General features: G+C 59.0%; 56 protein-coding genes and 1 riboswitch (2 of these 57 cut by a window edge). Of the genes, 3 read left to right on the top strand and 53 right to left on the bottom strand.

The annotated features are described in order from the left end of the window. The 7 genes from nadA to spoIIE all read right to left on the bottom strand — a co-directional run. Positions 1 to 237, bottom strand: the start of a protein-coding gene (gene nadA, locus ACFO3S_RS20295) for a quinolinate synthase NadA (RefSeq protein ID WP_378099811.1). 702 nt of this gene lie to the left of the window's left edge; only the first 237 of its 939 coding nucleotides appear in the window; the start codon lies at positions 235 to 237; its stop codon lies beyond the left edge, outside the window. A 310-nt stretch (positions 238 to 547) separates the two neighbouring features. Further along, complete coding sequence (ftsH, locus tag ACFO3S_RS20290; RefSeq protein WP_378099810.1) at positions 548 to 2,551, bottom strand: ATP-dependent zinc metalloprotease FtsH; 2,004 nt, start codon at positions 2,549 to 2,551, stop codon at positions 548 to 550. A gap of 78 nt (positions 2,552 to 2,629) precedes the next feature. Beyond that, positions 2,630 to 3,169 carry a hypoxanthine phosphoribosyltransferase gene (gene hpt / locus ACFO3S_RS20285; RefSeq protein WP_378099808.1) on the bottom strand — a complete coding sequence of 180 codons (540 nt, stop codon included), beginning with the start codon at positions 3,167 to 3,169 and terminating at the stop codon, positions 2,630 to 2,632. Positions 3,170 to 3,228: 59 nt separating this feature from the next. Beyond that, entirely contained in the window at positions 3,229 to 4,644 is a 1,416-nt protein-coding gene (tilS, locus tag ACFO3S_RS20280; RefSeq protein ID WP_378099806.1) for a tRNA lysidine(34) synthetase TilS, read from the bottom strand. Between the two features lie 83 nt (positions 4,645 to 4,727). Next, positions 4,728 to 5,651 (bottom strand): serine/threonine protein kinase, encoded by a 924-nt coding sequence (locus tag ACFO3S_RS20275; RefSeq protein WP_378099804.1) that lies wholly within the window; start codon positions 5,649 to 5,651, stop codon positions 4,728 to 4,730. Next, the gene (locus ACFO3S_RS20270; RefSeq protein ID WP_378099860.1) at positions 5,635 to 6,390 is read right to left on the bottom strand and encodes a hypothetical protein; all 756 of its coding nucleotides are present in this window, start codon (positions 6,388 to 6,390) and stop codon (positions 5,635 to 5,637) included. Before ACFO3S_RS20270 ends, ACFO3S_RS20275 begins: the two co-directional genes overlap by 17 nt. Before the next feature lie 188 nt (positions 6,391 to 6,578). Beyond that, a complete protein-coding gene (spoIIE, locus tag ACFO3S_RS20265) occupies positions 6,579 to 9,119 on the bottom strand; it encodes a stage II sporulation protein E (protein ID WP_378099802.1) in 2,541 nt (846 codons plus the stop codon). A gap of 57 nt (positions 9,120 to 9,176) precedes the next feature. On the opposite strand from spoIIE, the gene ACFO3S_RS20260 reads away from it, so the two are divergent. After that, positions 9,177 to 9,545, top strand: a complete 369-nt coding sequence (locus ACFO3S_RS20260; protein WP_378099800.1) for a hypothetical protein — start codon at positions 9,177 to 9,179, stop codon at positions 9,543 to 9,545. Between the two features lie 291 nt (positions 9,546 to 9,836). On the opposite strand, the gene ACFO3S_RS20255 is transcribed toward ACFO3S_RS20260, so the two are convergent. The 22 genes from ACFO3S_RS20255 to pth all read right to left on the bottom strand — a co-directional run bounded on the left by ACFO3S_RS20255 (position 9,837) and on the right by pth (position 31,295). Beyond that, positions 9,837 to 10,280 carry a S1 domain-containing RNA-binding protein gene (locus tag ACFO3S_RS20255; protein WP_378099798.1) on the bottom strand — a complete coding sequence of 148 codons (444 nt, stop codon included), beginning with the start codon at positions 10,278 to 10,280 and terminating at the stop codon, positions 9,837 to 9,839. A gap of 136 nt (positions 10,281 to 10,416) precedes the next feature. Beyond that, on the bottom strand, positions 10,417 to 10,725 hold the full coding sequence (locus ACFO3S_RS20250; RefSeq protein ID WP_378099797.1) for an FtsB family cell division protein: 309 nt from the start codon (positions 10,723 to 10,725) through the stop codon (positions 10,417 to 10,419). Positions 10,726 to 10,881: 156 nt separating this feature from the next. Next, positions 10,882 to 11,475 (bottom strand): spore cortex biosynthesis protein YabQ, encoded by a 594-nt coding sequence (gene yabQ, locus ACFO3S_RS20245; protein ID WP_378099795.1) that lies wholly within the window; start codon positions 11,473 to 11,475, stop codon positions 10,882 to 10,884. Continuing rightward, positions 11,472 to 11,771 carry a sporulation protein YabP gene (yabP, locus tag ACFO3S_RS20240; protein ID WP_378099793.1) on the bottom strand — a complete coding sequence of 100 codons (300 nt, stop codon included), beginning with the start codon at positions 11,769 to 11,771 and terminating at the stop codon, positions 11,472 to 11,474. The genes yabQ and yabP overlap by 4 nt, the downstream gene beginning before the upstream one ends. A gap of 57 nt (positions 11,772 to 11,828) precedes the next feature. Continuing rightward, the gene (locus tag ACFO3S_RS20235) at positions 11,829 to 12,905 is read right to left on the bottom strand and encodes a lactonase family protein (protein ID WP_378099791.1); all 1,077 of its coding nucleotides are present in this window, start codon (positions 12,903 to 12,905) and stop codon (positions 11,829 to 11,831) included. Between the two features lie 928 nt (positions 12,906 to 13,833). Continuing rightward, on the bottom strand, positions 13,834 to 14,115 hold the full coding sequence (locus ACFO3S_RS20230) for an RNA-binding S4 domain-containing protein (RefSeq protein ID WP_378099789.1): 282 nt from the start codon (positions 14,113 to 14,115) through the stop codon (positions 13,834 to 13,836). A 3-nt stretch (positions 14,116 to 14,118) separates the two neighbouring features. Continuing rightward, positions 14,119 to 14,391 carry an HU family DNA-binding protein gene (locus ACFO3S_RS20225; protein ID WP_378099787.1) on the bottom strand — a complete coding sequence of 91 codons (273 nt, stop codon included), beginning with the start codon at positions 14,389 to 14,391 and terminating at the stop codon, positions 14,119 to 14,121. A gap of 363 nt (positions 14,392 to 14,754) precedes the next feature. Further along, positions 14,755 to 16,242, bottom strand: coding sequence for a bifunctional methyltransferase/pyrophosphohydrolase YabN (gene yabN, locus ACFO3S_RS20220; protein ID WP_378099785.1), 1,488 nt, complete (start codon positions 16,240 to 16,242; stop codon positions 14,755 to 14,757). A gap of 7 nt (positions 16,243 to 16,249) precedes the next feature. Next, complete coding sequence (locus tag ACFO3S_RS20215) at positions 16,250 to 17,902, bottom strand: oligosaccharide flippase family protein (protein ID WP_378099783.1); 1,653 nt, start codon at positions 17,900 to 17,902, stop codon at positions 16,250 to 16,252. Between the two features lie 152 nt (positions 17,903 to 18,054). Beyond that, entirely contained in the window at positions 18,055 to 18,597 is a 543-nt protein-coding gene (spoVT, locus tag ACFO3S_RS20210; protein WP_378099781.1) for a stage V sporulation protein T, read from the bottom strand. A 344-nt stretch (positions 18,598 to 18,941) separates the two neighbouring features. After that, complete coding sequence (locus tag ACFO3S_RS20205) at positions 18,942 to 19,235, bottom strand: hypothetical protein (RefSeq protein WP_378099779.1); 294 nt, start codon at positions 19,233 to 19,235, stop codon at positions 18,942 to 18,944. Then, a complete protein-coding gene (locus ACFO3S_RS20200) occupies positions 19,207 to 19,620 on the bottom strand; it encodes a PDGLE domain-containing protein (protein WP_378099777.1) in 414 nt (137 codons plus the stop codon). Before ACFO3S_RS20200 ends, ACFO3S_RS20205 begins: the two co-directional genes overlap by 29 nt. Beyond that, positions 19,617 to 20,267 (bottom strand): energy-coupling factor ABC transporter permease, encoded by a 651-nt coding sequence (locus ACFO3S_RS20195; protein ID WP_378099775.1) that lies wholly within the window; start codon positions 20,265 to 20,267, stop codon positions 19,617 to 19,619. The genes ACFO3S_RS20200 and ACFO3S_RS20195 overlap by 4 nt, the downstream gene beginning before the upstream one ends. 31 nt (positions 20,268 to 20,298) lie before the next feature. Next, positions 20,299 to 21,006: an urea ABC transporter ATP-binding subunit UrtE gene (gene urtE / locus ACFO3S_RS20190; RefSeq protein WP_378099774.1), complete on the bottom strand. Its 708-nt coding sequence runs from the start codon at positions 21,004 to 21,006 to the stop codon at positions 20,299 to 20,301. After that, positions 20,984 to 21,772, bottom strand: coding sequence for an urea ABC transporter ATP-binding protein UrtD (gene urtD / locus ACFO3S_RS20185; protein ID WP_378099772.1), 789 nt, complete (start codon positions 21,770 to 21,772; stop codon positions 20,984 to 20,986). The genes urtE and urtD overlap by 23 nt, the downstream gene beginning before the upstream one ends. Continuing rightward, entirely contained in the window at positions 21,723 to 22,832 is a 1,110-nt protein-coding gene (gene urtC, locus ACFO3S_RS20180; protein ID WP_378099858.1) for an urea ABC transporter permease subunit UrtC, read from the bottom strand. The genes urtD and urtC overlap by 50 nt, the downstream gene beginning before the upstream one ends. 35 nt (positions 22,833 to 22,867) lie before the next feature. Continuing rightward, a complete protein-coding gene (urtB, locus tag ACFO3S_RS20175) occupies positions 22,868 to 23,776 on the bottom strand; it encodes an urea ABC transporter permease subunit UrtB (protein WP_378099770.1) in 909 nt (302 codons plus the stop codon). Between the two features lie 99 nt (positions 23,777 to 23,875). After that, the gene (gene urtA / locus ACFO3S_RS20170) at positions 23,876 to 25,138 is read right to left on the bottom strand and encodes an urea ABC transporter substrate-binding protein (RefSeq protein ID WP_378099768.1); all 1,263 of its coding nucleotides are present in this window, start codon (positions 25,136 to 25,138) and stop codon (positions 23,876 to 23,878) included. Positions 25,139 to 25,563: 425 nt separating this feature from the next. Next, entirely contained in the window at positions 25,564 to 26,703 is a 1,140-nt protein-coding gene (locus ACFO3S_RS20165) for a peptidylprolyl isomerase (RefSeq protein WP_378099766.1), read from the bottom strand. Then, complete coding sequence (gene mfd / locus ACFO3S_RS20160) at positions 26,690 to 30,211, bottom strand: transcription-repair coupling factor (RefSeq protein WP_378099764.1); 3,522 nt, start codon at positions 30,209 to 30,211, stop codon at positions 26,690 to 26,692. Before mfd ends, ACFO3S_RS20165 begins: the two co-directional genes overlap by 14 nt. Before the next feature lie 205 nt (positions 30,212 to 30,416). Further along, positions 30,417 to 30,647 carry an anti-sigma-F factor Fin gene (locus tag ACFO3S_RS20155; protein ID WP_378099762.1) on the bottom strand — a complete coding sequence of 77 codons (231 nt, stop codon included), beginning with the start codon at positions 30,645 to 30,647 and terminating at the stop codon, positions 30,417 to 30,419. Positions 30,648 to 30,728: 81 nt separating this feature from the next. Then, positions 30,729 to 31,295: an aminoacyl-tRNA hydrolase gene (gene pth, locus ACFO3S_RS20150; RefSeq protein WP_378099856.1), complete on the bottom strand. Its 567-nt coding sequence runs from the start codon at positions 31,293 to 31,295 to the stop codon at positions 30,729 to 30,731. A gap of 121 nt (positions 31,296 to 31,416) precedes the next feature. Between pth and ACFO3S_RS20145 the strand changes: the two genes are divergently transcribed. After that, entirely contained in the window at positions 31,417 to 31,611 is a 195-nt protein-coding gene (locus ACFO3S_RS20145) for a hypothetical protein (RefSeq protein WP_198960732.1), read from the top strand. A gap of 101 nt (positions 31,612 to 31,712) precedes the next feature. Here ACFO3S_RS20145 and ACFO3S_RS20140 read toward each other — a convergent pair whose 3' ends face one another. The 22 genes from ACFO3S_RS20140 to ACFO3S_RS20035 all read right to left on the bottom strand — a co-directional run bounded on the left by ACFO3S_RS20140 (position 31,713) and on the right by ACFO3S_RS20035 (position 54,449). Further along, positions 31,713 to 32,774 (bottom strand): NAD(P)-dependent alcohol dehydrogenase, encoded by a 1,062-nt coding sequence (locus tag ACFO3S_RS20140; RefSeq protein WP_378099760.1) that lies wholly within the window; start codon positions 32,772 to 32,774, stop codon positions 31,713 to 31,715. Between the two features lie 9 nt (positions 32,775 to 32,783). Next, positions 32,784 to 34,238 (bottom strand): sulfatase family protein, encoded by a 1,455-nt coding sequence (locus ACFO3S_RS20135; protein ID WP_378099758.1) that lies wholly within the window; start codon positions 34,236 to 34,238, stop codon positions 32,784 to 32,786. 69 nt (positions 34,239 to 34,307) lie between these two features. Next, positions 34,308 to 35,153 carry a carbohydrate ABC transporter permease gene (locus ACFO3S_RS20130; protein WP_378099757.1) on the bottom strand — a complete coding sequence of 282 codons (846 nt, stop codon included), beginning with the start codon at positions 35,151 to 35,153 and terminating at the stop codon, positions 34,308 to 34,310. Further along, complete coding sequence (locus ACFO3S_RS20125; protein ID WP_378099755.1) at positions 35,150 to 36,052, bottom strand: carbohydrate ABC transporter permease; 903 nt, start codon at positions 36,050 to 36,052, stop codon at positions 35,150 to 35,152. Before ACFO3S_RS20125 ends, ACFO3S_RS20130 begins: the two co-directional genes overlap by 4 nt. A gap of 29 nt (positions 36,053 to 36,081) precedes the next feature. Beyond that, on the bottom strand, positions 36,082 to 37,455 hold the full coding sequence (locus ACFO3S_RS20120) for a sugar ABC transporter substrate-binding protein (protein WP_378099753.1): 1,374 nt from the start codon (positions 37,453 to 37,455) through the stop codon (positions 36,082 to 36,084). 168 nt (positions 37,456 to 37,623) lie between these two features. Beyond that, positions 37,624 to 39,243: a response regulator transcription factor gene (locus ACFO3S_RS20115; protein ID WP_378099751.1), complete on the bottom strand. Its 1,620-nt coding sequence runs from the start codon at positions 39,241 to 39,243 to the stop codon at positions 37,624 to 37,626. An 18-nt stretch (positions 39,244 to 39,261) separates the two neighbouring features. Further along, positions 39,262 to 41,034, bottom strand: coding sequence for a sensor histidine kinase (locus ACFO3S_RS20110; protein WP_378099749.1), 1,773 nt, complete (start codon positions 41,032 to 41,034; stop codon positions 39,262 to 39,264). A gap of 168 nt (positions 41,035 to 41,202) precedes the next feature. After that, a complete protein-coding gene (locus ACFO3S_RS20105) occupies positions 41,203 to 41,847 on the bottom strand; it encodes a 50S ribosomal protein L25 (protein WP_378099747.1) in 645 nt (214 codons plus the stop codon). Between the two features lie 55 nt (positions 41,848 to 41,902). Next, the gene (locus ACFO3S_RS20100; protein ID WP_378099745.1) at positions 41,903 to 42,859 is read right to left on the bottom strand and encodes a ribose-phosphate diphosphokinase; all 957 of its coding nucleotides are present in this window, start codon (positions 42,857 to 42,859) and stop codon (positions 41,903 to 41,905) included. Positions 42,860 to 42,875: 16 nt separating this feature from the next. After that, a complete protein-coding gene (gene glmU, locus ACFO3S_RS20095) occupies positions 42,876 to 44,273 on the bottom strand; it encodes a bifunctional UDP-N-acetylglucosamine diphosphorylase/glucosamine-1-phosphate N-acetyltransferase GlmU (RefSeq protein WP_378099743.1) in 1,398 nt (465 codons plus the stop codon). 119 nt (positions 44,274 to 44,392) lie between these two features. Then, positions 44,393 to 44,677 (bottom strand): septation regulator SpoVG, encoded by a 285-nt coding sequence (gene spoVG / locus ACFO3S_RS20090; protein ID WP_035119511.1) that lies wholly within the window; start codon positions 44,675 to 44,677, stop codon positions 44,393 to 44,395. A gap of 109 nt (positions 44,678 to 44,786) precedes the next feature. After that, positions 44,787 to 45,185: a RidA family protein gene (locus ACFO3S_RS20085; RefSeq protein ID WP_378099741.1), complete on the bottom strand. Its 399-nt coding sequence runs from the start codon at positions 45,183 to 45,185 to the stop codon at positions 44,787 to 44,789. A 4-nt stretch (positions 45,186 to 45,189) separates the two neighbouring features. Then, entirely contained in the window at positions 45,190 to 46,020 is an 831-nt protein-coding gene (gene purR, locus ACFO3S_RS20080; RefSeq protein ID WP_378099739.1) for a pur operon repressor, read from the bottom strand. Positions 46,021 to 46,121: 101 nt separating this feature from the next. Further along, on the bottom strand, positions 46,122 to 46,979 hold the full coding sequence (ispE, locus tag ACFO3S_RS20075; protein ID WP_378099737.1) for a 4-(cytidine 5'-diphospho)-2-C-methyl-D-erythritol kinase: 858 nt from the start codon (positions 46,977 to 46,979) through the stop codon (positions 46,122 to 46,124). A gap of 154 nt (positions 46,980 to 47,133) precedes the next feature. Then, positions 47,134 to 47,316 carry a small, acid-soluble spore protein, alpha/beta type gene (locus ACFO3S_RS20070; RefSeq protein WP_378099735.1) on the bottom strand — a complete coding sequence of 61 codons (183 nt, stop codon included), beginning with the start codon at positions 47,314 to 47,316 and terminating at the stop codon, positions 47,134 to 47,136. Between the two features lie 127 nt (positions 47,317 to 47,443). Then, positions 47,444 to 47,719 carry a biofilm formation stimulator Veg gene (gene veg / locus ACFO3S_RS20065; RefSeq protein ID WP_094048613.1) on the bottom strand — a complete coding sequence of 92 codons (276 nt, stop codon included), beginning with the start codon at positions 47,717 to 47,719 and terminating at the stop codon, positions 47,444 to 47,446. Between the two features lie 150 nt (positions 47,720 to 47,869). Beyond that, a complete protein-coding gene (gene yabG, locus ACFO3S_RS20060; RefSeq protein ID WP_378099732.1) occupies positions 47,870 to 48,748 on the bottom strand; it encodes a sporulation peptidase YabG in 879 nt (292 codons plus the stop codon). A 77-nt stretch (positions 48,749 to 48,825) separates the two neighbouring features. After that, positions 48,826 to 49,701, bottom strand: a complete 876-nt coding sequence (gene rsmA, locus ACFO3S_RS20055) for a 16S rRNA (adenine(1518)-N(6)/adenine(1519)-N(6))-dimethyltransferase RsmA (RefSeq protein WP_378099730.1) — start codon at positions 49,699 to 49,701, stop codon at positions 48,826 to 48,828. Positions 49,702 to 49,706: 5 nt separating this feature from the next. After that, positions 49,707 to 50,258, bottom strand: a complete 552-nt coding sequence (gene rnmV, locus ACFO3S_RS20050; protein WP_378099729.1) for a ribonuclease M5 — start codon at positions 50,256 to 50,258, stop codon at positions 49,707 to 49,709. Positions 50,259 to 50,435: 177 nt separating this feature from the next. After that, on the bottom strand, positions 50,436 to 51,593 hold the full coding sequence (locus tag ACFO3S_RS20045; protein ID WP_378099727.1) for a ubiquitin-like domain-containing protein: 1,158 nt from the start codon (positions 51,591 to 51,593) through the stop codon (positions 50,436 to 50,438). Positions 51,594 to 51,873: 280 nt separating this feature from the next. Continuing rightward, positions 51,874 to 52,094: riboswitch (cyclic di-AMP (ydaO/yuaA leader) on the bottom strand. 179 nt (positions 52,095 to 52,273) lie between these two features. Next, on the bottom strand, positions 52,274 to 53,050 hold the full coding sequence (locus ACFO3S_RS20040; protein ID WP_378099725.1) for a TatD family hydrolase: 777 nt from the start codon (positions 53,048 to 53,050) through the stop codon (positions 52,274 to 52,276). Positions 53,051 to 53,156: 106 nt separating this feature from the next. Continuing rightward, positions 53,157 to 54,449, bottom strand: a complete 1,293-nt coding sequence (locus ACFO3S_RS20035; protein ID WP_378099723.1) for an HD domain-containing protein — start codon at positions 54,447 to 54,449, stop codon at positions 53,157 to 53,159. Positions 54,450 to 54,779: 330 nt separating this feature from the next. On the opposite strand from ACFO3S_RS20035, the gene ACFO3S_RS20030 reads away from it, so the two are divergent. Next, positions 54,780 to 55,034, top strand: coding sequence for an AbrB/MazE/SpoVT family DNA-binding domain-containing protein (locus tag ACFO3S_RS20030; protein ID WP_027086730.1), 255 nt, complete (start codon positions 54,780 to 54,782; stop codon positions 55,032 to 55,034). A gap of 114 nt (positions 55,035 to 55,148) precedes the next feature. Here ACFO3S_RS20030 and rsmI read toward each other — a convergent pair whose 3' ends face one another. Both rsmI and ACFO3S_RS20020 read right to left on the bottom strand, forming a co-directional pair. After that, positions 55,149 to 56,114, bottom strand: coding sequence for a 16S rRNA (cytidine(1402)-2'-O)-methyltransferase (gene rsmI / locus ACFO3S_RS20025; RefSeq protein WP_378099721.1), 966 nt, complete (start codon positions 56,112 to 56,114; stop codon positions 55,149 to 55,151). After that, on the bottom strand, positions 56,111 to 56,831 hold the 3' portion of the coding sequence (locus ACFO3S_RS20020; protein WP_378099719.1) for a tRNA1(Val) (adenine(37)-N6)-methyltransferase. Its footprint extends 104 nt past the window's final position; only the last 721 of its 825 coding nucleotides appear in the window; its start codon lies off the right edge, out of view; its stop codon occupies positions 56,111 to 56,113. The genes rsmI and ACFO3S_RS20020 overlap by 4 nt, the downstream gene beginning before the upstream one ends.

Here is a 56,831-nt window from a genome sequence, read left to right as displayed (position 1 = left end):
CTTGGCGCTCTCTCCCATGAAGTGAACGCCGCAGAACACGATGACGTCGGCGTCCGTAGAGGCAGCCTTCTGTGCGAGGAGAAAGGAATCTCCGCGGAAGTCCGCGACCTCCTGTATTTCATCTCGCTGATAATAATGGGCGAGTATAATAGCGTTGCGTTCCTTCTTGAGCTGCATTAGCCTTTCGCGCAGTTCGCGGTTCTGCTCGGCTTTACGCTCCAAGGCCAGGGCCTCCATGCGAATTCTCCTCCCTTGACTGCCCGTTGTTTGTGAATCAATGCACAAGCACGGCGGGAATGCTGTCTTTATTTTGGACGAAAAGGACTTCGTTCATTAACACTTAATTTACACTTGCCGGATAGCACTGTCAATTCATCTCTTCAGGTTTTTTCCCAGCAAAAACGCTTCGGCTTCCTCTAGACGCAGAATCGCGTTTTTTCGGAGGTGATTCAGAAAAGATAGCGAATTTTATCCTTTCTGATCACCCAAAAAAACGGGATGCCTCCGCACGCTGATTGTGCGCGGAGGCATCCCGTGTTGCGTAAGCTTACTTCGGATCCTCGGACCCGCCTTCGTCCTTGCGGAGATCCAGTCCCTTGGTCAGCGGTTCGTCGTCTTCCCGGGTATGAATCCGGACCTTGACGTTGCCCATCGTATCGACGATCGGCTCGGCCTGGGATTCTTCCGAATTCGACCCGCCTTCTCCGTCCTCCTGAACGAGAGCGCCCTTCTCGATCAACGACTTGATCTGATCCAGATCGAGCGTCTCTTCCTCCAGCAGCGTCTTCGCGATCAGATGCATTTCCTCGCTCTTCTCGGTCAGCAGCTGCTTCGCCCGCTCGTAGCAGGCGCGCGTAATGCTCTGCATCTCTTGGTCGATCTCGTAAGCGATCTTGTCGGAATAGTTCTGCTCGTGCCCGATATCGCGGCCGAGGAAAACCTGGCCTTGCGAATTGCCGAACTGCATCGTTCCGAGCTTCTCGCTCATTCCGTATTCCATGATCATCGCGCGAACGATGCTCGTCGCCTGCTTGAAGTCGCTGTACGCGCCGGTTCCGATCTCTCCGATGAAGATCTCCTCGGCCGCTCGGCCGGCGAGCAGCCCCGTCACTTTATCGAGGAGCTCCTGCTTGGTCACGAGCATGCGGTCTTCCTTAGGCAGCATGATGACGTAGCCGCCGGCTTTGCCGCGCGGGATGATCGTCACCTTGTGAACCGTATCGGCATGCTCCAGGAAGTAGCCCGCAATCGTATGACCCGCTTCGTGGTAAGCGACGATGCGCTTCTCGCGGTCGCTGATGATGCGGCTCTTCTTCTCGGTGCCGACGATGACCCGGTCGATCGCCTCGTCGACCTCGACCATTGCGATATCCTTCTTGTTGCGGCGAGCGGCGAGCAGCGCCGCTTCGTTCAACAGGTTCTCCAGATCGGCTCCGGTAAATCCGGTCGTCCGCTTGGCGATCGTGCCGAGCTTGACGTCCTTGCTCAGCGGCTTGTTGCGGGCATGAACCTTCAGCACCGCTTCCCGTCCCTTCACATCCGGACGGTCGACCGTAATCTGCCGGTCGAAGCGTCCCGGACGCAGCAGAGCCGGATCGAGAATGTCCGGACGGTTGGTCGCGGCGACGATGATGATGCCCTCGTTCGCTCCGAAGCCGTCCATCTCGACGAGCAGCTGGTTCAACGTCTGCTCGCGCTCGTCGTGCCCGCCGCCGAGGCCTGCGCCCCGCTGACGGCCGACAGCGTCGATCTCGTCAATGAAGATGATGCAAGGCGAATTTTTCTTGGCGTTCTCGAACAAATCCCGGACGCGGGATGCGCCGACGCCGACGAACATCTCCACGAAATCCGAACCGGAGATCGTGAAGAACGGCACGCCCGCCTCCCCCGCCACGGCGCGAGCCAGCAGCGTTTTACCGGTTCCCGGAGGGCCTACGAGAAGCACCCCTTTCGGGATGCGGGCGCCGACTGCGGCGAATTTGCGTGGGTCCTTCAGGAACTCGACAACCTCGACGAGCTCCTGCTTCTCTTCGTCCGCTCCGGCTACGTCCTCGAACGTCACCCGTTTTTTCTCTTCATTATAAAGACGGGCTCGGCTCTTGCCGAAATTCATCACCTTGCCGCCGCCGCCCTGCGCCTGATTGATCAGGAAGAAGAACAGTACGAACATGATGATGAACGGAATGATGGAAGTCAGGAAGGTCAGCCAGAAGCTCTGCCCCGGCATTTTCTTAGATAATACCTCGAAATTGTTCTCCATCCCGAGGTTCGTAAACAGCTCCGGTACATAATCAGCCAGGGGTGCTCGGCCTGCGAAAGCTTCGCCCTTCTCTTCACCGGCTTTAGGCTTGAATTCGCCGGTAACGAAGTAGGTCCCGTTCTGAACCTGCAAAGTCATCGTCTGCACGTTGCCTTGCTGCGCGGCCGTGACGAGCTCGTTGTAGCTCAGTTCCCTGGTTGTGTCTTGTTTGCCGATAAAAAATTGAACGATCCCGACAGTCACCAAAAAAATAAGTAAGTAAAACCCTGTGTTCCGGATGAACCGATTCATCCCCGACCTCCTCTCGACACGCTCACATCATTTTACCATAGCCTGTCTTGCCAATCCAAGTGAGACGGCATCTGCGGCTCAGCTCGAATAAATTTCCGGTTTCAGCACCCCGACATAGGGAAGATTGCGGTATTTCTCCGCGTAATCGAGCCCGTAGCCGACGACGAAGGCATCCGGTATGGTAAAGCCGGTATAGTCCGCGTTTAGGTCTGCCGTCCGGCGGCCCGGCTTGTCGAACAGGGCCACGACGTTGACGGACAGCGCGTTCCGGCGTTCCAGTACGTCGATCAAATAGCTCAGCGTCAATCCGCTGTCGATAATGTCTTCGACGATTAACACGTCGCGACCTTCAACGGAAGCGTCCAAATCTTTAATAATCTTGACTTCACCGGACGACCTCGTGGAATTGCCGTAGCTCGATACCGCCATAAAATCCAGTTCGATGGGGATGGAGATGTTTTTGGACAAGTCCGCCATAAAAATAAAAGCGCCTTTCAATACGCAGATAACAAGCGGATTGCGTCCTTCATAATCGCGGCTGATCGCCGCGCCCAACTCTTGTACCTTCTGCTGAATCATTTCTTGCGTGTACAGAACTTCTTGAATGTCGTTTTGCAAAGAAGGTGCCTCCCAGCGAGATTTATTACACGGTATGATGGCTTTACTCCGATCATGCCCTAGTTTTCCGTCTCGTACGTTACGCGAAGCGTCGTTCGGGTAGCCTCGAGAACCAGAGCGTGATCCGACCGCCGCAATCCGGGAATCCACAGCAGGCGTCCGTCGGCGTCCGCCAGCAGCGGCAGCCTGTCGCGCTTTGAGCGCGGCACTTTGGCGTCGACGAACATATCTTGCACTTTTTTGGTGCCGTTTAGTCCGTACGGCCGCATCGTATCCCCCGTCATCCGACTGCGAATCAGAAGCGGGTAGCGAACCTCGTCCGCGTCGAAGCAGGCTTCGTTGCGACTGCCGGAAGCGCCATGCACGGCGCCGTCCAGCCATTCCAGGCGAATGCGCCCTCCCGTCTCGGGGATCGCGACCTCGGAGGTTCCCTCGTCGGCCGAATACGCAAAATGCGCCGTCTCCAGCTGTCCGGGTCCGATGTACGTCTCGTCGTATTCCCGGATCAGCGTCCAGCCGTCGCCGATGTCCAACCGGACCGATGCGGGGCTCTCCTGCGACAAGGCCTCCAGCATTTCCTCCACTTGGCGGAAATCCAGCATTTGGCGCGGGTTCGCAGAACAGTTTAATATTAATTTAATCAATCTGCGTTGTAAAGCGACGTGAAGGCCGCGGAACCGTCGTCGCTCCAACCGGAAGCCGTCCCCCGAAGGGGTCACCGCTTCGCGGAAAACGCGAGCGGCCTGCTCTTCCATATAATCGTCGTCCGCCGCCGCCATGTCGGCCAATCTGGCCAGCGATTCCTTAAGGCGCGGGTTGTACCGCTCCAAAACCGGGATCAAGTCAAGCCGGACGGCGTTGCGAAAATAATGCCGATCGGCATTGCTGCTGTCGACCGCGTAAGGCACCCCGTTTCGCTTACAATAATCCAGAAGCTCACATTTGGTTATACGCAGCAGGGGCCGAATCAGTTCCAACCGATCCTCCCGCCTGCGATTGGGAATTCCAGCCAGACCGCCGACGCCCGTTCCCCGGATGACTCTCATCAGAACCGTCTCGGCCTGATCGTCGGCGTGATGAGCGGTCAGCACATAGGGGGAGCCGTGCTTGCGGGCGGCTTCGCGCAGGAAAGCGTACCGCTTCTCCCTGGCCGCGCTTTGCGCGTTCTCCCCCGTCTCCTCGATGTATTGCGGCATGCCCAGCGACGCGGTCTCGAGGGGGATCCCCCATTCCGCCGCCGTTCTGCGCACCAGCTCCGCTTCCGCGTCGGACTCCTCGCCCCGAAACTGATGGTTCGCGTGAGCCGCGACGAGTCGCATCGGCTCCGTCTTCGCCATCTCCTTCAGCAGATGAAGCAGCGCCATCGAATCCGGGCCGCCGGAGACCGCCGCAATCACGGCGCTCCCTGCCCGCCACCAGCCCTGTTCCTTCGCCTGCGCCTTGATGTCTTCCGTCCAGTCCTTATGCCGTCGCACCGTTATGTCTCCTTTTGCCCCGCAGTATCGCGCCGGGCGCGCCCTCGCTATCCTTGGACGATCCCCGAACCAGAAACGCCGTTCTAATCCAGCAGCCAGACGGCGGCCAGCGTCGTGCTGAGCACGATCGCGGCGCCGAGCAGGCCCGCCATCCAACCGGGCACCCGGTCGTCGTTCGGGCTCGGCAGCTGCGAGATTCGCACCGCCTCCCGCCATTCCCGGGTGGAATCGCGCGTGCTGGCGAACTGGCCCGTCAGCGCCTTCTCGATCCAGCCCTCAACCGGCTGAAGCTTGGGATTGGTTCTCACGAGCTTCATGAGCTCCCGGGGATGGCGGTTCTGCGGAATCAGCGTGCGGGTCAGCTGGACAAGCCGCTTGCCGTCCAGCGCGTGCACCCATAGCAAGCCGACCGCGAACAGATCGTAAGCCGGGTCCGCTACGCGGCTCCCGGCGGACCAATATCCCCGATCGTAAATTTCCGTGAACTGCCGCACGCTGCGCCCGATCGCCGAGACGCCGCCATAGTCGACCAGCTCCACCCTGCCGTACTCCCCGACCAGAATGTTGTCGCTCTTGATGTCCCCGAACACCCACCCGGCTTCATGCAGATGAGCAAGCCTCTCCAGCAGGCGATAGCCGATGACGCCCATCCAGTGCGCGCCGTTCGATTTGAGATAGGCTTTCAGCGGGATGCCGGGAACGTATCTCATCGCATAGAAAGGAATCTTCTTCCCTCCGACGACCGCATCGTCCACATCCAGCAGAAAAGGCGGCCGTCCCTTCTCGGAATGGTTCAGCGAAGAGAGAACGTTCACCTCTCCCTGAAGCTCCGCGGCTTCGTGGCCGATCTTGACCGCGCAGTAGGCTCGGGCGCCCGTAGAGGCCAGGTACACCTGGCCATTGGATCCCCATCCAAGCAGCCGTTCCAGTCGATAGCTCTTCCCGTTCCATATGCCCCGGATGACGGAGCCTCTAGGCAATGCCTCTTGATCAGACGACGTTGTCACTCCGCACCTCGCTCGACCCGCCGCCCGAAGCCTGCGGCTCGTCCATAAGCTCTATTTTGCTTATTTTACCACAAGTCTCGCGGATGTAATCAACGACTTGCAGCAGGGCGGGGCCCGTCGGGGTCGTGCCGCGCATGCGAATCTTGCCGAACAGCGATCCGAGACCGGCCGGACTCGATTGCCAGCCGGCGTCCATGACGCAGTACGAATATTGGGAGTCCCCCGGAAAATGAAACACCGACACCTGACTTTTGCCGGTTCGGGCCTGCAGGCTCAGCGTCAAATCCCGGATCGCTTCCTCCACGGCGTGCAGCTTCGGCTTCATGCTGGCGCTGGCGTCGATGAGCAGCGCAACGGACAGCGACATCGTCTCCTCCATCTCCTCCATCACCTTGACGACCTCGCCTCGTTTCGGAGGCGGCAGAGCTCCGACGTCGTTCACCCCGAACAGCTGGCGGAGCTCCTGATTCACCGCCTGGCGGATCGTCCCCGCGACCGTCTGCCGGGTCATCATCTGCACCGTCCTGGACAGCTGGCGGCTCGAGACGATCTGGCTGATGCCCCCTCCGGCCCGCGCGATCTCGGCGATCTCGGCCGATCCGAATTCCCCGATCGTCCCTTCGTCGACCACGCCGGCCACGTTAACCGTAATCCCTTCCGCGTACGCCTGAGCCGCCGCGACGACCGGACTTTCTCCCACATTCGAGCCTCCGTCCGTAATCAGCAAAATCTGCTTCATCATCTTCTGACACTCCTCCTATCTTTCTACCATCTACTAAGAGTGTCTCCAAGGAATGCGAGATTTAGTCCGAGGAAATGGCGCTTGCCCTGGTGCGCAAAAAAAACCGACTGCGGATCTCCCGATCCCAGTCGGCTTCGTCGTCGACTTGTCCTCTCTCGCTCCCCCTCCCTTCCCCGCCATTTCGTTCAGCTCACCGTCCTCGGCCGCTCCATCCTCGTCAGCCCGGGCCAGCGGAAGGTGGCCCATTCCGGTCGATGGCGCGAGATGCGCGTGACGATCACGGTCATATCGTCCTTCACGCCGCCGGGGTACTGCCGCAGCGCCGTATCGAGCAGCGAGTCCGCAATTTCCTGCGGATCGTCCTCGTCCAGCTCCTGCAGCACCCTTTTCATCCATTGCTCCTTGTTGATCGCATGCCCCGGCGCGTCGAGGATGCCGTCCGTCATCATGATCAACGTATCGCCCGGCTGCAGCTGCACTCGCAGCAGATCGATCTCGATGTCGTGCAGAATGCCAATCGGCAAATTGTTGGCCGCAATCGGAATAATCTCTCTCCCCCTCTTAATAAAACTCGGCGTCGAGCCGATCTTGAGCATCGTCGCATGCGCCGTGTACAGATCGATTAAAGCCAGGTCCACCGTCGCGAACATCTCGTCCGGCGAGCGCAGCAGCAGAATCGAATTGACGGACTTCACCGCCAGCCGCTCGTCGATGCCCGATTGAAGCAGCTGTTCGAGCATCGACAGCGCCGCGCTGCTCTCCGTCCGCGCCCGGACCCCGTTACCCATGCCGTCGCTCAGCGCCACCGCGAACTTGCCGTTGCCAAGCTCCACCATGCTGAAGCTGTCTCCCGACAGCAGATCGCCGTCCTTGGCGGCCCCTGCCACCCCCGTCTCCACCTCGTAGAGTTTCGCCGATGAGAACGTCACCGTGCTTAGATGCGCGGCCGGCTCTCCCGTTCTCTCGCTGCTGACCGTCACCGTCTCCCCGAGAATCTCCGTCAGGATCGGAGCGATCATCTTGCGGCATTCGTCATACCCGGTGCGGAAAGCGTGCACCATCTCGATCTCGATATGTCCCTCCTCCAGACTTAGAATATCTATACTTTGAATCGCCAGCCCCAGATGGTCGAGGGCATCCCGGATTTGCCGCTCCTGAGTTTCCATCTGCTGAGCTTCGCGACGAATTTCCTTGACCAGATCGTCCATCACCTGGGACACTCCGGACAGCTGATCGGCGACGAGAAACCGGCTGTCCTGCAGCTGCTGCCTCCAGTGCAGATCATGACGGTAAATTTCGTACTGGCGCTTCATGACGTCGAGCACGAGCGGCGTTTTGACGCAGACCCGGCTCCAGGATTTCGGCAGCTGCGCCGCCATCAGATCCGGATTCTGCTCCACTGCCGTCATCATGTCGGTCATCAGCTTGTACGTCTGAATAAATTGGCTGTCCCAGCAGAGCCCTCGCCGGTGACAGCTGGCGCAGGCCCGATCATGAACCTCGTTGACGAAGTGATCGAAATCGCGGCGCGGCGCGGTTTCGTCCCCAGCCTGGGTCATCTGGCGGAAGCTTCGAGACAGCTGGCGGAACACTTCGGAAAACTTCTCTACCCGCTCTGCCGTCAAATCTCTGACTTTCTGGGCATATTCCTTCTGGTGCTGAGCATAGGTTGTAGTACCCGGGACGAATTTGGACAGAGATTCCGTCACCGACCGAGGCGTGAACAGCAGCAGGATCGACGCCGCTGCCGTGGCCCACGTAGAAGCCATCGTATCGGACGCGGTGGCCCCGAACAGCGCGAACACCGAGGTGCCCAGCAGCAGGCCGAACAACGAGGATGCCTTGCCCCCCTCGCGCAGCAGCCCGGCCATCAGTCCTCCGAACGCCAGAAGACCGATCTCCGTTGTCGCCCCCAGATTGGACAAGCTGAGGATCATGCCGGCTATGACGCCCGCGGACGTGCCCAGCGCCGCCCCTCCGACGAAGGCGCTTATCGCCACGAAATATCGGGACAGCACGCTGGCCAAGGCGACGCCGTAGATTTCCCAGCCGGTCAATCCGGTCAGCAGACAGGCCAGCAGAATCGCCAGGCCGACCCATTCCTCATACCGCAGCTCTGAAGGCCGCTTCTTCCTCGTCAGCACCGGCAGCGCATGCACGAGAAGCAGCGTAAGCACGAACGCCAGAGCCGCTTCGATCAGCGTGAACAGATACGGCATCCAGCCGGGGCTCTCGGCCAGCAGCACAGCGAACAGCTTGACGATCAGCGTCGCCGCGAACACGACGACGGGCGCTTGCGACAGCTCGGCTTTCTCGTAAAGCACCAGAGCGCGATAGAGTACGTAGATGACGCCGATCTCCGCGACGATGACGGCCGGCATCGGGTCGAGCGCCCAGAAGCTGCCCGCCGTAAGCGAAAGCATAGCCCAGAAGGCCATATCTCTCCGCAAGTAAAGCACGACCCCGAAGAAAGCCGCCGCGAATGGAGCGATCCCCTCCAGCATGGCCGCCCTGCCGAGCAGAAACCCGGCCGCAACGATCAGAAGCACCCACATCTGCTCTCTGACGGCCGTCCCCCATCTGAGCAGCAGCGACGATTTGCCTGTTTTTCCCCCGGAAGACGGCGAGGAACTGTTGCGAAACCCACTCTTGCGTCCTTGTTCGGAAGCAAGAGAGGGTCCCGTTCCCATGCGGGGAACGAAAGGAACGACGGACGGCTTGTCCATGATGCACACCCCATTCACCAGATTGAATTGTGCTCTTAATTATAGGCGGGGGCTTTCATGAAGTTTGTCAGAAACGGTTGCCGGGAGAAAAGTTTTTTCCGACAGAATCGGAGGCGCCGTGGCGAAGCCCTGCGCGAATCGGCGAACCCTTCGGCTCGCATGGGCCGGGCGGCCGCGGCCGCGGCGGGCGACTCGGCATTCTCTCGAATTGCGACAATGAAAAACCGCCCTCATCCGACGGGGGATGGCGCTCTGTGCCGCTCCGGCGAAGACGCGATCCGCGCGCGATTGCCGGATGGGGGCGAAGGGCGCGGCGAGCAGCCCGCTCCTATCGGCCTTCGCCAGGCAGGGCATCGGGCTGACGAGCGCTGCGGGGGAGGCGGATCTCGGGTGACGAGCGCTGCGGCGGAGGCGGATCTCGGGTGACGAGCGCTATGGCGGAGGCGGGACCCCGGGTGACGAGCGCTATGGCGGAGGCGGGACCCGGGTGACGAGCGCTATGGCGGAGGCGGGACCCCGGGTGACGAGCGCTATGGCGGAGGCGGGACCCCGGGTGACGAGCGCTATGGCGGAGGCGGGACCCCGGGTGACGAGCGCTATGGCGGAGCTTTCCCTGTGCGAGGTCCGGACTGTGAAGCCGGGCGCCGCTCGTCTCCGGACAACACAGCAAAGCCGGGCCTTCAAGGCCCGGCTAAAAGTGTTAGCACTGCTTATATCTTACGAACGACGTCCGCCGCGTCCGCCACGTTTGGATTCGGTGCTTTTCTTAAGAGAAGAAATTCGTTCTTCGCTGTCCTTAAGGAAGCGAGACAATTTGTCATCAAAAGAGGGAGACCTTCCGAAACCGCCTGGCTTGGAGGGACGACCGCCGCGATCACGGGGTCCGCGTTGTTGCGTTTGTTGCGAGTATTGCTGTTCCGGCGGTTTGTCCACGGCTTGACGAATGGACAGTCCAATCTTGCCGTCCTTGTCCACATTAATGACTTTGACCTTAACGGTGTCATTAATCTTCAAATGCTCGTGAACGTCTTTAACATAGCTGTCCGCAATCTCGGAGATGTGAACGAGTCCCGTAACGCCGCCCGTTAGGTCCACGAACGCTCCGAAATGAGTAATGCCGGTAACCTTGCCCTCCAGTTTGGTTCCCACTTCGATGGCCATAAAAACCGATGTTCCTCCCTGAACCTGAGTATGCCCGGACGATACACGTCCGGTTATGCAAATTATAAACGACAAGCGGAAGCAAGGTCAACAGACGTTAGACTACCCGGGAGGCTGGGCAGGAAGGAATTCTCCATTATTTCGTCCTGATCGGCACTTCGCCCGGAAGACCGAGTCCGTGTTCTTTGCGGGCAAGCTGCCCAATATATTCGTCGTCGTTCAAGCGTTCGATCTGAAGCTTCAACTCTTCGTTCCTGGCTTGGGCATCGGCGAGCTTGCGATTGGCTTCTTCCAATTGGCGCGAACGATCGTCGATCTGTCCCGATTGGGTTATCAGTACGTAACCGGCCCAGCTTAAAAACAGGATCACGACAAACAACAGCAGCTTTAACCTTCTGCGCGCGCCCGTCACAGCGGGGGTCGCGGCCATTGAACGCGAAGACAATCCGATGCCTCCTTCCCAAGCCCTCTCGCATCCTGATCCGAGAGAGAGAATAACGGTATCATTATAGCACACGAACGGTAAATGACATATCCTTCTTCCGATGCAATTCGGGCAAAAACGCTGTCGAACCAAAGCCGTACGAACAGGAGGCGAACGCTAGTCTTTTTTCCGGAACAGGTCTCTGATCTGTCTCAGCCGCTCGACGAAGCGTCGGCAGGCGTCCGCCACGGGCGCCAGCTTCCGTCTGACGGGGAGAAGCCTCGCCCACAGCCAGCGGCCCAGAGCGCCAACGGGCTTGAACAGCAGCTTGCCGGCCCATAGCAGCACGGCGGCCGTCACCACAAATAGAATGTCCAGCAGCTTGGCCAACAATCGGACAATCCCGAACGCCGGCACGAAGAGCAGCGTATGCACGAGCTTCCATACGAGCAGGAACAGCCGCTTCATAACATCGATCAGCTTGCCTGTGAAGCGGACCATCCACGGACTCAATAGGCCGAAATAACCGGTCACCCCGATTCCTAGACCGAGAAACACGTACATTCGCACTTCGCCTTGATTGACGGCCAGCAGCACGGCGAACACGCCCAGAGTCGCAGCCGCCCAGTATGCCGCGTCCAGGGCGGGAAGGAGCCAGCGCGCGACGTGGAAGCGATGGGAGGCTACGCGGTAGACGTCGAATGCCAGTCCCATGGCCAGCCCGCACAGCATCATGGTCGCAATCGTCATGCCTTGCGCCGCCGCGTTCACTTGAACAACTTCCCGAACAAGCCCTTGGATTTCGCTCCCGCCGCGCTGCCGTCCAGGTAGACCAAGGAATGAATCGTCCCTTCGATCGATACGAGCCCTTGATCGAGACTTAGGTTTTTCATATGCAGGTTCTGCCCGCGAACGGTCAAGAAGCCGCATTCCGTCTCCAGCAGAAACTCCTCGTTGTCGAAGCTGTCCACGTTGCTGACGCCCGTAATATCCAGCGATCTGCGATTCAGCATCCGGACTTCCTGATGCTTGGCGCCCTTCGCGTGTTCCACGGCGCTCCCTCCCATGCCATCACTTTAAGACTAGCCTATGGGCATGGGAGATAAATTAGAACCGCAGCCCGTCTACCGGATCAAGACGCATGCCGGCTTGCTCACGCTAAGTTCCGCCCCGGCATAGATCGGCAATCCGGAATGCGGTTCGATCCGGAACAGCACCGCCGAATCCGAATGCTGGTTCGCCGCGATCAGCCACTGCCCGTCCGGAGACAGGGCGAAATGACGGGGGAATTGGCCTCGCGTAGAGACGTGTCCCGCGGCGCTCAGCCGGCCCGACTTCTCGTCGACCGCCAGCACGCCGATGCTGTCGTGTCCGCGGTTGGAGACGTACACAAAGCGACCGTTCGGCGAAACGGCGATCTCCGCGCACCAGCTCTCCCCGGCGAAGGAAGGCGGCAGCGCGGACAGCGTCTCTTCCCGCGTCAGTCGACCCGCCTCATAGGAAAACCGGGTAACGGTGCTGTCCAGCTCGTTCACGGCATAGACGGCGCGGCCGCCCGGATGGAAGGCAAGATGGCGCGGCCCTGCGCCCGGCTCCAGCGAGATCGCGTCGTGCGCGACCCACTCGCTGCCTTCCGTATCGCGAGCGTACGTCATCAGCTTGTCCATGCCCAAATCCGCGACGAGCAAGTATTGTCCGTCCGGACTGAACGTGACGGAATGCGGGTGAGGCCCTTGCTGCCGATCGGTATTCGGCCCCGAGCCGGTATGGCGGAACCGGATCGACGGAGGCCCGGGACGCTCGTCCTCCCGTACCGGATACAGCATGACGGACTCCCCGCTGTAGTTGGCGACGGCCAGCCAATCCTCGCTCGGCGAGAGCGAGAGATGGCAGGGATGCGCGCCGTGGGTCGGATGATACTGCCCCGGCCCCAGCTTGCGCGTGTCGGCATCGACCGGGAAGGACGCCAACTGCCCGCCCTCCGCCTTGTCTCCGTCGGCGTCGGCATGCTCTTCCGTCTCGCTGACGGCGTAAAGCCGGGAGCCTTGCCGGTTCACGCGCAGAAACGACGGATTCTCGATGTTGCCGTACTCGGCCGTCTTGATCAGCTCCGCCGTCTCCGTTAGCAGCTCCGCCCTCGTGATGCCGACCTCGTTTTTGGCGCCGTAGGCGCCGATCCAGATTTCGTAAGCTTTAGTCATCTATGTATACCTCCCTTATCTCAAATTGCGACCCGCCGATAGCGCGAAGTGCCTTCCTCTATCATACAACATTTAACAAATATACCGAAGAGGAAGCCGTTCGCCTCCCCCCCTTGCCACCGCGCCTGATTTCCCCGATGATCGCCTTGATCCCTACGTCGACTGCTGCATCTGGGAGATGCCAATCCGCAGGAACGGCGTTCTCGCCAAGATCTCCATCGCCCGATAAGCGCCTCGGGTGACGAAGATCCGCTCCGGCTTGCTGAACACCTCTCATCCTTTTTCATGCGTTTCTCCCTCCCGCTCCCTCCTGCTCTCCGGTTGACTTCCAGTTATTACACTATGCGCCAACCCCCGCTAACCTACGCCAATCCGTTAACCCAGCTAGCCCACTTATCTACGCCAATCCGTTAACCCAGCTAGCCCACTTATCTACGCCAACACTCTCTAACCCCGCGCTAGCCCGCTAACCTACGCCAGCTCACTAACGTAACGGTTGCCAGAGCCGCTAATCGTGCCGTTTTCGCAATATGGAGATTGTAACGGTTGCAGCAGCGGCTATTTCAGCTGAAAACGCTCCGTTTCGCTCGATAACCCCTAAATAAGCGCGGTGGCAACCGTTAGCTTCTCCTTTTTCGGAAAAACGATCGATTAACCGCCACTGTAACCGTTAGACGTTGCCGGCAGGATACGGCGCGCCGTCGATCGCATACGACAACGGCTTAGCTAGCCTGGCAACATGGCTGTCGCCCCCTTTAAGCTCTAAGCTGTTTCTTCGTTGCCGGAAGGATCAAAAAGAAAGATGGCGCATACCGTCCCATGTGACAGGAGCGGCATGTGCCATCCATTTTATCGAGTGCGTATATGTTGACCCAACAAACGAGAAGGGCTTCTCCTCCTCCCCCATTAGCGGGTCTGCTCCTCGAACTCACAGTCCGAAAGGGTCCTCCTCGCGCTTGCGGGCCTCTTCCTTCAGAACGGTGTACAGTCCGGCGACGTCTTCCTTGCGGGCAGACTCCGTCAAACGTTCGATCCGCACCGTAATCGTGCGCTGTCCGAACTGGATGTCCAGCACATCTCCGATTTTGACGGTCGCGCTAGGCTTGGCTTCCCTGCCATTGAGAAGGACGCGCCCTTGATCGGACACGTCCTTCGCGACGGTGCGGCGCTTGATGAGGCGCGACACCTTCAGGAATTTATCAAGACGCATGCTTTATTTTACAGCGTCTTTCAGTTTGTTGCCCGCTTTGAAAGCAGGAACCTTGGATGCTGGAATCGTGATGGACTTGCCCGTTTGCGGATTGCGGCCCACGCGGCCGGAACGGCTGCGAGTTTCGAACGTGCCGAAGCCGATCAGTTGAACTTTGTCGCCTTTGGACAGCGCGTCCGTGACTTCTCCCAAGAAGCCGTTCAGTACGGATTCTACGTCTTTCTTTGTCAAGCCGCTTTTCTCTGCGATGTTGTTGATCAGATCTGTTTTGTTCATGGTACGGAATTCCTCCTATGATTGAACCTTTATTCGTTCCCGCACCCTTCCGGGACGCCGGAAACGTTGACTTTGTAATGCACAAGGATACTATTCTGTCCGGTGCTAAAAAAATCCTGCCGCTCTGCAAAAAAATTTCGCGAAATAGGTAGAAAGTATGGGGAAATCGGCGAATTTTAGGTGAAATTTAAGTTCAGTTCGTATGCATTTGGTCCTGCTGCGTGTCCTTTCGGCCGATGTGCCGGTTCGCCGAACCTTAATCGGCCGGCGGGCGCGATTTCGCCCGGCTTACGATTCGGCAGACTTAACGGTTTGGTAGTCTCGCTTAGTCGCGGTTGAGAGTTTCGCAGTCATCCTCCTCTCTTAAGCTCGGGATTTCGCCTGCTTCCACCATTCTTCCATCTCTAGCAAGTCAGTTTCCCCAAAAGTTCGTCCGCTTATACGCAGTCTCTCTTCGATATACTTGAACCGATCCGCGAACCTCCGGTTGGTGCCGGCCAGCGCTTCCTCCGGATCGGCCTGGATGAAGCGCGACGCGTTCACGACCGCGAACAGCAGATCCCCGAGCTCGTCCCGCTGCCGCTCCGGAGATTCCTCCCGAACAGCCTGCTTCAGCTCGCGCAGCTCCTCCTCGATTTTGTCGAATACGCCGTCCAGGCTCGGCCAGTCGAAGCCGACGGAGGCGGCTTTTTTCTGAACCTTATAGGCTCTGGGGAGCGCCGGCAGATCCTTCGGAACGCCGTCGAGGATCGACTGGCGTTCGGCCAGCCCTTTGCGCTTCTTCTCCTCGGCCTTCATCTGCTCCCAGCTGCGGAGCGCGGCTTCGGCGTCTTCCGCATTCTCTCCGCCGAATACGTGAGGATGCCTGAAGATGAGCTTGTCGTTCAGCTCGGCCAGGACGTCGTACACGTCGAACGCGCCCGCTTCCTCCTCCATCTGGCTGTGCAGCAGCACCTGAAGAAGAACGTCGCCGAATTCCTCCTTCATCCCGTCGGGATCGTCCAGATCGAGCGCCTCGATCGCCTCGTACGTCTCCTCGATGAAGTTGCGCCGGATCGACTGGTGCGTCTGCTCCCGGTCCCACGGACAGCCCCCGGGGCTCCGCAGGATGGCGACGATCTCGTGAAGCCGCTCGAAGGAGCGGCGGCGCAATCGGTCGTCCGAGCTGGCGGGGATATAGACGAGCGTCAAGTTGCCGTAGTTGTCCAGTCGGTCGAGCTCATAGAGCGGAATGCGCACGATCCGCTCCTGACCCTCCACCCCGAGCGCCTGTCCGACGACGACCGGGTGATCGTCGGGGTAGACGTTCATAAGCGCCAGCTTCGCTTCGGAGGCGGTGTACGCGTCGTACACTTGGCCGACGACGGTATGGAGACGCGGCCTTAGATGCTCTCGGGCCAGCTCGGACGCGTCCAGCAGCTGGAAGCCCTCGATCGGGTCGAAGCCCAGACGGGCAAACGCCTGATCGAGGAAGCTCTCGCCCCCGAGCAGCCGCAGCTCGACCCCGCGCTCCGGCGCGCGCTGCCGAAGCAGCTGCACCGACCGCTCCGCGACCATCGGGTGTCCGGGCACGGCGTAAACGATCGTCTCCCCGGGATCGTTCTCCGCCGCGTCCAGCAGCTCTCCGGCGATCGCATCGTATACGTGCTCGAAGTCGTCGAAGCGCTCGTACAGCCGATCGAACGAGTCGAAGACGATATCCCGGCGCCTCAGGTCGGCGACCGCCGGATGATCGGCGGTGCGCACATAGCGGCGGGAAGCTCCCTCCAGCGCTTTCAGCGTGCCCAGCGTCAGCTGGTCCTCTCCTCCGGAGCCGAGTCCGACGACGGTAATCGCAGGTTTGTTGTTCATCTATGGATCATCCTTCCTGGTTATCCCGATGAGTCAGGGTTCTGATGCGCAGCAGCCAGCGGTCCAGACGGGTGCCGGAGAGACCCGGCACCTCGCGCCATTCGCGCGGAGCGACGGCGCCCAAGGCGACGAGCGCCGCGGCGAAGACGGCGGCCCCAAGCACGACGCCCGGCAGGGCGACGAGCAGGGCCGCCGCGCGCGCGGGCAGGCCGGCGGCGATCAGCCCGCCCCGGCCGAGCGCAAGCGGAGCGACCGCGGCCGCCATCGCGGCCAGCGCAGCGGCGGAGCGCCACGCGAGCTGCGCGCGCGGGGCAGGCAGTGGGACGCGCTGACGCAGGGACAGCGCGTTCAGTATGGCGGCGACGGCGTAGGCGATCGCCATCGCCGCCGCGGCGCCCTCGATGCCGTGCTGCGGCACGAGGGCGACGTTCAGCGACAGCTTGAGCAGCGCGGAAGCGGCCAGGTTGACGGCGGGCGCCCGCAGCTCGCCCAACCCCTGCAGCAGGGCGGCGCTGACCGCCTGCAGCGTGCCTCCGGCCGCGGCCAGGCCGACGAGGGCCATCGCGGCGGAACCGTTGTCGTCACCGAACAGCGCCGTGTTGATCGGCGCCGCAAGCAGCGCCAGGCCGACCGCAGCGGCGCAGCCGAACCACCAGGCGAGCCGAAGCGCGAACAGCGCCCGGCTCGCGAGCTCCTTCTCGTTCCCGCGCGCCCGAGCGGCCGTCAACGCGGGGACGAGCGCGGCGGCCGCCCCCGCCGCTCCGAGAACGACCAGCTGCAGCAGCGCAATCCCTCGGCTGTAGACGCCGAACTGGGCCAGCGCCCAAGTCCCGTCCCGATCGAGCAGACGCGGAATGGAGAAGGCGTCGATCAGCCCGAACAGCGGCGCGACGATCGAGGCGGCCGCGACGGGGAAGGCGACGCGAGCGATTCTCCCGACCAGCGCGATTCGCGGCTCCGGGAAGCGGACCGCCCGATCGGGGACGGGCTTGTCCCGGCGCGCTTCCCGGGCGGAGAAGCGCGCCATGGCGAGAAGTCCGGCGATGGCGCCGGCCGCCAGGCCGCCGTGAACGGCGGCGGCCGTAGCCGAGGCCGACCACGCCCCGCTTAACGCGATCGCCAGCGCGACGAGCATGAAGATCACCCGGGCGAGCTGCTCGATCAGCTGGGATACCGCCGGCCCGACCATCTGCATCCGGCCCTGCCGATCGCCTCTCAGAACGGCCGTGACGGGCGAGAACAATAGCGCCAGCGAGGACATCCGGATGGCGGGGGCGGCTTCCTCCAGCCCCATCCAACGGGCGAACGTCCCGGCCCCCAGCCAGAGAACGAGGAACGCCGCCAGCCCGAGCAGTCCGAGCAGCCCCCCGGCCCAGCGAAGCACCCGGGCGGCGCCCTCCTCGTCCCCCTTCGCCGTCTTCTCGGCGACCAGGGCGCTGACAGCTGCCGGGATGCCCGCCGATGCCAGCGTCATCCACATGACCGCCAGCGCGTAGACGGCGGTATACAGGCCGAACGCTTCGTCCCCGGCCAGGTTCTGCAGCGGTATTTTCTGCAGAGTCCCGATCAGCTTCGTCAGCAGCGCCGCGCCTCCGAGCAGGGCCGCACCCTGCCAGAGCGCCTTCTTCCCCTCGCCTCCGGCCTCATATCCGATTCGCATGGCCTTCCATTCCCCATTCCCCGATCGAACCGCGTTCCGTTCCCGATCCTGTGACTTGACTTTGATTATAATCGAAAGCCGCAAAGCAAAAAAGCTTCCCTAAGAACGGTTATAAGCCGTCCGGGAAACTTTTTTCCGCGCGCCAAGGCGCTTTACTGCTCCATCTGCTTCGCCAGAAAACCGGCGGCCGTCTCGACCATCTTGCTTTCCAGCGCGCCCATCTTCACCGATTCGTCCTTGCTGAGCAGCACGACGGTGCCGATCGGATCGCCGCCCGCCACGATCGGGGCCGCAGCGAACGAACTGATCGCCTCGGACACGTCTCTCATCACCTCATGACTGCCCGGCGCGGACTCCAGAACGATCTTGCGGTTCTCCATACAGCTTTCGAGCACACTGCCGATCGCCTTGTCGAGATATTCCTTCTTGGAGGCGCCGGCCACCGCGATGAACGTGTCCCGGTCGGAGATCATGGCCACATGGCCCGTGCTCTCGGATAAGGATTCGGCATACTCCTTGGCGAAGTCGCCGAGCTCGCCGATCGGGGAATATTTCTTGAGAATGACTTCACCGTCGCGATCTACGAAAATTTCCAGCGGATCCCCTTCGCGAATGCGGAGGGTACGACGAATTTCCTTGGGAATGACGACTCTTCCGAGGTCATCGATACGGCGTACAATTCCGGTTGCTTTCATAGCTCGTGTTGCCCCACTTTCGTTGATGTATTCGCTCTGCTGCTGGCGCCGGCGCGAATGACTGCCGACCTTTATGACGAACCTTGTACAGTCGGAAAAAGGGATCTCGAATCGTAAGGGTAGTATTCAACCTCTCCCATTTTCTTATGCGTTCGCCCTCGACTGGTGCAATCCTCCAGCCGATCAAGGCCCGTTCCTCCGATCCGGCTTTCATGAGTGGGGTGCGGTGCCCGGGCACTCGCATCCGTCCTCTGGCTATTTTAGCACGTACACTGTTCGATTTCCTCTTTTCCCCACACGGTATTGGGCGTTGTGAGCGTCTATCCCCTTCCGAAGAGCCGGCTTTACCCGCGATCTCCGACGTACGTCCGAATTCCGCCGTATGGCTTCCGATCTCTACGCTTTCCCGCAAAAAGGGTCCTCAGGCCGATCCCGGCGCGATCGGCCCATTCCGCCGCAAAATTGACGTCGTGCGTCGCGACGACGATCGTCTTGCCCGCCGCCGATAGGATCGCAGGACTCCCGATCGTCACCGTCGCGCACAGCAGCGCCGCAACCGTCCACAGCCGATGAGACGTCTTGGCGATGAGGGGACGAATCCCTTTCTGCTCATGGAGAGCGACGATCGTCCTGCTCACCGGCAGCCGCAGCCTCCCTTCGCCCGGACGCCAGCGGTCTGCCGAGGCCGTACAGGACGCCGAACAGCAGCGCCGCTCCGATGAGGCCTGCCAGCCCGACCCTCAGCCATGGAGAAGGTACGCCCGGCAGCTCATAGTCCGGGATCCACGCAGACCAGGAGGGCTCCTTCGCCTGATCGAGAAAGCCGTGGTCCTCCGCTACCCGCTCCAGCCCGTCGGGATGGGGGGAAGCAAAGGAGGATGCGACTCCCGCCGCCAGCAGCGTCACGATCGCCACCACCCGCCATCTGCGCTTCCGGTTGGTCGTCGTCGCTTCCGCTCCGGCCGAGGCGCCCGGACGACCGTCCTCCGGCGGTTTCCCCTTCTCCTTCACAAAGTCGTTCATACCGCCGGCGCCTCCTTGCCTGCGGAATGCACTTCGAACGAAACGCCGCGCTCCGCCAAATAGGCAACCGCCAATGCGGTTATCAATCCCTCGCCGATGCCGATCAGGCTGTGCCAGCCGGCCATGGCCGTCAGCGCGACGTTTAGCGGGAACGTTCCCGACCAGGCCAACAGGCCCGCGACTGCGCAGGAAGCGGCCACGATGGAGCACCACGCCGCGAAGAACGTCACCGCGCGGGTCGCCCGGCCTCGCAGCAGCGCGACGCCCAGACGATAGACGCCGTATCCGACGTAGGAGCCGACGACGCCGGTACAGATAATGTTGGCCCCCAGTACGGTAAGCCCCCCGTCCTGAAACACCAGCGCCTGCACGATAAGCACCGCCGACATTATGACGACGCCTACGGCCGGCCCGAAGAGAATCGAAGCGAGCGCCCCTCCGAGGAAGTGCCCGGAGGTCGCCCCCGACACCGGGAAGTTCAGCATCTGCGCTGCGAATATAAAAGCCCCGATCAGCGCCATCTTCGGCACCTCCGGCCGGGCCAGCGTCATCCTCGTTTTCTTCAACCCGTAGGCGATCGCCCCGGCGCCAAGCGCGCCGGTCGCCAGGCAAGTCTTCGCGTCCAGAAATCCGTCCGGTATATGCATCCTCTCTACCCCTTTGCTATCGAATTCCGTTCTAAATCGACAAATGCTTCATAACGGCAGGATCGTCGAGATCGTCCCGCCCCCCGTGCCAGACGATGGCCCCCTTCTCCATAATGTAGAAGTAATCCCCGACGCTGCGAACGAAGTCGAGGCTCTGTTCCACGAGCAGAATCGCCGTCTCGCCTTCGTCGCGGATGGAGCGGATAACGTCTTGAATGTCGTCCACAATCGACGGCTGAATGCCCTCCGTCGGCTCGTCGAGCACGAGCAGCTCCGGCTCCGAGATCAGCGCCCGCGCGAAGGCGAGCTGCTGCTGCTGACCGCCGCTCAGATCGCCTCCGCGCCGCTTGTAAAAGGTCGGCAGAATCGGAAATTTCTCGATCGCCTCCGGCGGGACTTCCTTGCTGCGGCGCCTCGAGGGGCTTCGGCTCGCCTCGAGCCCGATTCGCAAGTTCTCGTACACCGTCAGCTGAGGGAAAATCTCCCGCCCCTGCGGAACGTACCCGATCCCTCTCCTCGCCCGCTCTCCGGGAGCTTTTCTCGTCACGAGCTCGCCCTTGAACGAGATCTCTCCCCTCCTTGCTTTCAGCAGACCCATAATGCTCTTGACGAGGGTCGACTTGCCTACGCCGTTCCGTCCCATCAGACAGACGACCTGGCCCGGCTCCACCCGGAGCGACACGTCGCGCAGAATGACGCTTTCCCCGTAGCCGGCTTCAAGCTGTTGAACTGACAGCATCGTAATCCCGCCTTTTCCTGCCCAGATACACTTCCGCGACCCGCTCGTCTCTCTGCACCTCGTCCATCGACCCCTCCTTCAACAGCTTTCCCTCGTGCATCACCGTCACCTTGCTGGCGAAGTTCCGCACGAACTCCATGTCGTGCTCCACAACGACAACGGTCCGCTTGCGCACGATCTCCTGCAGCAGCTCTCCGGTTTTGTCCGTCTCCTGATCCGTCATGCCCGCCACCGGCTCGTCAAGCAGCAGAATTTCCGGTTCCTGCAGCAGCATCATGCCGATCTCCAGCCACTGCTTCTCCCCGTGAGACAGCAGCCCGGCCCGCAGGCGCTTCTTCTCGGCGAGACCGATCAGCTCCAGCTCCATCTCGATCCGCTCGCGATCCGCCTTCGTCATCGACGCTCTCAGCGTCGCCCATACGCCGCGGTTTTGCGCCATGGCGATCTCCAGATTTTCCTCGACCGTCAGTCCGGAGAAGATCGAAGGGGTCTGGAACTTGCGTCCGATTCCCAGCTGCGCGATCTCGTGCTCCCTGCGCCTCGTGACGTCGACCGTGCCCTTCCGCCCGCGGAACTCCACGACGCCCGCGGCCGGCTTTACCTTGCCGCAGATCGCGTCGAGCATCGTCGTCTTGCCCGCTCCGTTCGGACCGATCAGGAACCTCAGCTCGCCCGCAGCCAGCTCCAGACTCATCTCCTGCACCGCCTTAAATCCGTCAAACGACACCGTTACTTTTTGACACGATAGAATCGAGTTGGATGTCATCCCCGCTTCGCCTCCTTAATAGAGCTTGGCGCGCCTGGCGCGCCAATCCGACAATGCCTCCCGGCATGAACACGGTCACCACGATGAACAGCGCCCCCAGCAGGAACAGCCAGAAGTCCGGATAGGACGCGCTCAGCTGACTCTTCGCCTGGGTGATAAGAACGGCGCCGATGACGGCCCCGATCAGCGTCCCCCGTCCCCCGATCGCCACCAGCAGCACCAGCTCGATCGAGGGCACGATCGCCATCATCGTCGGAGAGATGATGCCGACATGCAGCACGAACAGCATGCCGGCCAGCCCCGCCAGCCCGGCCGATACGGCGAACGCCGCCATCTGGTAGGAGGACGGATCGTAGCCGAGAAACCGCGTGCGGTTTTCCCCGTCCCGGATCGCCCGCAGCACCTTGCCGAAGCGGCTCTTGACCAGATACCTGCACAGGGCGAACGCCGCGACGAGCGCGACGGCGGTCGCGAGATACGCCGTCGTCTTGGCCGTGGAGGACGTCAGGCTGTAGCCGAACAGCACCGTATACCCCGTCAGCCCGTTCGTGCCACCCGTATAAGCCTGCTGTCCGACGAACAGCGTCACCGTGATGATGACGAGAGCCTGGGTCAGAATCGTAAAGTAAACGCCGCGAATCCGGTTCCGGAACGTGAAGAAACCGAGCAGCAGCGCCAGCGCCGACGGTACGAGCAGCCCCATGGCCGCCGCGAAAGCAAAGCTCTTGAACGGCTCCCAGAACCAGGGAAGCTTCGTCAGCCCCATCCAGCTCATAAAATCGGGGATGCGGGCGCCGCTCGAAGCCAGCTTCAAGTGCATCGCCATCGCGTAGGCTCCCAAACCGAAAAATACGCCGTGTCCGAGACTCAGAATGCCCGTATATCCCCATAGCAGATCGAGACCGAGAGCGACAATCGCAAAGGCCAGGCATTTGGCAAGCAGATTTAACCGAAAGTCGCTCAGATAGAGCGGCGCCGAGAACAGCGCGGCGGCTGCGGCGGCATAGCCGATCAGCAGCCAGGCTCTTCGCGGCAGAGAAGCCGTCCATTGCAATGCGATCACCTCCGATGCGCAAGTCGTTCGTGTTGGGTCGTCTAGCTGTCCAGCGAACGGGAGCGGACTGCGAACATCCCCATCGGCTTCCACTGCAGGAACGCCACGATGCAGAGGAAGACAAGCACTTTGCCAAGCGAGGCGTCCGTCCACCATTCGAACAGCGTATTGAATATTCCGATGCCGAGCGCTCCCGCGACCGTGCCGACCAGCTTGCCTACGCCGCCGAGGACGACCACCATGAACGCGTCGACGATATAATAAGTGCCGATCGACGGACCGATCGGTCCGATCAGCGTGAGCGCGCACCCCGCGATACCCGCGATGCCGGAACCGATGGCGAACGTGAACGCGTCCACGCGCCTCGTCGAGACGCCGAGGCAGGCCGCCATGTCCCGGTTCTGCATAACGGCCCGCATCCGCCGTCCGGCGCTGCCCCGGTAGATATACAAATACATCGCGGTCAGGCATAGGGCGACCAGCGCGAGAATGAACAAGCGTTTGTAAGGAAGCACGACGCCGGGCATGAGCGCCCATCCCCCGTCCAGCCAGGTCGGGCTCGCGACCGCCACGTTCGGCGCGCCGAAGATCGTCCGCGCCAGCTGCTGCAGCATCAGTCCGACGCCCCAGGTGGCCAGCAGGCTGTCGAGCGCCCGGTCGTACAGGTAGCGGATCAGCGTCACCTCGAGCAGCCAGCCGATCGCGAACGCCAGAACGAAGCTGGCGAGAAGGGCGACCGGGAAATAGGCGTCGAAGAAGCCTTTGGGAAATACCGACCTAAACACTTGCTGAGTCATATACGCGCCGTAGGCGCCGATCATAATAAATTCGCCGTGCGCCATATTGATCACCCTCATCAGGCCGAACGTGACGGCCAGGCCGAGGGCGACGAGCAGCAGTATCGAGCTGACGCTTAGCCCGTTGAATAGCTGTGTAATCCATATCTCCATACCCGCATCCTCCGTCTCCTTCAGCGGCACGGACGAGCGAGGGGAAGCCCCGGTTCGCACCGAGCGCTTCCCCAGCTGAAGCCGCGACTCCTGACGTCTTTATTCGCTCAGGCCTTTCGCCCATTCGTAAGTCGTGAGATAGGGATCCGGCTTGACGGGACCTCCGGAATTCCACAGCTCCACGATCTGGCCGTCCTCCTTGATCTCTCCGATTCGGACCGTTTTGTAGATGTGCTGGTTGTCTCCGTCGATCGTGACCTTGCCCTCCGGGGCGTTGAACTCGATGCCCTTGGCCGCTTCCTTCACCTTGTCGACCTCGAACGAGCCCGCCTTCTCGACCGCTGCGGCCCACAGATAGACCGCAACGTAGCCGGCCTCCATCGGATCGCTGGTCACGCTGTCCTCGCCGTACTCCTTTTTGAAGTTCTCGACGAACACTTTATTCTCCGGCGTATCCGTCGTCTGGAAGTAGTCCCAGGCTACCAGATGACCGGCCAAGTATTCGGCTCCGATTCCTTTGACCTCCTCTTCCGCAATGGATACCGATACGGTCATCAGATCGGCGGCGGTGATGCCGGCGTCCTTCAGCTGCTTGAAGAAGGCGACGTTGCTGTCTCCGTTCAGCGTGTTGTAGACGACGTCCGGCTTCGCTTCCTTGATCTTCGCGATAATCGTCGTATAGTCGGTATGTCCGAGCGGCGTGTACTCCTCGGCGACAGTCTCTCCGCCGCTTGCGGCAAGCTGCGCCTTGATGATCTTGTTCGCCGTCCGCGGAAATACGTAGTCGGAGCCGAGCAGGAACACTTTCTTCTTGCCTTGCTCAAGCAGGAAGTCGATAGAAGGAACAATCTGCTGATTCGTGGTTGCGCCGGTGTAGAAAATGTTGGGGGACGATTCCATGCCTTCGTACTGGACGGGATACCAGAGCAGCCCGTTCAGCTCTTCGAAAACGGGAAGCATCGCTTTCCGGCTCGCGGACGTCCATCCGCCGAATACGGTTGCGACTTTGTCTTCCGACAACAGCTTGCGGGCTTTCTCCGCGAACGTCGGCCAATCGGATGCTCCGTCTTCCACGACGGCCTCGATCTGCTTGCCGAGAACGCCGCCTTTGGCGTTGATTTCCTTGATCGCCATCAGCTCCGAGTTTTTCACGGTCACTTCGGAGATCGACATCGTGCCGCTTAAAGAATGCAGAATGCCGACCTTGACTTTGTCCTCGCTTGCCGCCGCGCTCGACGCCGGCGCCGACGAGGAGGAAGATTCTCCGCCCGCTTCGTTGCTTTTGTCGCCCCCGCAGCCTGCCAGCGCCATGCTTGCCGCCAACACCATGACGAAACCTTTTAACCAGCTGCCCTTCTTCATCCTTCCACTCCCCAATCCTTTGTTTTAAGTTCTCTCTATTTCCGAACGTTAGGCAATTTACTTGATCCCACCGTTCGTTAGTGACATTATATGGGCATGTTAGTTTTGGTGTCAATATAACTTACATAAATAGCGTGAATTTTATCTTTTTAATTGTTTTTTGATTTTTGTGTTATTTATTATTACATAAATGGAGAGAAAGTCGATGGACGCAACCTCTAGCGCAGCCAGACGAAGAAGAAAGCGGAGAGACGGACCGAGGCAAGCATAAACGGCTTACGCCGTCCTTGGGACCGGCGGGAACGTTTATGTCGGAGGCGATTCAGAAAAGGATAGCGAATTTTATACTTTGCGAAATCACAAAAGCCGAGCTCCCGCATCGATTCGATACGAGAGCTCGGACGGATTCATCGGACTGGCCGGTCTTACTGGGCGGACTCCGAAGGCGACTCGGCTGGCGAGGCGCTCGGTGATTCGGCAGGGGACTCGGCCGGAGCTTCCGATTGTGCCGGAGATTCGGCTGGAGACTCGGCCGGGGATTCGGCTGGAGCTTCCGACTCGGCTGGCGACTCCGAAGGCTCCTCCGGCAAGGTGACGACAATCCCCAGCTTCTCTTGCTCGGCCGTAATAAATTCGTTCAGCTTGGTCGAAGCCAGCTGCATTTGGATCGAGTCTCTGGACTCCTCGGACAGCTTGTCCGCGGAAGTCGCCTCTACGCGGCTCTCGACCTTGATGACGTGATAGCCGAACTGAGTGGCGACCGGTTCGCCGATCTCGCCGATCGGCTGCGTGTTGGCCGCTTCCTTGAACTCGGGCACCCAACCTCCGGCGACTTGGTTCTCGTACAAGCCTCCGTTGTTCTTGGAGCCCTCGTCGGTGGAATATTCCTTCGCGAGAGCCTCCCAATCCCCTCCGGCTTCGAGCTTGTCCTTCACTTCGTAGGCCAGTTTCTCCGCCTCTTCGTCGGGCTTCAGCTCGGCTCCCGTATTGGGATCGACCGTCCCGATCAAAATATGGCGAACCGTGACGACGTTGTAGTCGGACGGCGCCTTGTCGAACTCGGCCTTGATCTCTTCGTCGGTCACTTGGGCCTTGAATTCTTCGCCCTTCGCGGAATAGTAAGACTGGAACTTGAGCGTCTCCTCGAAGAACGCGGTCATATCGTTAACGGAAAGGTCGCTGTCCTTCATCTGCTGCTTGAATTCCGGCTGCGTATTTCGCGCCTTCTCCACGTTTTCCTTAAACGTCTTGACTTCCGTCTTGATCTTCTCTTTTTCCTCGTCGGGGATCTGATCGCCCAACACTTTATAAGCGATATATTGTTTAATCAATTGTTCCTTAATTTGCGGAATCGACGCGTACATGGCCAGCTGGCTGTTCCCGTTCAGCGCCTGGAAAGCGATATACCTGTCGAACATCTTGTCCGTCACTTCTCCGCCGTTGTAGGTGGCGATGACGTTCTCCTCTTCCTTCTTGCCGCACGCGGACATCAGTGCGACCAGCATTACCGCCGCCAGCGCGAACAAAGCGAGCCGACGAAACGGCATGCTTCTATGGTGCAACATCCTGTAGTTCCCCCTTCGATTTTGTCGCTTCTTTGTATTGTACCAGAAAATCCTCCAGCAGCGCCAATAAAGCGTTCTCATCCATGCCTCGTGCCTTGAAGCGGATGATCGGCTGCTGTTCGCCCAGGGTGAACGTCATGCGGCCCTGGAACTTCGCCTCCAGCGCCTTCAGCTTTTTCTCGTCGATATCCGCACGGCGGCGCTCCTCCAGCTTCAGCGTCACGTCGTCGCCCCGGCGAATGATCGACTCGAGGCCGTACTGCCGGCCGTAAACCTTCAGTCTGGCAACCGCCATCAGATTAAGCACCGCTTTAGGCGGTTCTCCAAAGCGGTCGATCAATTCCTCCATCAGATCCTCGACGTCCTCCAGCGAAGCGGCCGCCGCCACCTTCTTATAGATTTCGATCTTCTGAATGCTGTCGTAAATGTATTCCGGCGGCAGGTAGGCGTCGACGCCCAGATCCAGCTGCGTGTTGACGGGCTGAGGCGGCGGCGTATCTCCGCCGAGCTGCAGCTTGCGGCTCTGGATCTCCTCCGCGAGCATCTGGGAATACAGATCGAAGCCGACCGAAGCGATAAAGCCGTGCTGCTCCGCGCCGAGCAGATTGCCTGCGCCGCGGATGGACAAGTCCCGCATGGCGATCTTGAAGCCCGATCCCAGCTCGGTAAACTCCTTGATCGACTGAAGGCGCTTCTCCGCGATCTCCGTCAGCACCTTGTCTCTCTGATAGGTGAAGTATGCATAGGCGATCCGATTGGAGCGTCCTACGCGCCCGCGCAGCTGGTACAGCTGGGACAGACCCATCTTGTCCGCGTCGTGCACGATGAGCGTATTGACGTTCGGAATGTCGACGCCGGTTTCGATAATGCTCGTGCTGACGAGCACGTCGTATTCCCCGTCGAGGAAGTCGAGAATCGTCCGTTCCAGCTCCTGCTCGGACATCTGGCCGTGAGCGACGGCGACTCGAGCGTCGGGCACGAGGGCGCTGATCTGCTCCGCCGTCTGGTAGATCCCCTGCACTCGATTGAACAGATAATAGACCTGCCCGTCGCGGGCCAGCTCGCGCTCGATCGCCTCGCGGACAAGCGTCGCGCTGTATTCGACCACATAGGTCTGCACGGGGAACCGGTTCTCCGGCGGCGTCTCGATCACCGACAGATCCCTCACGCCCAGCATCGACATATGGAGCGTCCGCGGAATCGGCGTCGCGGTCAGCGTCAGAACGTCCACGTTCGTCTTGAGCTTCTTCAGCTTCTCCTTGTGCGTCACGCCGAAGCGCTGCTCCTCGTCGACGATGAGCAGTCCGAGATCCTTGAACACGATATCCTGAGACAACAGGCGGTGCGTCCCGATCACGATGTCGACCGCGCCCGCCTTTAATCCTTTGATCGTCTCCGTCTGCTCCTTGCGGCTCCGGAACCGGCTCAGCACTTTAATATTGAACGGATAGCCGGAGAATCTCTCGCGGAACGTCTCGAAGTGCTGCTGGGCCAGAATGGTCGTCGGCACGAGCACGGCGACCTGCTTGCCTTCGATCGCCGCCTTGAACGCGGCGCGAATCGCCACTTCCGTCTTGCCGTAGCCGACATCCCCGCACAGAAGCCGGTCCATCGGACGAGGCGTCTGCATATCCTTCTTAATCTCTCGGATCGCCCTGAGCTGATCCGCCGTCTCCTCGTACGGGAACATCTCCTCGAACTCCTGCTGATAGGGCGTATCCTCGCCGAAGCCGAAGCCGGTCGTCGCCTGCCGCTCCGCGTACAGCTTGATCAGATCGTCCGCGATGTCCTGCACGGAAGAGCGAACCTTGGACTTCGCCCGATTCCATTCCGAGCCGCCCAGCTTGCTGATCTTCGGTTCCTTCTCCTCGTTGCCCACATACTTCTGGATCAGGTCGAATTGCTCTACCGGAACGGAAAGACGGTCTCCGCCCGCATAGACGATATGAAGATAATCTTTGTGAATGCCGCCGACCTCGAGCGTTCCGATGCCCAGATACTTGCCGATTCCATGATTCTGGTGCACGACATAGTCGCCCACCTTCAGCTCGGTATAGCTCTTCAGGCGCTCGGCGTTGTCCAGATGGCGGTCGACCCGTCTCGCCTTGCGCTGCTTCTGCGTGAACATCTCGCCTTCGGTAATGACGACAAGCTTGATCGACGGCAGCTCGAAGCCGCTCTGCAGATTGCCCTGCAAGATTTCCGGCGGCTCGATCTGATAGTCCTCGAGCACTCTTCTCATCCGGTCGGCCCGCTCGGCGTTGCCGGCCAGCATCAGAATCCGGACGCCGCTCTTGCGCCAGCGTTCGGTTTCGGCCTTCAGCACGTTCATCTGCCCATGGAAGTTCTGCATCGAACGGCAGACGAAATTAATGATATTTTGCGGCTGGGTGTGCGGGATTTGCCGGACGAACAGCGACAAGTAGACGATCTGGAACGCCTTCGGAAAAAGCGCCTGCTCCGCCGGCACGGCCAGCGTGAAGCCGGGCAGCGATTTGCCCTGCTGCAGAAGATGGGTCGTCCACTCCGACTCGTCGCGTTCCAGCTGACGCGCGGTTTCCCCGAGCCTGTTCGGTTCGTCCATCAGGACGACCGTATCCTTCGGCATGTAGTCTAGCAGCGTCTGGCGCTCCGGATAGAGCAGAGAAATATATTTGTAAATCTCGGGAAAATAAACGTTCTGCCGCAGCAGCTCGATTTCCCGGGCAATTTCGGAGCTTAATCTTTCCTTCGCCTGACGATCGGTCATTTTCTCCAACTGCTTGTCGAGCAGATCCCGGGCGTGCTGAGCGGCGTTCTGGAACCTTCGCTCGACGGCAATCCATTCCCGGCTCGGCTGAACGGTATACGTCTCCAGCTTGTCGATCGATCTCTGATCGGCCGGATCGAACGTCCGGATCGAATCGATCTCGTCGTCGAACCATTCTACGCGATAAGCGCTCGCGGAAGCGAGCGGGAAGAAATCGACGATGCCTCCGCGAACGCTCAGATGACCCTTCTGTTCGACCCGGTCGACTCTCTCGTAGCCGAGCTCGACCATTCTGCGCAGAAACTGCTCCATCGGCAGATTCTCCCCGACGCGCAGCACGATATGGGCCTCCGACATCGTCCGGCAGTCCGGCAGGAATCTCCGAACCCCGGCGAACGGCACGACAATAACGCCTCGGAAACCGTCCGCGAGCTTAAGCACGGCGTCGAGACGCCGGGCGGACGTTTCCGGGCTGGAGATCGCGGTTTCCGCGGCAATCAGCTCATTGGCGGGGTACAGCAGCACCTCGTCCGTCGACAAGCATTCCTGCAGGTCGTCTGCTATCTTCTGCGCCGAGAACATGTTGTGCGTGACGACAAGAATCGGCCGATTCAATTCGCGGTACATGGCTGCGATCGCCGCCTGCCGCGCGGAGCCGGACAGCCCGGCCACTAGCTGCTCCCGCATTCCGCTTTCCAGTCCTTGAATAACGCTGATGAGGTCGGGATCCTTAACGAGCGATTGAATTAACGGCTTCATGGCATTTCCCCTCTCCAAAACCAACCTTCCGCATCCGGCACGGTGTGCCGCGTCGCTTGCACGCGCCCGCCGCCGGCCGTCCGGAAGCTCAATCAATTGCAGTACCGCATGACGGATTCATAAGTCGCGCCCGGAAAATCAAGAAAAAAGCCCCGGCACATGCCAAGGACTCCTAGTGGGTGTCGGAACGTGATGCTTTCGGCGCTTATTGCAACGGATTGGACAGCAGCACAAGCTCGGGATTCGCGTCCAGCGTCTGGCTGCAATAGTCGCATATGACCCGTACGGTCACGTCCCCGTTGGAATTATACGCTATTATACGCTTTCGCTCCTCGGGGGTCAAGAATTGCAGGCCCAGCCGGTACTCGCCCACCTCCGAGCTCTCGAAGCTCCCGAGCGCCAAGCCGCAATGCCGGCAAATATAGTTTACAGTCATAGCTATGCCTCCTGGATCGAGCATATGCGGCATCTCCGCGTCTCTCTCCAGTATTCCCGGAAATCTTCCCTTTTAAGCGCGCTATCCTTTGGAGTTATATTTCGCCATCGTCTGCTCGAACGTATGCCCCAGTGCGAATTCGATCGCATCGCAGGCTTCCTCCACGGAGCGCTGCAGCGCTTCCTTCTCCGACTTGGCGAAACCCGACAGCACGTAGTCGGAGATCGTCACGCCGGGCTCCGGCCTGGAGATGCCGACGCGAATCCGATTGAACGTCTGCGTGCCCAAGTGCTGGATAATCGACTTGATTCCGTTATGCCCGCCCGGGCTTCCCTGGTATCTCAGCCGAATTCGGCCGACCTCGGTGTCCAGATCGTCGTACACGACGATCAGATCCTCCAGCTTGGCCTTGTAGAAATCCATAAAGGCTCTTAGCGATTCGCCAGACAAATTCATGTAGGTCATCGGCTTCAGGAGCGCGACCTTGACGTCGCCGACCCTCGTCTCGCCCACCAAGGCTCTGAACTTCTGCGTGCCGATCTCGGCGTTAAACCTCCGGGCCAGCTCGTCGACGACCATGAAGCCGGCATTATGCCGCGTATTCGCGTAAGCGGCTCCGGGATTTCCCAATCCGACAATCCAACGCATCACGATATTCCTCCAAGTCCGAACTTTTTCGTCAAAAAATGAAGGCCCGATGCAACGTTTCCAAGCCCTCGCGTGTCCTACTCATTACAAATTCCAGAGAGAGGGGTGAATTGATGTGTACATGAACGGTCAGATGATCTATGACGATCAACATTTCCTGGATCACATGTCCTCACAGGTTCCGGTGCAAATTTATTGCGGGCGGCGGCACAGCGACATCGGGTTCATCGAATATTATGGCAAAGAATTCGTACAGGTCAACAATATTTTCTACAATCGCAAGCAATTTACCTTCGTATCTCGCCCGGGATATTAACCGATCGTTGAACGCGAAAGCCGACAAGCCTCCCGTGACGGGCAAAGAAGCTTGTCGGCTTTTATCGGCACGGCCGGGTCGTGCCGCTGTCCTGTAACAGGCTACCCGTTCGGGTAAACCATCACCTTCAACGATCGGCTCTTGTTCGTGCGGGCCCGCTCCATCGCTTCCTGCGTCTGGGCCAGCCCGAACTTGTCCGTCAGCAGAACGCTCACGTCGGCGATTCCGGACGCGAGAAATCGAATCCCCTGCTCGTAGGTGTTCGCGTATCTGAAGATGCCGCGGACATCGATCTCGTTATCCACCAAATACGGAATGTCCAGGGACACTTGACCTTGCGGCGGCAAGCCTACGACGGACAGGACGCCGCCGCGGCGCACGGCTTGCAGGTCGTTCTGCAGCGCCGCCGCGTGGCCGGCCGTCTCCAGCACCGCATCCGCGCCTTGCCCGGCCGTCCAGCTCCGAATCGCCTCCACCGGATCGCGTTCCGCAATCTGAACCGTATGCGCAGCGCCCAGCTTGACGGCCGCTTCCAGCCGAACGGACTCCCTGTCGGCCGCGATAATCGTCCCTGCTCCGTAAGCCTTCGCCGCTACGACCGCCATGAGCCCGACGGGACCCATCCCCATAATCGCGACGCTCGACCCTGGGCTTACCCCTGCGCGCTTGACGGCATGAATGCCGACGGAGAAGGGCTCGATCAACGCCCCCTCCTCGTAGCTCATTCCCTCGGGAATACGGAACAGACAGTCCTCCCGATGGGCGACGTATTGGGCGAACGACCCGTGCACCGGCGGCGTGGCCATAAATTGTACTTCCGGACATAAGTTATACCGTCCCGCCTTGCACGCCGGACAAGCTCCGCACGTCACGCCCGGCTCGATCGCCACCCGGTCGCCGACTCGCACTCTGGTTACCTCGCTGCCAACCGCCACCACCTCTCCCGCGCATTCATGCCCGAGAACGATCGGATTCTCAACGACGTAACGGCCGATTCGGCCGTGCTCGTAATAATGGACGTCGGATCCGCACACCCCGACGGCCATCATTTTCACGAGAGCTTCCCGCGGACCGGGCTTGGGCGTATCCAGTGTCTCTATGCGAATGTCGAACGGTTGATGAAGAACGGCTGCCTGCATTTTATCGGGATACGCCGCCAACATCGTCACCTCCTAGTAATATTTGATCATGGGCGGTTTCGGATCGAGAGTCATCCTGACGCTGGCGTCAAAGTTTTTCTTCATTAATTCGAGCTTTAACGACTGGCAGTCCTGCGCCGACCACAGATTGTCGAATTCTTCCGGGTCGTTCTCCAAATCATACAGCTCCCCAAGCTCCTGCCCGTGATAGACGACCAGCTTGTAGCGGCCGTCGAAGTACATCGTCCCGTAGACGTCGGGGTGGATGCCGTTCAGCGTGTTGTAATATTCGGAATAGACGTGGCTCTTATGGCGATCGGCGTCCGCTTCGCCAAGCAGAATCGGCATCAGGCTTTTCCCCTGCATATAATAGGGAACGCCTAAGCCTGCAGCCTCCATCAGCGTAGGCGCCAAATCTACCAATTCCACCAACGCCCGGCTCCGCAAGCCGGATCGGAATTTCCCGGGCCAGGACAGAATCAGCGGAATATGAACCAGCTCTTCGTAGAAATACGCGCCCTTCCAATACAGCCCGTGATCCCCCAGCATTTCGCCGTGGTCGCTCATGAAGACGACGATCGTATTCTCGCGCTGCCCCGTCTCCTCCAGCGCGTGCAGCACCCGGCCGACCTGGTCGTCGATGAGCTCGACCATCGCATAATAATCGGCGATCGCTTGCTTGCGCTCCCGCTCGCTTAAAGCCGAGTAGCTGGGGCCCGTCCCGTCCTGTCCGCCTCTGAGGTAATCCCGTTTCTGCAGCGGAGGCTTGCTGTCGAGCTCCCCTTCCTTCCATTTCGGAGCGGCCATCTCTTCCGGCGAGTATTTCTCCCGGTAGACCGCAGGGGGATCGTAAGGCGGGTGAGGGTCGAAAATATTGACGCTGAGCAGCCAGGGCCGATCCTTCTGCCGCTCGATGAAGCCGATCGCCTCTTCGGCGCACCAGGTCGTCTGATGGTGCTCGGGAGCGATTCCGCCCTCTCCGGGCTTGAACAGATCCTTCCAATCGGACAGCTGGTAGTGCTCGTTCCATTCGATCCCTTTGGCCTTCAGCCACAGCTGGTAATCGTTCATGCCGGGCCAATCGTCGTGGGGATGCTGGCTCCACTTGAACATCTCGTATCCGTCGTCGGGCCGGTTTTCCATCTGTCCCTGAGCGGCCGACAAGTGCAATTTCCCGATCAGCCCGCAGCTGTACCCGTCGTCTGCGAGAAGCTTCGTCACCAGCACCTCGTCCGCGGGAAAATATTCGTTTCCGTTCTGCCTGGCCCTCGTCGTGCGCGGATATCGTCCGGTCAGGAACGAAGCGCGGCTGGGCGTACAGATCGGACATTGCGTATACGCCCGTTCGAACGATACGCCCTCTTCCGCCAGCCGGTCGAGATTCGGAGTGCGGATGCGAGGGTTGCCGAACGCCCCGACCGCGTCGAACCGCTGTTGATCGGTGCAGATCCAGAGTATATTAGGCTTGGAGCTTCTTGCTGGATTCATGATGCGTCCTCCTTCTTCACGATTTGTTCAAGATCCGGCTCGAGATCTGGAAACACTATAACGCCATCCTTATTCTCCGCCCATTGCCCCCTGGGCCAGGCCGCGAACGAAGTATTTCCTGACCGCGATGCCGAACAGAATCGCAGGCAGCGAGATGAGAATCGATCCCGCCGCGATCGGACCCCACTCCACTCTTTCGAACACCATGAAGTTGAGCAGTCCGACCGGCGCCGTTACCGCTTCCTTGCGGGTCAGAAGCAAGGCGATCATAAACTCGTTCCAGGAGAAGATAAACGTAATGATCGCCGTCGCCGCCAATCCCGGAGTCGTCAGCGGAAGAACGATTTTCGTCAAGGACTGGAGCAAGGTGCAGCCTTCGATCTGCGCCGACTCTTCCAGAGAGACCGGTATTTCCTCAATGAAGGAGCGCATCGACCATACGACCATGCCGAGATTCAAGGCAAAATAGATGAGCAGCAAACCCAGATGCGTATCCAGCAGGTTAAACTCCTTATACGCGTAGAAGTACGGAATCACGAATACCGCCCCAGGGCTGAGCCGGGTAATAAACAGCAAGTTAAACAGCCATTTCTGTCCCCGAAACTTCGTCCTCGAGAACGCGTAAGCGGCCGGAACTCCGACCAATACGGCGAGAATGACCGATCCGACGCAGATCAGGAAGCTGTTCCAGAAGTATCGCAAGAAGCTCGAGTCCTGAATCAGCGCCTTGTAATACTGGAAGGTCGGTTCAAACCACAGTGTCGAGGTTTCGGAGAGCGCGTCCGAGTAATTTTTGATGGACAGCGTGAATATCCAGTAGAACGGCAGAAGAATGCTCAGCGCCAATCCGATGATGAACAGAATTCTGAACAGCTCCGCGATCGACAACCGCTTCCTCGTACGAACGGACGTCATGCCCCCACCCCCTTCTTTCGTCTGCTGCCGATCCGGATGGCGAAATAGATGGCGAGCAACAAAATGGCAAACACGAGCATGGCGGCTGCCGACGCATAGCCCAGACGCAGATAAGAGAAGCCTTCCTTATACACGTAGTAGGCGAAGTCGACTGTCGACGAACCGGGACCGCCTTCCGTAAGCGAGAAGACGAGGGGGAAAATCTTCAGGCTCTCGACAATACGGAACATGACGACGATGCCGAGAATCGGCTTGAGCAGCGGCAGCGTCAAATATCGGATTTCCTGCCACCAGTTCGCCCCGTCGATCTTGATCGCCTCGTAAGGCGAAGCCGGCTGTCCTTCCAAGCCGGCCAGGACGAACAGCACGACGAAAGGCGTCCATTCCCAGACGGCGACAAGGATAATCGTCATCATCGCCAGCGCGGGACTGGAAAGCCAATCCGGAACGTTCTTGAATCCCAGCTCGGCGAGCATCACGTTAAAGCTCCCGTATTTCGGAAGAAGCAGCACTCTCCACATGATCCCGACAATAATCGGAGGGATGATCATCGGAAACAAAATGACCGTCCGAATCGTTCCCTGCATAAACGAGGTCTTGTGGATGATCAGCGCAATGACGACGCCAAGCACCATCTGCAGCCCGACCGTTCCCACCAGCATAATGACGGTATTCACGAAAGCGTTGATAAAGTTAGGATCTTTAACGAGTCCGGCATAATTATCGAATCCCAGAAAGGACAGGCCCTTCTTGCCGAAGTTCAGCGAGGTGAAGCTGATGCCGACCAAGCTTGCGATCGGCACCGCCACCAGCGTCACAATGGACAGCATCAAGGGCAGAACAAAAATTAACTGCAGTCTTCGGCGCTCCCGTTCCAACGAGACGTAAGCTTTGGCCATTTCAGAATCCTCCAAGCGCCAAGGATGATTTATTCAAGATAACCGGCGTTTTTGTAGATTTTGGCGATTTCTTCATTCGCCTTCTTGAAGGCGTCGACGGAGCTCTGCTGTCCGCTCAGAACGTTGGACAGCGCTTCGCTCACCTTGTCCGACACTTCCGGCCATTCGGGGTTAAGCGGGTAATACGGATCTCTGGCGTATTTGTCCAGCGTCTCCACGTACTTGGCCGCCCACTCTCCGTCGCCGTAATTGTTTTTCTCCAGAAACCTCGGATCGGAATATACGGATTCTCTCGTTCCCGCCACGTGCCAGCCGTCGACCGCCAGCTTGACGAACATTTCTTTGGAGGTGGCCCACTGCATAAACTTCCAGGCCAGTTCCTTGTTTTCCGACTTCTGGTTCATGCTCAGAAAATGCGTGTTCAATGCGGCGAACCGTCCGCTCGGCCCTTCCGGAACGATGGCGTATCCGATCTTGCCCGACGACTTCGATTTCTCCGGATCGTCGTACTGCTTAACGAGCGGCGCTCCGTCAATCCACATGGCGACGTCGCCCTGCTGCACCGATACGATAATGTCCGAATATTTGGAGGTCGTCGCCCCCTTGATGCTGTAGTTCCGGAGCAAATCCGCGTAATAGTCCGCGGCTTGGGCGACTTCCGGAGAGTCGACGATCGGCGTCATATCTTCGGGGAAATCCTTGACGTAACCGCCCCCGAATGCGTACATCGGCATCGAGAACGTCCACGTGCTTTCCGTCTGCGCCCGGGAGCCTCTCATGGCGACTCCGGCGATGCCGTCCTTATGCAGCTTCTTGGCGTATTCCGCAAGCTCGTCCCACGTATTCGGCGGGCTGGTCAAGCCGGCTTGCTCGAACAAATCCGTGCGGTAATAGAGCAGCGTGGTCGAAGCCAGTACGGGAATTCCGTACAGCTGGCCGTCGAACGTTCCGGAAGTGACCGCCCGCTCCATAAAATCGTCCTTGTCCAGCAATTGATCGTCCGTCAGCGTTTTGTCGGCAATCAGCTCGTCCAGCGGATTCAGCCAGCCTCCGTCCACGTACTGGCTGATCTTCTCTCCGAATACGTAGAATAGGTCGTAGGCGTCGGAGCCGGTGGACAATTCGACCATCACCTTGTCGAAATAGTTCTGGATTCCGATCAGCTCCAAGTTGACCTTTACGCCTTCCTTCTCTTCAAACTCTTTCACCAAAGGCTGAATCGACTCGGTGAACGAGGATGCCGGGAACAGAATGTTCAATTCCTTCTGGTCTTTTAATCGGTCGGCGTTCGGCGCCTCGCCGGACCCTTCCGAATTCGATCCTCCGCAAGCGGCAAGAGAAAAGACGACGACCAGACTAAGCGCGATACTGATGAAACGCTTCCAACCGTAAGCTTTCAACATGGATGACCCTCCTTCTTTTTGAGTACACGCCTTACTATAGACCGATCGCCCCTCCGGCTAAATACACTCCATTCGGATATCATGTCCATTTTTTCGCAGGTTGCCCGCAACGAAGCAAGCGCCTTCACTCGAAGTGAAAGCGCTTGCTCTTATTTTACGATCCCGTGTTCATTTTTTCGGATAGCTTCTGGCGCGGGCGTTCTTGAATTCCATCGGCGAAGTCCCTTCATGCTTCTTGAATACGCGGACAAAATAGCTGGCGTTCGGGTAACCGACGGCATGCGCGATATCGGATATTTTCATATCCGTCGTCATCAGCAGCTCCTTGGCCTTCTCGACCCGCACCTGAATCAAATACCGGTTGAAGTTTTCCCCTGTCTGCTTTTTGAACAGGCTGCTCAAATAGGCGGGAGTGAGATGGACGAACTTGGCCACGTCCGACAGAGACAACTCCTCGGCGTAATGGCGCTTAATATACAGGAAAGCCTGCGAGATCGCGGAGCTGGAATACGCGCCTTGATCGATCTCGGCGGCGGCTTCGGCGACGGCCCGATCCATCCATTCGCAAATCGTATGCAGATAGTCGCAAGCTTCCGCTTCCCGCAGAAGGCCGTCGTCCCGAAGAATCGGCTCCGGCTCGGAGGACGCTCGTCCCGCCTTATCCTTGAACAAACGGACGACGGCCGCGGCCGCGCGCCTGATCTCTTCGGGTTCAAGCGCTTCCCAAGCGGCGCCGTCCCGGAATAATCGCCCGGCTTTGGCCGCAGCCTCATGAACATCCCACTGCCGGAGGTCGTGCCGAATGTCCTCCAGCCTGCGCCGCAGCTCCTCCCGAGCTTGCCGAGTGCGGTCGGATTCGGGCCTTTCGTAGAACGTCACGGATCTCTCCGCCTTGAAGAACAGCGACTTCATCGCCTCTTCGGCCTGTCCGAGCAAAGCCGGCGCCTCTTCGTACGTCCTTCCGCACGAGCTGACGCCTGCGGAGACGGCCATAGCCAGCTTCTCGCGCGCTTCGCCGACGATCAGCGCGGCAGCACCGTAGAGGACTTCATGCACGCCCTTGGCGCTGGAGGACGGCACGTTCAGAAGGAGCACGAACCGATTATCGGCGTATTCGAACGCGATGCCCCCGCCCGTCTCCCTCTGCGCCAGCTCCCGAATCAGCCGGACAAGCGCTTCGGTATGCCGGCGCCTGTCCTCCGGCGTCCACTCCGCCGCCAGCGAGCCGTAACGATCGATGCGAAATTGGCACACGTACAGATCGGACGGCTTCAGAGCGGCCCCCATCGCTTCCAGCTTGCCGGGGACGGACGCGGCTTCCGTCTCCTCGCCGGCCAGCCAGCGACGCAGGAAGATCGAGGCCAGAGCGCGGCGCTCGCGGTCGAATTCCGTTCTCTTGCCGGCTTCGACCGCCGCGCCGGCATCGCCTCTCAGGCTGTCCAGCAGATCGAACAGCTCCGACTCTTCGATCTCCGCCTTCAACAAATAGTCGGACGCGCCTTGCTTCATCGCTTCCTTCGCATAGCGAAAATCCTCATGATTGCTCAGAATGACGATCTTGATGCGCGGAAAGGTCCTTCTCACCTCTTGAATGAGCGTCAGCCCGTCCATGATCGGCATTTGAATGTCGGTGACGAGCACATCCACTTCCTCTTTGGCGCATAGATCGAGCGCCTCTTGGCCGTTGGCCGCCGACCCGACGACGACAAATTCGCGATCCGCCTTTTGGATCGCCATGCTGAACCATTTGCGAATGATCGGCTCATCGTCCACGATCACAACCCGCATCGCAGCTCCTCCCTTTCTTCACTTGATGACGGGCAGAATAAGCGTGACTTTGGTTCCCTGTCCCGGCTTGCTCTCGATTTCCGTGAAGTATTGGCTGCCATAATGCAGCTGGATACGCTCCTGCACGTTGCTGACCCCTATGCCTCCCCCGCCGACGGAGCTTGGCTTATGAGCCGCGAGCAGGCCCTTCCGGGTCTCTTCGTCCATGCCGGCCCCGTTGTCCTCGATCTCGACCCGGAGCGCCTCCCCGGCTTGAACGCGCACGGCGATCACTCCGTTCCCGTCTTCCCGGGCCTTGAATCCGTGCAGGATCGCGTTCTCGATGAACGGCTGTACAATCAGCTTCAGAATCTTTAACGGCCGCGCCTCGTCCTCGACTTCCACCTGCAACTCGAAGCAGGGAAAACGATGCTGCTGAATGAGCGCGTAGTTTTTGACGCTGTCGATCTCCTCTTCGACCGTGACGAGCTCTTCTTTCGTATTGAGCGTCCGCTTGAGCAGCTTCACCAGAGCGATAATCATGGCGTTCGCGGACCGGGCGTTGCCGAGGTAGATCATTCCCCGAATGGCGCTAAGCGTGTTGTAGAGAAAGTGATGGTTGATCTGCGCATGCAGCGACGCCAGCTCCAGCTGCCTTTTCTTTTTCTCTTCTTCGACAAGGCGGTGGAGCAGCCGTCTCGTCTCGTCGATCATTTTCACGAAGCCTCTGTTCAGAACGCCGATCTCGTCCTGACGGTGGACGTCCACCGTCGGGGTCGCCAGCATTCCGGTCTCGACGAGCTTCATGCTGTCCTTTAATTTGAATATCGGCTTGTAGATCCGGCGAGAGGTCCAGTACGACAGGGCGATCGCCATGCACACGCACAGGAGGGAGACGACGACCATCCACGTTTTGATGGTGCTCATAAAATTCAACAGGAAGGGGAGCGGAATGCTCTGTACGATATACCAGCCGGTCTTCTCGTTCTGATAGTAAAAGACGATCGACTTCCGGTCGTTCCGATCCTCCACGAAATAGCCGCTCGTATTCGTCCCGATTTTTCCAACCAGCTCCCGCAAGTCCGATTCCTCCCGGACATCCCCTTCGGTGCCGGAAAGCAGCTGGCCGGCAGAATTGAGAATCTGCACCTGCGAGGATTCCGTGTGAGCGTTGCTGTAAAGCGCCCGCAATATGCTCTCGTCGATGCTCATCAGCAGAAGTCCCGTCATTCGATGCTCCCTCAGATCGTTCAAAGGGCGCGCTAACGTGAAATACCGGTTTCCTTGAGAGTCGAAGACCTCCTTCTCGGTCAGCCAACGCTGAAGCTCGCGCTGCCGCAGCAGGCTGTCGTACCACTCCTCGCGGCGAATTTCCGACAACGGCCGGACCGTCTCCGTCATCATCTCGGTCGAACGAACGTTGAAGTGGTATTCGTCCTCCAGGCTGTAGATGTTGATCTGGTATTTGACCGTTCCGAACCGCAAGCGCTGCTGCGTCCACAGATCCTTAATGATATATTCCAGCCGGTAACGCTCGGCGTCGTTGGTCGTTCGTAGCGCCTCCTGAATGTCCCGGTTCAAGTAGATCATGTCGGCCATTCCGTCGATCTCGTCGACGAACAGATCGATTTTATCGGATATCGACGAGAGCAAGGCCAGGTTGGAGACGTTCAGCTCCTTCTCCACCGATCTGGCCGTAATCGCGTACGAAGTAATGGCGATCACGCTCGTTAAGCCCAAAATTACGAAAAAAAACATCAGCATCATCTTGTTCAACATGCTGAACGGTCTTACAAACATGCGTGTCTTCATGCTGCGATCACTCCAAGGATGCCGACTTAATAAAATATATTAAACGCTTTCATTTCAAATGTACAATAGGAAAGTTTATGAAGTCCGATCTAATGCGAAGAGGCCGGTCTTCCGGAATTGCCCAACCGGAAAACCTGCCTCATAAGGAATCGGTGCGCAAATTCCCGTTTAATCCGTCTCCGCAGCCTTGGCGGCTTCCGCATGCTTGCGGTCTTCCTCGGCTTGGTCGTCAAGCGCCTCGGCTTCCTCCTCCGAGCGCTCCTTCTGCGGCGCCAGCACGGCAACGACGACCGTCTCGGGATCCTGAACGGCGGCAACGCCGCTGGGCAGCGCAATCTCGCCGATCGTCAGGTGCTCGCCCATCTCCAGTCCGCTGACATCCGCCGCGATCGCATCGGGAATATCCTTCGGATAGCACTCGATCTCGATCTCGTGAAGCACGACCTGAAGCAGGCCGCCTTCCTTCTCCCCGGGGGACTCCCCGGTAAAATCCAGCCGTGCCGACGTCGTAATCTTCTCGTTCAGATCGATTCTGCGAAAATCGATATGGAGCACTTGACCGGAAATCGGGTCCTTCTGCATCTCCGACAGCATGACCGGATGCTTGCCCGCTCCCGGAATATCCATGTCGATAACGGCATACGGGTTCCCCTTCAGCATTCCGGCCAACGCTCGCGCATCTATCGCGATCTTGGAAGCGGCGGCCAGCCCTTTGCCATAGACGACTCCGGGCACTCCCCCCGACTCGCGCAAGCGCCTGAGCTCGCCTTTGCTGGAAGTCTCCCGCAGTTGAACTAGCAGAGCGGCACTCATTTCGGATTCCTCCCCTGTCAAGGTATATCCTTGGTTTACCCCAGGGAGAAGCTCGTTAAACATGCAGCTCGAACAATGAGCTCAGCGACTGCTGCTCGTGCACCCGCACGATCGCTTCTGCCATGAGCGGCGCCACGGACAGCACCTTGACCTTGTCGGTGCCGCACGGCTGCCTGAGCGGAATCGTATCCGTCACGACGATCTCGACGAGAGGAGACGCTTCCAGCCGTTCGATCGCCGGCCCCGACAGCACGGGATGCGTGCAGCACGCGTAGATATCGCCGGCTCCCGCCGTCTTCAGCGCGTTCGCCGCCAAAGCGATCGTGCCCGCCGTATCGATGATGTCGTCAATCAGAATCGCCGTTCTCCCCTTGACGTCTCCGATGATGTTCATCACCTCGACGACCCCGGGCTCGGGCCTGCGCTTGTCGATGATGGCCAGGGGAGCCTGAAGCGAGTCCGCCAGACGCCGCGCGCGAACGACCCCGCCATGGTCGGGCGATACGACGACGGGCGCCGTCAGCTTCTTCTCGTGGAAATAATCTCCCAGAATCGGCACGCCGAGCAGATGATCGACGGGAATATCGAAAAACCCCTGAATCTGCATCGCGTGCAGATCCATGGCGATAACCCGGTGGGCGCCCGCCGTCTCGATCAGATTGGCCACCAGCTTGGCGGTAATCGGGTCGCGGGAACGCGCCTTGCGGTCCTGCCGGGCATAGCCGTAATAGGGCATCACGACATTAATCGTCTTGGCCGATGCCCGCTTGAGCGCATCGACCATGACGAGCAGCTCGATCAAATGGTCGTTGACCGGCGCGGAAGTCGACTGCACGACGTAGACGTCGCTTCCCCTGACGCTGTCGTCCAGCTGAATATGGATTTCTCCGTCGCTGAACCGGCTCAAGACCACATTCCCCAGCTCGACGCCGATATAGCCGGCGATCGACCGGGCCAGCTCGGGATTCGAGCTGCAAGAGAAGAGCTTTAACGTTGGATCCGCATAGGCCATCGTATTACCGCCTTTGTTATTCGGTTTCTTTGTCCTTCTTGGCGCGGGCGCGGGCGCGAATCTTCTCCGCATATCCCGGCTTGTTCACTTGACGCTCGCGGGCAATGGCCAGATCGTTGTCCGGCACGTCGCTGGTAATCGTGGAACCGGCGACGACGTAAGCGCTGTTGCCGATCTTGACCGGGGCTATCAGATTAACGTTGCTGCCGATGAAAGCGTGATCGCCGATCTCGGTCACCGATTTATTATACCCGTCGTAATTCGCGGTAATCGCTCCGCACCCGATGTTGACGCCCGACCCGACGATCGCGTCGCCGACGTAGCTGAGATGCGGCACCTTGCTGTTATCCCCGATCTCGGCGTTCTTGAGCTCGACGAAGTCGCCGACCTTCACGCCGCTTCCGAGCTTCGTTCCCGGACGCAAGTAAGCGAACGGTCCGACATTGCAGGCCCCGGCAACGACCGCGCCTTCGGCGACCGTCTGACGGATCGTCGTGCCGTCTCCGACGACCGTATCCGTCAGATCCGCCGACGGTCCGATCGCGCAATCCGAACCGATTGCCGTCTCGCCCCGAAGCAGCGTTCCGGGATAGATCACCGTGTCCGCGCCAATCTTAACGCTTGTTTCAATATACGTATTCGCCGCGTCGATAATCGTCACGCCATTCGCCTGATGCGCCGCGTTTATTCTCGCCCGCATCAGGCGCTCCGCCTCGCCGAGCGCAATCCGGTCGTTAACGCCCGTCGCTTCGACCGGGTCCTTGCACTTGCTTGCGGCAATCCGCTCGCCGCGGTCGCGCAATATACCGATGACGTCCGTCGCGTAATATTCTCCTTGGGCATTGTCGTTCTTCACTTCGGAGAGCGCGGAGAACAGCTTGCGGTTGTCGAAGCAATACGTGCCCGTATTGATCTCGCGAATGTCCGCCTCCTCCGGGGAGCAATCCTTCTGCTCGACGATTCCGAGCACGCCTCCGTCCGCGCCGCGAATGATCCGGCCCAGACCGAACGGCTCGGCCACGTCCGCCGTCAGCACCGTCGCCGCCGCGCCCTGTCCGATATGGTGCGCGATCAGCTCCCGGATCGTCTCCGCGGTCACAAGCGGCGTATCGCCATACGTGACGACGGTGACGCCTTCCTCCTGCCCGAGAAGCGCTTCGGCCTGCCGCACCGCGTGGCCTGTCCCCAGCTGTTCCGCCTGCAGCGCGTATTCGACCGACTCGCCGAGCGCCGCCTTCACCGCTTCCGCCCCATGCCCCACGACGACGACGGTCCTCTTGCACTCCGCGCCTCGCACCGCGTCCAATACGTGACCGACCATCGGCTTGCCGCATACGGGATGCAGCACTTTATATAACTTGGATTTCATTCTCTTGCCTTGTCCTGCGGCAAGTATGATCGCCATTTTGTTCATCGCTCAAAAACTCCCTTCATCAAGCTCGGCGAATCGATTCTCTTTCATGAGAATCATAGCTTATTCAAGTGAAAATGAAAAGAGAGCCCGAGTTAGGCCCTCTTCTCAATATTTCATCATTATGCCCCTTCGACCATGACCTCTTCATCTTGCGCTGCCCGTTCATATTCAGCCAGCACGGCGGCTTGAATCTTCTCGCGCGTTCCAGAAGAAATGGGATGGGCAATATCCCGAAACTCTCCGTCCGGTGTCCGTTTACTCGGCATAGCGACGAACATGCCATTGTTCCCGTCAATGACTCGAATGTCATGGACGACGAACTCGTTGTCGATCGTGATCGAAGCAATGGCCTTCATGCGCCCCTCCGAATTGACACGGCGGAGTCTCACGTCTGTAATTTGCACTTGTGTTCACCACCTTTGTCCCCCAGAAAGACTTGGTGTAATATTCCACAAATCCGTGCAAATTCCTTCTTAAATATGGAAAAACAACTGCTAAAATTCAAATAAATTTTTAATTCTTGACAGTTTCGACAGATATCGCCGCAATCAATTCTATTTCGACAAGAACATCCTTCGGCAACCGAGCCACCTCTACGGTCGAACGGGCCGGCGTATGGGCTCCGAAGTGCGAAGCGTACACTTCGTTGAAGTCCGCGAACTGGTTCATGTCCTTCAGAAATACGGTCGTTTTGATCACATTCTCAAAGCCGATCCCTTCGGCGGCCAGCACCGCCTTCAGGTTGGTCAGCACCTGACGGGTCTGGTCCTGGATCGTGCCGACGACCAGCTCGCCCGAAGGCGTGAGCGGAATCTGTCCGGACGTGTAGAGCAGATTGCCCGCGCGAATGGCCTGCGCGTAAGGACCGATCGCCGCAGGGGCGTCGGATGTGGAGACGATTTTCAAAGTCATGACGTTATCCTCCTAGAAAAAAGTTGCCCGGCTGGACTTTGATCTGGCGCGTTTTCAGATCGACCTCGGACAGACGGGCCAGCGACACGTAGTCGTGCAGCAGCCGCTCCTCGCTGTCGATCTCCCCGGACTCTACGAAGACGCCGACTCCGGCGACGAACGCGCGGAATTCGTAGAGCAGGTCGACCATCCCCTGTATCGTTCCGCCCGCTTTCATGAAGTCGTCGATAATGAGCACGCGAGATTCTTCCTTCAGCGCCCGGCGAGCGAGCGACATCGTCTGAATGCGCTTCGTCGAACCGGACACGTAGTTGATGCTGACCGCGGAGCCCTCGGTCACCTTATGATCCCGCCGCACGATAACGACCGGCAGGTTCAAATACTGTGCGGTCGCATGCGCCAGAGGAATCCCCTTCGTCTCGACGGTCATAATGACGTCGATATTCCGGTCGGCGAACGCCGTGGCGAACATGCGGCCGACCTCCTGCATCATCGCCGGCTGGCCCAGCAGGTCCGTCATATACAAATAGCCGCCCGGCAGCAGCCGGTCCGGCTGCTCCAGCTCGCGGCAGATCGAGCCTATTCTCTCGAGCGCTTGATCCTTGCGGCACTTCGGCACGAAACGAACGCCGCCCGCCGCTCCGGCCAGCGTGTTCAGCTCCCCGATCCCTTCGTCCTCGAACACTTCTTTGATAATCGCCAAGTCCTCGCTGATCGAAGATTTGGCCGACTGGTATCGCTCGGCGAATGCTGTCAGGGAAATTAACGTATGGGGACGAGCTAATAAATACTGCGTCATCTCTACGAGCCTGCCGCTGCGTTTCAATTTCTTCACGTTCCCCTCTCCCGTCCAGATCCGAATATTTTACCAGTATCATAACACCTTTATACGGTTTTGATCAACCGAAACGAGAGGGCTAACGCCATTCCCTCCTACTATGTTAACATTCTTGCCACATAGACCTCTTTGCAAAAGCCTCTCAGCGCGTTGTACACGCGCGAAACCTTGGCTTCCTTGGCGACGAGACCGAAGACGGTCGGACCGCTGCCGGACATGAGCACGCCGTCGGCTCCCGACTTGATCATGCAGTCCTTAATCTGCCGGACTTCGGGATATCGATGCAGCGTCACGTTCTCCAGAACGTTGCCGAGCGAAGCGCACACGTCCTGGAACGATTGGCGCGACAGGGCGTCCAGCATCTGCGGAATGGAGGGGTGCTCCTTCACGTCTCCGACGCGAAACTTGCCGTATACGTCGGCTGTGGACACGTTAATCGGCGGCTTCGCGAGGATGACCCAGCACTGAGGCGGGCGCGGTACGGTCTCCAGCTTCTCGCCTCGCCCTCTGGCCAGCGCCGTCCCTCCCCGGATGCAGAAGGGGACGTCCGAGCCCAGTTCGGCGCCCAGCGCCTCCAGCTCCTCCGTCGGCAGTCCCAGATTCCACAGCCGGTTCAGTCCTTTCAGCGCAGCCGCCGCGTCGCTGCTGCCTCCGGCCAAGCCGGCGGCCACCGGAATCTGCTTGTCCAGATGAATATATACGCCGCGTCGGACCCCGTATCTCTCTTTAAGGAGCCGAGCGGCCTGGAAGGCCAGGTTTTTCTCGTCAAGGGGAATAAACCCGGCCTGACTTGACAGCAGGATCTGATCGCGGGGGAGCTCTTCCATCTCCAGCCGATCGGCCAGATCGACCATCGTCATGATCATTTCCACTTCGTGAAAGCCGTCTTCCCGCTTGCGCAGGACGTCCAGCACGAGATTGATTTTGGCGGGCGCCTTCTCATAAATCTTCGACAACGTTTCTTCACCAACTTCCGGACGATACCTTATGCAGAATAAGCTGCCATCGGGAAAACTTTTACATTATTATAACAAAGGATGCCCGCAAATGCGAAAAGAGGCGGAATCCCGCGGCTCGCGCGAATTCGCCTCTTCCTTGTCCGTTCCGCCGTCACGATCGCGGCTCCCGGGACGCGGCCTGCTCGGCGATCTGGATGGCTCGCTTCACCATGTTCCCGGCATCCTTCGTGCGAATGCCTCCCCATCCTTCCCTCTGCACCGTGTCATAGATACCCAGATCCTTGGCCAGCTCGGCCTTGAACTGCTCCGACATGACTTTGCGTCTCCTGCCCATGCTGTCCCTCCTGCTCTCGATGTCTTTGACCGCCCTTAATAGCATGCCTCGGATGCGCCGCCGGCATGCAAAACGGGCAGCACGGCGCCATCGGATTGGCGCGGTGCTGCCCGTACTATTCAACCGTCTAATGCGACAAATAGTTGATGCGAACCTGACCGTCGTCATTGCAAAGCATGACTTCCACGGACTCGGTCAAAATATCGGCGTAGCTGTACGAAACCCGCTTGAACGTGTGCTGCTCCTGATCAAGCTTGACGATGAAAACCGACGGGTAGATTTCTTCCAGTACCCCCGTGCGTTCGATGGTCTTGCGTCGTCCACCGTTGGCGCGGAGCATGATTTTGGAACCGACGTGAGGCTCCAGGCTTCGCTTGATATCGAGAAGCGTGTTTTTAGCCATGATCCACTACCACCTCTTTCCCTGTAAATTATATCTAAAATCAGGGGAGGTGTCAAATGAATCAAAATATTATATCAACGATGCCGATTTACTGTCAACGGTCATTTTCCTTGAGGATGTAAGGTTTTTCGCGTTTGGGCTTATTTTCCGTCACAAAACGTTCACATTTTGTTCCGAAGCGCCCGCCTTCATGTTCGGCACCCCAACCCGATAACGGCCCATCGTTTCGATGCCGCCCACGCCCTGCCTCCCGCTAATCGTATGCGCGATGACGTCTGTGATGTTGATCGTGTCCCGAAAAGGCGTGAACGCCGTCCTCACGGCGACGTAGACGGGATCGAGCGCATGGATCATAATTCGGCCCGGAGAGCTGGCGAAATTCGCTCCGGCCTGAAGCAGCGCTTCGAAGTGAGACTGGCACGCGCCCGCAACGATGACCAGAGAGTCCCGGTTCCGCTCGTATTCTCTGGCGATGTTCACGGCGTGCACGAAGTTTAAGGAGTTTTTGTAGCTGCTCAGATGCTGCAGGTCCTGCCGCTGCTTGAGCACCCCGTCGTGCCCGGTAATGACGACGATGTCCGGACGAATTTGCGGAAGCAGGCGCACCAGAATGTGCGGCATCTGCGATTCGTGGCAGTGCAGACCTTCCGCCGGCACCTTCAGCTGGGCGTACACCTGCATGCTTTTTTTGAGATAATTCGGGTCTCCGTCCAGGTGGAGCACTTTGCCCGGCATTTCGAAGAACGGCTGTCTCCGGTCGTCCAGCGCCGCCATAAAGCCGGCGCCTCCGGTCTGCCGAGTCCTTTCCTCGCTGATCCTGCGCAGCGATTCATGCGCCTTAATGCGCGCCTGTCGCGTTCCTCCGAGCTCGTCGGGGTTCCGCACCGTCTGAAGATCCTCGATCGGCGCGTCCGCCAACAGTCGGAAATCCGTTCCCCTAAGTACGGCTTGCTTGGCGGCGAACGCCGCAACCCGGAACAACACGTCTCCGCCGTAGGACTTTCGTACGACTAGATCCCCCTGCTTCATGGGCACTCACCTCTCCGTCTATCCTATGGAGCCATGAGAAGATGGGTGCGCGTCCGGGAAGGACGGTTTTGCTCGCGCTACTCGAGCATGCCGCTGCGCGTCAGCGCATCGCAGACGCGAGCGAACTCCTCCAGCGACAGCGTCTCCGCCCGGCGCTCGGGCTGAACGCCGGCGTCCCGGAGCAGATCGCCCAGCTCGGCTTTGCGCTCCTTGCCCGACAATGCCGACAAGTTGTTCGCCAGCGTCTTGCGCCGCTGCGCGAACGACGTCTGCACAACCCGAAAAAAACTTTTCTCGTCGGGCACCCGCACGGCCGGCTCCGAACGGCGCCTCAGCCGGATGACCGCCGAGTCCACGTTCGGCTCGGGGATGAAGGCTTTGCCCGGGACGACGCATACCAGCTCCGGCTCGCAGTAGTACTGGACGGCGATGCTCAGACTTCCGTAGTCCTTGCCGCCGGGCTTGGCGGACATCCGAAGGGCGACCTCCTTCTGCACCATAACGACGATGTTCTCGATAGGCAGCCGATCCTCCAGCAGCTTCATAATGATCGGAGTCGTCACGTAATAGGGCAGGTTGGCCACGACGCTGACGCCCGCCAGCCCGGCGAACTGCTCCTCCCAGAGCCGGCGGAGATCGGTCTTCAGAATATCGCCCTGGACGATGCTGACCTGCTCGTAAGGGGACATGACGTCTTGCAGAATCGGAATCAGACGCCGGTCGATCTCCACCGCGGCCACCTTGCCGGCAGCTTGGGCGAGCCGCTCCGTAAGCGAGCCGATTCCCGGACCGATCTCCAGCGCCCCGCGCGTTCGATCCAATTCGGCTGCGGCGATGATCCGGTCTAGCACATGGCCGTCGATCAGGAAGTTCTGACCGAGACTCTTCTTGAACGTAAAACCGTGCTTGCGTATAATTTCGCGCGTCCGATTCGAAGTGGCGATCTCTTGCATGTCGTCTAACGTCCCTCCCGTTCCAGCTGTTCCAGCGCCGCTTCAAACTCGGCCTTCGTAATCCGGAACATCAGGCACCTCTTGTAAAATTGTTTGCCGTTCGCATACCCGATGCCGAGAAGCTCGCCCATCCGCTCTCTGCGGCTGGCCGACGAAGCGTGAACGATCAGGCCCGCCTCCAGCAGGTCGTTCCATTCGATCTCCGCAGGCGCGCCGTCCTCCGTCTCCGGTCCGCGAACCCGTTCCAGCGCCCTTCGGATCGCTTCGTCCGACGCATGCTCGACGCCAATGCCCCGGCGGCCTCTCGCCTCGTCCTTCGTCAGGAAGGCGTGCTTACAGCCCGGCACGCGCTCGGAGACGATCTTGCGGATACGCTCTCCCGGCGCATCCGGATCGGTCAGCACGATGACGCCTCTGCGCGCTTGGGCCAGCTCGATGCGTACGAGTACATCTTCGCCGATCGCCGAACCGCCCGTCTCGATCGTATCGGCTCCCACAGCCCGCCGGACCGCCGTCGTATCGTCTTTCCCCTCCACGACAATCATTTCTCGAATCATTCGTTTTCATTCCGCCTTTAACCCCTACATTCCTTCAAGCGTATACGAGTTTCGGGACAAGGGCAAGTGCGGAACCGCCTGCGCCGCCGATTCCCCGCAAAAAACTAATCGGGAAGAAGCCCGTAAGGGCCTCTTCCCGAGGCAAGGCGATATGGATGCGGACAAGCCGCGTACCGGCTAGTCCGCCGAGGGCTTGACCGGTCCGATCACGTAGACCGTATATCCGCGCTTAAGGCCGAACTTGGTGGCATAAGCTTCGCTGTCGTAATAAACATCGATCTTCTTGCCCTTGACGGCGCTGCCCGTGTCTTCCGCCCGGCGGAATCCGATCCCCTCGATGTACACCCACCAGCCCAGCGGGATCACCTTAGGATCGACGGCGATCGTGCGCCCTTCCTGAACCTTCGTCCCGGATCGGGTGATGCCGTAGCCTTTGTCTCCCTTGGACTTGCCCGTGGAAGCAAAATCGGCGGAATAGGCGGTCAGCGTCACATTGCTCAGCATTCGTCTGACCTTGACGCTCTTGCCGTTGAGCTTCACGACTTTGGCCTCGTCCTCCTTCGGCGGTCCGCTGTACGAAGCCAGCGCCACCTCGGACTTCTTCTTCGTGCCGATCGCGACGACCTGCTGTACGGCAGGCTTGGCCACCTTCTTCTCGACCATTTCCTCGCTGACCAGAACGCCGTCCTCGTAGACCTTCTCGGTTTTGTAGACGACCAGTCCTTTTTCGCCTTCGGTGACGATCTTCGTCTTGCCTTCCTCCAGGTCCGCGCTTTTTTTCTCTACGACCTGGAACGCGATCGGGCGCTGGGTCTCTATCACCTCTTTATGCACCCGGACGACCGACACGGTCATCCCTTCGCGGACCGGACTGCCGAGCTCCGGTACGACCCGGTCATGCTCGGACAACGGAAGGTTTAACGATTCGATGACTCCCCCGACCGTATCTTCGCTTGAATAAGCGACTTGCTGCTTGCCATCGGCCTTGATGACGACGCCTACCGCCCGATCGATGACGAGCCGGCCGCCTTCCTCCAAGGAATCCGTCGCCGCCATGGAAAGGCGATCGTTAGGTCCGATGTAAATGTCTTGTTCCTCGAGCAAACCGAGAACGTTCGAAGTCTTCGTAGAGACGACCTTCGATACGCCGTTGTCGATTACCGTGATGCTCTTGGTTGCCGCCTTCTCCAGCAACGATACGAACATGATAGAGACGGCAAAAACGAGAATTGCGGTTAACAGTGCTACACGCAAATACTCATGCTTCCAACGCAGTGCGAAAAGCTTGCCGGTCGGTCGTGGATCATGGGTTTCCTGAACAGGAATTGCGCCCATATCTCGTTCCTCCTTCATAGCCCCGCCGTCGACTGTAATGCATGAATTTGTCTGACGCGACTAATCCAAAATGGTTAACGACTCTTGGCGAACAAACCCGAAACTTTCGCGAATTCCGGGCGGATCGGTCAAGCGCCGCCTTCCCCAGTTCAGAATACTCACATGAGAGCATGTACCCTAAGAGGTTGTGCTTGCAACAAAAAAAGCCATCGAGTCAGAGGATCTGTTTCGTGGCTTCCGCAGGTTGGAAATAAGCTTAAAAATGTAGCGGCACGAGGGTGACCTCTCTCTATCACGCTTGCGGGGTTAGCTGTCGGATTCGGGCAAAGAGAGTCGCCCTAACGGCTGCATGTCCGGCGCGTCACTCAGATAGAGCCGCTCCTCCCGACACTTGCCGTATTCACCCCTAGATTTGCTCGGACCGCATTGGACGCCCTGTCTTGATCGTCGCCGCGTTGGGTCCCCCACTCTCCCTTTCGGAAGATTAAGCGCACTGGAAAAGGAATGTCATATTCAAACTTTCTGTTGAAGATCATAACCTCTGCGCAATAACGGTGTAAAGACGACGCATTCGACGAATTCGCCCGTTTTGAACGAAAATCAAGTGGAACCGGGGGATTAACCGCAGCAAAAGTCAGTTTTTTCTTCGGGGCAGTCCGTTTTTCTCCCTATTCTTCCGATTATCTCGATATCCCAAAACAACGACAAGCGTTCTCGCTCGTTATTTTTGCTATTTCCTGCCATGAAATGCCTTTAATTTCCGCCGCTGCCTCGGCGACCAGACGCACGTAAGCGGACTCGTTGCGCTTCCCCCGATGAGGGTGAGGAGTCAAATAAGGAGCATCCGTCTCGATGAGCAATCGGTCCAGCGGAACCCGCTCCAACACCTCTTTCGGAACGCGGGCGTTCTTGTAAGTGACCGGTCCGCCGAAGGAGATATGGAAGTTCATATCCAGACATTGCTTGGCCGTCTCCCAGCTGCCCGAGAAGCAGTGCATGATGCCGCCGACCTCGCTCGCCCGTTCTTCCTTCAACAGCTTGACGACATCCTCGTGCGCGTCGCGATTATGAATGACGATCGGCCTGCCGATTCGTCTGGCCAGCCGGATCTGCTCCCGGAACACCGCTTGCTGAACGTCCTTCGGCGAAGTGTCCCAATAATAATCGAGTCCGATTTCTCCGATCGCCACCACTTTCGGATGCTCCGTGCACAAGCGCTCGATCCAGGCCAGATCCTCCTCCATCTTCATGTCAACGGCATCCGTCGGGTGCCAGCCTACGACGGCGTAGATGAACGGATATTTCTCCGCCAATTCCAGCGTCGTCGGAATCGTCTCGCGGTTAAAGCCGATGTTCACAATCGTGTCGACGCCGGCCTCCAGCGCCCTCTGAATCACTTCTTCACGATCGCTGTCGAACTTGCGGGAATCCAGATGAGCATGGGTGTCGATAAGCATGTCGCAGCATGTCTCCTTTGACCAGGTGTGGGTGCCGAAGCTTGCCCGTCCGGGATGAACCCGCTCGGTTCGGCCATAATTTGGGATTCCAATGCGTTTCCTTCTATTATATAGACAGTCTCGCCCGCGTCTCGGGGCTGAGCAGATGCGCGTGGGGGAGGACGCGTTCCTCCGGATAATAAATGTAATAGTTGCCCCGATGCAGACCCGCGATAGAGCGAATAATGTCGGATTGAACGGAGATTTCCGTCAGCCGCTCCCGCTTGTCTAGCAGCAGAATCGGAGGCTTCTCCTTCCCGTCGGGAAGAGCTCCGGGCTTGTACACGTCATAAGGCGAATCCTCCGGCGTATCGACTTCCATATGATAAGACGGATCGAGTCCGATGCTCCGCCACTGGCGGCGAACGTCCTCCAGCCACTCGCGGTCTTCCCCGACCAGCGGAGCGTACTTGTACAGCCGCCTGTCCAGGAAGCGCCGGCATAGATCCGACAGAAGCTCGTCTCTCTCCTCGGACCACTGGCCAAACGTCGTCTGCACCATCGCTTCGTCAAGCCGCAAATACTGTTCCAGCGTGACGGAGCCGGACAATAGCGCCCGAATCGGAGGCAGCATAAAGCCGAACCCGTAGCCGGACGACAGAAGCTCGCTCGCCCTGCGAAAAATCTGCTTCAGCAAAATCTCGGAGCTTCGGGTGACCGGGTGAAAATAAACCTGCCAATACATCTGATATCTGGACATCAAATAGTCTTCGACGGCGTGCATTCCGCTGTCCTTGACGACAATCTTCCCTTGGAATGGGCGCAGCATTCGCAATATGCGGTCCAGATCGAAGGTTCCGTAATTCACTCCCGTGAAGTAGGCGTCCCTCAGCAAATAATCCATGCGATCCGCGTCCAGCTGACTGGATACGAGGCTGACGACAATCGGCTTCTCGTATTTCTTGCGGATTACCGAAGCGACCTTCTCGGGAAATTGAGCGTCGACCTCCCGCAGCACCCGGTTAATTTCGGTCGGACCCTGTACGACCTTGCAGGTCCAATCTTCATGGTCCGTGCCGAAAATCTGCTCCAGGGAGTGAGAAAAGGGGCCGTGTCCGACATCGTGCAACAAAGACGCGCAAAGACTGAGCAATTTTTCCTCTTGCGGCCAGTCGCCGTATCCATTACGCTCAAATTGAGAGATTATTTTTCTTGTAATTTCATATACGCCCAAGGAGTGGGAAAATCGGCTGTGTTCCGCTCCATGAAACGTCAGATAAGAGGTGCCTAGTTGTCGGATTCTTCGAAGCCGCTGAAACTCCGGCGTATTAATGAGCTTCCAGACGACCGGATCCTGAACGTAGATGGAATGATGCACGGGGTCTTTGAACACCTTCTCCTCATGCAATTTCGTCAACATGGACATCACCTCGATTTTGTCAGCATTCGACATTCAATTCGAAAAACATCGATTTTCGTCGAATTATGTCGAATTAGATTTTCCTGATAATCTCCGTCCCGCTAGAATCGAATCTTCAAGGAAATCGCCATAAATAAGAGGATTCTCAGAGTTTTTGTTTCAGATTCTCAAAAAAACCTCAACCCTTTTAGGTTGACTTTTTTGGGAATGGTTGGTACGATAGAGTACGGAAAAAAGAGAACTTTGTCGAATACTGGCGATTGCGGACAAGCATACACAAAAAACCGTTTACCTGATCTTATTTTAATCTTTCGGGAGGGGCATTACCAAATGATGAAATCAACCGGTATCGTACGTAAAGTCGACGAGTTGGGACGGGTGGTCATTCCGATCGAGCTGCGCCGCACGCTTGGCATCGGGGAGAAAGACGCGCTGGAAATTTACGTGGACGGCGAGCGCATCATGCTTAAGAAGTATGAGCCTGCGTGCATCTTCTGCGGCAACGCGGAGAACGTCACCTACTTCAAAGGAAAAATTGTTTGCAGAGAATGTTTGAAGGATTTACCTTCCCCTGTGACAAATTAGAGAAAATAGTTTATAATAAAAGCTGTATTCTAATAATTGTTAATTCCAACCTTTTTATACTCCTTGCCCCTCCCGATGTCGATCTCGGGAGGGAATTTTTTTGCCTTTTGCAGATTACGCGTTATCGCTCTCGTCCAGCAGCTCCCGATAGATCTCCCTCTTCGGTTTTCCCCGGTCGGCAGCCGCCGATTTCATCGCCTCTTTGCGCGTTTGCCCGTTCGTCTCGTAATGCGCGACATGCTGCGCCGTCGTCAGCGATGCCCACCACAGCCCGCTCTGCCCGTCTTCCGCTCCTTCCCTGCGCTCCTTTCCCGAACGCGTTCCTTCTATTAATATACAGCATTCTCCGAGCGGATCGTGAAGCTCCAGATGGGCCAAGCAAGCCTCGGCCGTCCCTCTGACGATTTCTTCATGCTTCTTGGTTAATTCACGAACGATGGCCATTCTCCGCCCGGCCCATCGCTCGCCGATCGCCGCCACCGTCTTCTTCAGTCTGTGCGGAGACTCGTACAGAATCAGAGTGCCGCTCTCGCCGTCCAGACTGTCTAGCAGTCGATGGACGCCCTTCCGGTCGCGTGGAGGAAATCCGGCGAACAGGAACCGGTCCGTCGGCAGCCCCGAGACGATTAAGGCGGACAGCGCCGCGTTCGCTCCGGGAATGGACACGACGGGGATGCCCTTCTCGGAGGCTTCCCGGACCAGGTCGGCTCCGGGGTCGGAGATCGCGGGCATTCCCGCGTCGCTGACGAGCGCGACGTGCTGGCCCTCCAGCAGCATGCGGATCAGCTCCGGACCGCTAGCCTCCCGATTATGCTCATGATAGCTCACCAGCCGATTCTGAACGCCGAAGTGCGTCAGCAGCTTGCGGGTCTGCCGCGTATCCTCGGCGGCAATCAGCTGAACTTCCTTTAACGTGCGAATCGCGCGAAACGTCATATCCTCCAGATTGCCGATCGGCGTCGCAACCAGATACAGCGTGCCGGGCCGCTCTCGCGGGGCGAAGCTCTTCTGGACGGTGGCCTCCGAAGCGCGGACCGTCTCCTCGCCATTCTTCCCACCCATGCCCGCTTGTCCGTTCATGTTCGTCCTTCCTCCCCGCTGCTTCCTTTCTTCGCGATCGGCGCCCGTCCGTTAGGACGCTTGAAGTCGGGCAGCTCGGCCGCTTGTCCGTAGAAGACGGCCAGCAGCTCCTGCGTATATTCCCCGTCCTCTTCGTAGACGATCAGGGGAGGCAGGAGGCGGACTTCGGGCCGGCCGTCGCGCGTTCCTTCTATTAATATCATATTCGCTTCCGCATCTCTGCGCGGATGAACGAATCGAATTCTCTTCGGCTCGATTCGATAGCGGCGCATCAGATCGACGATATCCGCCAATCGACTCGGCCGGTGCACCATCGCAATCCTTCCGCCCGCTTTCACGCTCCGTGCGCACGCGGCAACGACGTCCTCGAGCTTGCAGCCGATCTCGTGACGGGCCATAGCCTGATGAATATTCTCCTTGCGATCGCCGCTCGTTACCGGCAAGTATGGCGGATTCACCGTAACCGCATCGTATAATTCGCCCTCGGGCTTCCATTCCCGCAGATCGCCCTCGATGATGCGGATCCGGCCCTCCAACCGGTTAAGGCTGACGCTTCTGCGAGCCATATCGGCGAGCCGGGGCTGAATTTCAATGCCGTCGACGGCCGCTTCGGTTCGGGTCGTCAGCAGCATCGGAATGACGCCGTTGCCCGTGCACAGGTCGAGGATCCGCCCTCTGGGAGGGACGACGGCGAACCGGGCCAGCAGCACCGCGTCC

It is taken from the genome of Cohnella hongkongensis, assembly GCF_042654645.1.
Taxonomy (GTDB): Bacteria; Bacillota; Bacilli; order Paenibacillales; family Paenibacillaceae; genus Cohnella; species Cohnella hongkongensis.
Note: the sequence above shows the minus strand (reverse complement) of the source record. Positions and strands in the feature narration are given on the sequence as shown.

Excerpts from the sequence above, each read along its gene's own strand:
- rsmI (WP_378099721.1), bottom strand. The coding sequence starts at position 56,114 with ATGAACGGACAAGCGGGCATGGGTGGGAAGAATGGCGAGGAGACGGTC.
- urtD (WP_378099772.1), bottom strand. The coding sequence starts at position 21,772 with ATGACATCCAACTCGATTCTATCGTGTCAAAAAGTAACGGTGTCGTTT.
- ACFO3S_RS20125 (WP_378099755.1), bottom strand. The coding sequence starts at position 36,052 with ATGGCCAAAGCTTACGTCTCGTTGGAACGGGAGCGCCGAAGACTGCAG.
- ACFO3S_RS20255 (WP_378099798.1), bottom strand. The coding sequence starts at position 10,280 with ATGGCCATCGAAGTGGGAACCAAACTGGAGGGCAAGGTTACCGGCATT.
- ACFO3S_RS20135 (WP_378099758.1), bottom strand. The coding sequence starts at position 34,238 with ATGAATCCAGCAAGAAGCTCCAAGCCTAATATACTCTGGATCTGCACC.
- ACFO3S_RS20040 (WP_378099725.1), bottom strand. The coding sequence starts at position 53,050 with ATGCTTATCGACACCCATGCTCATCTGGATTCCCGCAAGTTCGACAGC.
- ACFO3S_RS20130 (WP_378099757.1), bottom strand. The coding sequence starts at position 35,153 with ATGACGTCCGTTCGTACGAGGAAGCGGTTGTCGATCGCGGAGCTGTTC.
- spoVT (WP_378099781.1), bottom strand. The coding sequence starts at position 18,597 with ATGAAAGCAACCGGAATTGTACGCCGTATCGATGACCTCGGAAGAGTC.
- ACFO3S_RS20225 (WP_378099787.1), bottom strand. The coding sequence starts at position 14,391 with ATGAACAAAACAGATCTGATCAACAACATCGCAGAGAAAAGCGGCTTG.
- ACFO3S_RS20070 (WP_378099735.1), bottom strand. The coding sequence starts at position 47,316 with ATGGGCAGGAGACGCAAAGTCATGTCGGAGCAGTTCAAGGCCGAGCTG.
- ACFO3S_RS20045 (WP_378099727.1), bottom strand. The coding sequence starts at position 51,593 with ATGGGCGCAATTCCTGTTCAGGAAACCCATGATCCACGACCGACCGGC.
- ACFO3S_RS20085 (WP_378099741.1), bottom strand. The coding sequence starts at position 45,185 with ATGACTTTGAAAATCGTCTCCACATCCGACGCCCCTGCGGCGATCGGT.
- veg (WP_094048613.1), bottom strand. The coding sequence starts at position 47,719 with ATGGCTAAAAACACGCTTCTCGATATCAAGCGAAGCCTGGAGCCTCAC.
- mfd (WP_378099764.1), bottom strand. The coding sequence starts at position 30,211 with ATGAAGCCGTTAATTCAATCGCTCGTTAAGGATCCCGACCTCATCAGC.
- ACFO3S_RS20235 (WP_378099791.1), bottom strand. The coding sequence starts at position 12,905 with ATGACTAAAGCTTACGAAATCTGGATCGGCGCCTACGGCGCCAAAAAC.
- ACFO3S_RS20110 (WP_378099749.1), bottom strand. The coding sequence starts at position 41,034 with ATGAAGACACGCATGTTTGTAAGACCGTTCAGCATGTTGAACAAGATG.
- ACFO3S_RS20270 (WP_378099860.1), bottom strand. The coding sequence starts at position 6,390 with ATGAAGCAGATTTTGCTGATTACGGACGGAGGCTCGAATGTGGGAGAA.
- rnmV (WP_378099729.1), bottom strand. The coding sequence starts at position 50,258 with ATGATTCGAGAAATGATTGTCGTGGAGGGGAAAGACGATACGACGGCG.
- yabN (WP_378099785.1), bottom strand. The coding sequence starts at position 16,242 with ATGAACAACAAACCTGCGATTACCGTCGTCGGACTCGGCTCCGGAGGA.
- ACFO3S_RS20115 (WP_378099751.1), bottom strand. The coding sequence starts at position 39,243 with ATGCGGGTTGTGATCGTGGACGATGAGCCGATCATTCGCAAATGGTTC.
- urtE (WP_378099774.1), bottom strand. The coding sequence starts at position 21,006 with ATGCTGTCAGTTCAACAGCTTGAAGCCGGCTACGGGGAAAGCGTCATT.
- spoIIE (WP_378099802.1), bottom strand. The coding sequence starts at position 9,119 with ATGGACAAGCCGTCCGTCGTTCCTTTCGTTCCCCGCATGGGAACGGGA.
- ACFO3S_RS20145 (WP_198960732.1), top strand. The coding sequence starts at position 31,417 with ATGAACGGTCAGATGATCTATGACGATCAACATTTCCTGGATCACATG.
- ACFO3S_RS20030 (WP_027086730.1), top strand. The coding sequence starts at position 54,780 with ATGATGAAATCAACCGGTATCGTACGTAAAGTCGACGAGTTGGGACGG.
- yabG (WP_378099732.1), bottom strand. The coding sequence starts at position 48,748 with ATGAAGCAGGGGGATCTAGTCGTACGAAAGTCCTACGGCGGAGACGTG.
- ACFO3S_RS20120 (WP_378099753.1), bottom strand. The coding sequence starts at position 37,455 with ATGTTGAAAGCTTACGGTTGGAAGCGTTTCATCAGTATCGCGCTTAGT.
- yabP (WP_378099793.1), bottom strand. The coding sequence starts at position 11,771 with ATGGGAGGGAGCGCCGTGGAACACGCGAAGGGCGCCAAGCATCAGGAA.
- ftsH (WP_378099810.1), bottom strand. The coding sequence starts at position 2,551 with ATGAATCGGTTCATCCGGAACACAGGGTTTTACTTACTTATTTTTTTG.
- urtA (WP_378099768.1), bottom strand. The coding sequence starts at position 25,138 with ATGAAGAAGGGCAGCTGGTTAAAAGGTTTCGTCATGGTGTTGGCGGCA.
- glmU (WP_378099743.1), bottom strand. The coding sequence starts at position 44,273 with ATGAACAAAATGGCGATCATACTTGCCGCAGGACAAGGCAAGAGAATG.
- ACFO3S_RS20100 (WP_378099745.1), bottom strand. The coding sequence starts at position 42,859 with ATGGCCTATGCGGATCCAACGTTAAAGCTCTTCTCTTGCAGCTCGAAT.
- rsmA (WP_378099730.1), bottom strand. The coding sequence starts at position 49,701 with ATGCAAGAGATCGCCACTTCGAATCGGACGCGCGAAATTATACGCAAG.
- ACFO3S_RS20230 (WP_378099789.1), bottom strand. The coding sequence starts at position 14,115 with ATGCGTCTTGATAAATTCCTGAAGGTGTCGCGCCTCATCAAGCGCCGC.
- ACFO3S_RS20165 (WP_378099766.1), bottom strand. The coding sequence starts at position 26,703 with ATGTTGCACCATAGAAGCATGCCGTTTCGTCGGCTCGCTTTGTTCGCG.
- ACFO3S_RS20195 (WP_378099775.1), bottom strand. The coding sequence starts at position 20,267 with ATGCATATACCGGACGGATTTCTGGACGCGAAGACTTGCCTGGCGACC.
- urtB (WP_378099770.1), bottom strand. The coding sequence starts at position 23,776 with ATGGAGATATGGATTACACAGCTATTCAACGGGCTAAGCGTCAGCTCG.
- pth (WP_378099856.1), bottom strand. The coding sequence starts at position 31,295 with ATGCGTTGGATTGTCGGATTGGGAAATCCCGGAGCCGCTTACGCGAAT.
- ACFO3S_RS20200 (WP_378099777.1), bottom strand. The coding sequence starts at position 19,620 with ATGAACGACTTTGTGAAGGAGAAGGGGAAACCGCCGGAGGACGGTCGT.
- ACFO3S_RS20035 (WP_378099723.1), bottom strand. The coding sequence starts at position 54,449 with ATGTTGACGAAATTGCATGAGGAGAAGGTGTTCAAAGACCCCGTGCAT.
- ACFO3S_RS20215 (WP_378099783.1), bottom strand. The coding sequence starts at position 17,902 with ATGCGAATCGGATATGAGGCCGGAGGCGAGGGGAAGAAGGCGCTCTGG.
- ACFO3S_RS20105 (WP_378099747.1), bottom strand. The coding sequence starts at position 41,847 with ATGAGTGCCGCTCTGCTAGTTCAACTGCGGGAGACTTCCAGCAAAGGC.
- ACFO3S_RS20260 (WP_378099800.1), top strand. The coding sequence starts at position 9,177 with ATGAAGTTTGTCAGAAACGGTTGCCGGGAGAAAAGTTTTTTCCGACAG.
- ACFO3S_RS20140 (WP_378099760.1), bottom strand. The coding sequence starts at position 32,774 with ATGTTGGCGGCGTATCCCGATAAAATGCAGGCAGCCGTTCTTCATCAA.
- ACFO3S_RS20155 (WP_378099762.1), bottom strand. The coding sequence starts at position 30,647 with ATGACTGTAAACTATATTTGCCGGCATTGCGGCTTGGCGCTCGGGAGC.